Origin of the sequence: Ramlibacter cellulosilyticus (assembly GCF_014297465.1) — a bacterium.
Taxonomy (GTDB): Bacteria; Pseudomonadota; Gammaproteobacteria; order Burkholderiales; family Burkholderiaceae_C; genus Ramlibacter; species Ramlibacter cellulosilyticus.
On the sequence record NZ_JACORT010000001.1, the window covers coordinates 1,098,481 to 1,153,797 of the forward strand.

Below are 55,317 nucleotides of genomic sequence, written 5' to 3' on the forward strand. Positions count from 1 at the left end.
TGGTTGCCCAGGTAGGCACCGGCACCGGCGCCCAGGATCGTGGCACCCGTGCCGCCCACGGCGGAGCCCACCAGGCCGCCGACCACGGCACCACCCACGGTACCGACCGTCGTGCGGTCCATCGAGGCGCAGCCACCCAGGCCCAGCAGGGAAGCGGCAAGCACGGCGGCGGAGAGGATCTTGGTCTTCATGTGAAACACCTTCCAAATCGAGTTGTTCGAATACCGCGGGAGGCGCGGCAACCTGTGCCAACGAATGTAGGCAGGCCGCGTTTGCCGGGCTGTAGGAACCGGGACCATGGAGGTGTCGTCTGGGCGTGGCTTGTCATGCCGGGCTCGACCCGGCATCCATGCGGCGCCTCATCGGACGCCGCATGGTTCCCGGGATCAGAGCGGCCGGTTGCGCGCCAGCGGCGGGTTGCGCGAGAAGTAGCGCTCGATGCCGCGCATCAGCGCATCCGCCAGCTGCTCCTGGTAGTCGCCGCTGCGCAGCTTCGCTTCTTCTTCCGGGTTCGAGATGAACGCGGTCTCCACCAGCACGCTGGGGATGTCCGGCGCCTTCAGCACCGCGAAGCCGGCCTGTTCGACCTGCGCCTTGTGCAGGCGGCCCACGTTGCCGATCTCGCCGAGGAGGGCGCTTCCGAGCTTGAGGCTGTCCTTGATCTGCGCGGTGGTGCTCATGTCCAGCATCGCGCGCATGACGTGCTGGTCCTGCGACTTGATGTTCACGCCGCCGATCAGGTCCGCCTTGTTCTCCTTGTCCGCGATCCAGCGCGCCGCGGTGCTGGACGCGCCGCCGTGGCTCAGCGCGAACACGCTGGCGCCGCGCGCGGTCGGCGTCATGAAGGCATCGGCATGGATGCTCACGAACAGGTCGGCCTGCACGCGGCGAGCCTTCTCCACGCGCACGTGCAGCGGCACGAAGAAGTCGGCGTCGCGCGTGAGGAAGGCCCGCATGGGGCTGCCGTTCACGCTGGTGGCGTTGATGCGCGCGCGCAGCATGTGCGCGATCTGCAGCACGACGTCCTTCTCGCGCGTGCCGCTCGGGCCGACGGCGCCCGGGTCCTCGCCGCCGTGGCCGGGGTCCAGGGCGACGATGATCAGCCGGTCCGTCTTGGCCATCGCGAGCGCGGGCGCCTGCACTTCGGCGGCGGGCACCGTCGTGGCGCGCGGCGGCCGCTGCATCTGCTGCGCGATCAGCTCGCCCAGCGGATCCGGCGCAGGAGCGGCCGGTGCCGGCGCCCGCTGGAGCACGGGGCCTTTCTCCTTCATGCGCTCGGCGATCAGGGCCTCGAGCGGGTCCACGGGCCTGGGCGGGAAGAAATCGACCACCAGCCGGTTCTTGTACGCGGCCACCGGCGGCAGGTGGAACATCTGCGGCAGCGCCGGCTGCTTCAGCTCCACCTGCAGCCGCACCGTGTCGGCCGCGTGCTGCAGGATGCGGATGGAGCCGATGAAGGGATCGTCGGCCTTCACCTTGGCGACCAGCTCGCGCAGCGTGGGGTCGAGCGCGAGGCCGTCCACGTCCAGCGTGAACACGCCGGGGCGGCTGGTCATGCGGCTTTCGAGCAGGCCGTCGGACTCGATGGTGAGGCGCGTGTACTCGGGCGCGGGCCACAGGCGCACCGCGACGATGGTGGCGCCGAAGGCGAGCTCGCGCGCGCCCAGCAGCAGCACGAGGCTGCCGCCCTGGAGCAGGGAGCGGCGCTTCATGCGAGCAGCTCCCGGCCGCGCGCCGTGTTGGCGTGCAGGGTCACGATGCGGGTGACGTCGTCCTCGGCGAGCGCGAGGTGGATGTCGAGGTCGGCCACGGGCAGCACCGCGGCGGCCTTCTCGGGCCATTCGGCCAGCTTGAGGCCGGGGCTCGCGAAGATGTCGCGCAGCCCCGCGTCCTCCCACTCGCGCGCGTCGTCGAAGCGGTAGAAGTCGAAGTGCCAGGCGGCGAGGCCCGGGAGCTCGTACGGTTCGACGACGGCATAGGTCGGGGACTTGATGCGGCCCTCGGCGCCCAGGGCGCGCAGCAGGTGGCGCACCAGCGTGGTCTTGCCGGCGCCGAGGTCGCCGTGCAGGGCGATGAAGGCATCGGCGATGGCGGGGCGCGCGGCCAGGCGTTCGGCGAAGGCGCGCGTGTCGTCCTCGCCCTGCCACGTGAGGGGTCGGGGTGCCGTTCCTACAATCGGCGGGTGGTGTTCGACGGTTCCCAGAGCGATGGTCCTTTGCAGCTCGCCCGGTTGCGTGACTGGGCGCGCGAGCTGGGATTTTCCCAAATCGGCGTGGCCGGCGTCGACCTTTCCACGGCCGAACCCGGGCTTCTCGCCTGGCTGGCTAACGGATTCCATGGATCCATGGACTACATGCAGGCGCATGGACTGCGCCGCGCAAGGCCCGCGGAACTGGTGCCGGGCACGACATCCGTGATTACCGCACGCATGGATTACCTGGCCGCCACACCCGAGGGCTGGCAGGCGATCGAGTTCGACCGGCTGGAGCGGCCCACGGAAGGCATCGTGTCGCTTTACGCGCGGGGGCGGGACTACCACAAGGTCCTTCGCAACCGATTGCAAAAGCTGGCGGACCGCATTGCGGACGCCATCGGCCCGTTCGGGCATCGCGTCTTCACGGACTCCGCGCCGGTGCTGGAAGTGGAGCTCGCGGCGCGCAGCGGCCAGGGCTGGCGCGGTCGCCACACGCTGGTGCTGAACCGGGAAGGCGGCTCGATGTTCTTCCTGGGGGAGATCTACGTGGACGTCGCCCTGCCGCCCACGGAACCGGTGGGCGACCACTGCGGCAGCTGCCACGCTTGCCTGGACGTGTGCCCCACGGGGGCGATCGTGGCGCCTTACCGGCTGGATGCGCGCCGGTGCATCTCGTACCTGACGATCGAGCACGCAGGGTCCATCCCGGTGGAGCTGCGGCCGCTCATGGGCAACCGGATCTACGGCTGCGACGACTGCCAGCTGGTGTGCCCCTGGAACAAGTTCGCCCAGCCTGCGCTGGTGCCCGATTTCGCGCCGCGTGCGGGGCTCGTGGGGCAGTCGCTGGTCGCGCTCTTCGCGTGGAACGAGGAGGAGTTCCTGCGTTTCACCGAAGGCAGCCCGATCCGGCGGATCGGCCATGCGCGGTGGTTGCGCAACATCGCGGTGGCGATGGGGAATGCGCTGCGCAAGGGCGAGGACGCGGAGATGCGGGCGGCGTTGCAGGCGCGGGCGGGGCATCCGGATGGGGTCGTGCGCGAGCATGTGGAGTGGGCGTTGGGGCAGGGGGACAGCCAGGCTCCGGGTTCGCGGCGTTCGTAGGCTGGGTTGCGCGAAGCGCACCCCAGCACGCCTACGCCGCCACCCACGCCCGCAACACCCCCAGCGCCAGCGGCAGGCTCGCCAGCCCCAGCAACGTCGACAAGGTCACCAGCCCCGCCACGTACGGCCCGTTGTACCCCATGCGCGAGGTGAGCACGTAGCAGCTCGAAGCCGTCGGCAGCGCCGAGAACGCGAGCAGCACCGTCGCCTGCATCGGCTCCAGCCGGAAGGCCCAGGCGAGCGCCGCGGCCACGAAAGGCAGCAGCAGGTGGCGGATGGCCAGCACGCCGGCGCTCAGCGCCTTCTGGTTCGCGAGGTGCCCCAATCGCATCCCGGCGCCGGCCGCCATGAGGCCCAGCGGAATCGAGGCGCCGCCCACGCGCGCGACCGTCGGCTCCAGCCAGGCCGGCACGCGGAAGCCGGCGAAGTTGGCGGCCAGGCCCAGGGCCGTGGCGATGATCAGCGGGTTGCGCAGCAGCGCCCGCGCGAAGCCGGTCCGCGAATGGCGCGCCATCGGCCAGACCGCCGCCACGTTGAACAGCGGCACGCAGACGCCGATCAGGACGGCGATCAGCAGCAGGCCCTGCGGGCCGGCGAGGCGCTCGGACAGGGCGAGCGCGATGTACGAGTTGAACCGGAAGGCGACCTGCGCCGCCCCCGCATGCTCGCGCGCGTCGATGCGGCCGGCCAGCCCGGGCAGGTGCGGCAGCAGGTAGGCGAGGGCGATGCCGCTCACCCCGAGCAGCAGGCCCGCCCCGATCAGGCTGGAGGTGGCGCCCAGGTCCAGCGGGCTGCGCACGATGGACTGGAACAGCAGCACCGGAAACAGGAAGAAGTACACCAGGCTCTCCACCTGCTCCCAGACGGTGCGGTTCAGGGCGGTGTAGCGGCAGACGACGTAACCGCAAAGGATCAGGGCGAAGTCAGGAAGGAGCAAGTGCAGGAAATTCACGGCCCGCAGGATAGCCTTAGGATGCGGGTTTTCCGAACCAGGAGACTTGAATGAATCGACGTGTCTGGATCGCCGCTGCCGCGGGCGTCCTGGCCATCGCGGCCGCCCCCGCCTTCGCGCAGGGCTATCCGAACAAGGTGATCCGCCTGATCGTGCCCTTCGCGCCGGGCGGCACCACGGACATCGTGGGCCGCGTGATCTCCGAGCCCCTCGGCAAGCAGCTCGGTCAGAGCGTGATCGTCGAGAACAAGGCGGGCGGCGGCGGCGTGGTCGGCGCGCAGGAACTGGTGCGTGCGACGCCCGACGGCTACACGCTGGGCGTCGCGACGGTCTCCACCACGGCGGCCAACCCCGCGATCAACCCCAAGATCCCGTACAACCCGATCAGCGACTTCACGCCGATCATCAACATCGCCGCCACGCCCAACGTGATCGCGGTGCATCCCAGCTTCCCGGCCAAGGACTACAAGGCCTTCGTGGCGGAGCTGAAGAAGAACCCGGGCAAGTACTCGTACTCCTCCTCCGGCACCGGCGGCATCGGCCACCTGCAGATGGAGCTGTTCAAGACGATGTCGGGCACCTTCGTGACCCACATCCCCTACCGTGGCGCGGGCCCGGCCCTGAACGACACGGTGGCCGGCCAGGTGCCGATGATCTTCGACAACCTGCCGTCCGCGCTGCCCTTCATCAAGGAAGGCCGCCTGATCCCGATCGTCGTGGCCGCGCCCCAGCGCCTGAAGGACCTGCCGAACGTGCCCACGTTCAAGGAAGTGGGCCTGGAGCCGGTGAACCGCCTGGCCTACTACGGCATCGTCGGCCCCAAGGGGCTGCCGAAGGAGATCGCGGCGAAGATCCACGACGGCACCATGAAGGCGCTGCAGGACCCCGCCGTGCGCAAGCGCATCGAGGACACCGGCTCCATCATCGTCGGCAACACGCCCGACCAGTTCGCCGCGCAGATCAAGGCGGAGTACGACGTGTACAAGAAGGTCGTGGAGTCGGCGAAGCTGAAGCTGGATTGATCCCCGCCTGCGCGGGGATGACGGTCTCCATGTCGGATGCGATAGACACCTTCATCGACGCCCTCTGGCTCGAGGAGGGCCTGTCGCGCAACACGCTCGCGGCCTACCGCCGCGACCTGGAGCTCTACGCGCGCTGGCTCGCCCAGCGCGGGCGGCAGCTTCCGGCCACGGACGAAGCCGACCTGCAGGCCTATTTCGCCGCGCGGCACGCGGACACGAAGGCGACGTCGGCGAACCGGCGGCTCACGGTCTTCAAGCGCTACTTCCGCTGGGCGCTGCGCGAGCGCCTCATCACCGCCGACCCCACGCTGCGCCTGCAGTCCGCCAAGCAGCCGCTGCGCGTGCCCAAGACGCTCACCGAGGCGCAGGTCGAGGCCTTGCTCGCTGCGCCCGACGTCGACACGCCGCTCGGCCTGCGCGACCGCGCGATGCTGGAAGTGATGTACGCGAGCGGCCTGCGCGTGAGCGAACTGGTCGGCCTCAAGACCTTCAACGTCGGCATGAACGAAGGCGTGCTGCGCGTGCTGGGCAAGGGCAGCAAGGAGCGCCTGGTGCCCTTCGGCCAGGTGGCACGCGACTGGATCGTGCGCTACCTCGCCGAGGCGCGCGGCGCCATCCTCGCCGGCCAGCAGAGCGAAGACCTGTTCGTCACCGCGCGCGGGCAGGGCATGACCCGGTCCATGTTCTGGATCATCGTGAAGAAGCACGCGCGCACCGCCGGGATCACCGCGCCGCTGTCGCCGCACACCTTGCGTCATGCCTTCGCCACGCACCTGCTGAACCACGGCGCGGACCTGCGCGCCGTGCAGATGCTGTTGGGGCATGCCGACATCTCCACCACTACCATCTATACCCACATCGCCCGCGAGCGGCTGAAGGTGCTGCATGCGCAGCACCACCCGCGGGGGTGACCCGAGCAAGACCATGACGACACTGAAGCGACTCCTCTCCTTCTGCGCCCTCGCTGGCGCGGCCACGCTTGCCGCCGCGCAGGCCTATCCTTCCAAGCCGATCCGCCTGATCGTCGGCTACCCGCCCGGCGGCGGCATCGACTTCGCCGCGCGCACCATCCAGCAGCCTCTGCAGGACGCGCTGAAGCAGCAGATCGTGATCGAGTACAAGCCGGGGGCGAGCGGCATGATCGCCGCCACCGAGCTCACGCGCGCGGCGCCGGACGGCTACACGCTGCTGCTGGCCAACACCGGCCCCTTCGCGATCGCGCCGTGGCTGCAGTCGAAGCCGCCGTACGACCCGGTGCGCCAGTTCACGTACATCGGGCAGATCAGCCAGGGCAGCTACATCGCCGTCACGCGCCCGGACCATCCGGCGAAGGACCTGCGCGAGTTCGTCACCTGGGCCAGGTCGAACACGGGCAAGGTGAACTTCGCCTCGGGCGGCAACGGCACGTCCACGCACCTCAACGGCGAGCTGATGAACCAGGCCACCGGCCTCGACATGGTGCACGTGCCGTACAAGGGCAGCGCCCCCGCGGTGCAGGACCTCATGGGCGGGCAGACGCAGCTGCTGGTGGACGCCGGCACCGTGCTGCTGCCGCACGTGAAGGGCGGCAAGCTCAAGGCGCTGGCCGTGACCGGCCCGAAGCGCGACCCCCAACTGCCCGACGTGCCGACCGTGCGCGAGCTGGGCATCGCCGGCATGGAGACCGTCGGCTTCCAGGGGCTGGTCGGCCCCGCGGGCATGCCGCGCGAGGTCGTCGATCGCCTGGCCGCGGCGCTGTCCGGCGTGCTGGCGCAGCCCGAGGTGCGCGCGAAGTTCGCGTCGTCGGGCGCCGAAGTGCATTCGCAGGGCCCGAACGAGTTCGCGGCCTTCGTGAAGGCCGACAACGAGAAGTGGTCGCGCCTGATCCGCGAGCGCAAGCTGCAGCTGGACTGAGGAGGGCGCCTTGCAGCAGTTCACCCGCCGCAGCGCGCTCGCCGGCCTCGCCGCGCTGGCCCTTCCGCTCCACGCGCAGACGTGGCCCTCGCGGCCCATCCGCATCATCGTTCCGTATCCGACGGGAGGCGTGAGCGACCTCGTCGCCCGCGCCATCGGCGAAAAGCTCGCCGCGGCCCTGGGCCAGCCGGTCGTCGTCGAGAACAAGGCCGGCGCGAGCGGCACCATCGGCATGGACGTGCTCGCCAAGGCGCAGCCCGATGGCCACACGCTGGCGTTCTCCGCCATCAGCCCGCTGACGCTCAGCCCCGTCGTCGGCAAGGTGCCTTACGACGCGGAGAAGGACTTCACGCCGGTCGCCAGCGCCATGATCTCCCCCGTGCTGCTGCTCGCCACGCCCGCCCTGGCGGCGCGCGACTTCCGCGAGCTGCTCACGCGCGCCCGCGACTGGCCGAACACGATCCGCTGGGCGACTTCCGGCCAGGCGTCGCTGGGCCACCTCATGCTGGAGCAGCTGCAGGCCGCGGCGAAGGTCCGCATGGTCCACATCCCGTACAAGGGCGGCGGCCAGCAGGTCACCGATGCGCTGAGCGGCCAGTTCGAGGTGCTGTCGACGAACGCCGGGCCCGTGATCAGCGAGCACATCAAGTCCGGCCGCCTGCGGCCCCTCGCCGTGGGTGCGCCGCGGCGCCTGGACACGCTCCCGCAGGTGCCGACGCTCGCGGAGCTGGGCTTCCCGGCCGCGAACCTGTCGTCGCAGTTCGGCTTCTTCGCGCCGGGCAACCTGCCGGTGCGCATCTCGGACCGCCTGAACGGCGAGATCAACAAGGCGCTGGAGTCCGAGGACGTGCGCAAGCGCCTGGTCGCGAGCGAGAACGTGCCCACCGGCGGCACCGCGCGCGACTTCGCGCGGCAGGTCGCCGCCGAAGCGGACAGCACGGCGCAGATCGTGAAGGCCGTGGGCATCAAGGCCGACTAGGCGCGCTGGCGCGTGCGCGCCGGCGCTACCGGCAGCTGCAGCGCGGCGTCTTCCCTGCCGGATCCTTGACGCAGCGCGCCACCTTGGGGGCCGAGCACGCGGCTTCGCAGTGCCGGCCACCCACGTTCACGCTGCACGACGTCGTCCCGGAGGCGCTCCCGACGCTGGTGCTGGTGCTGGTGCTCGTGACGGTCGAGACGTTGCCGTCACGATCGACGCCCGTGACGCTGCTGGTCGTGCTGCTGCTGATGCTGGTGCTGCTGGAGGTCGCATCCGCCCCCGCGCCGCTGGCGGCCAGGCACAGCACGAGGGCAGCAGAAGAAAAAAGGGGCCGAAGCCCCTTTCCTCCGGCTGCCCGGCAGGTACGCGCATGTCCCTGCAGCGCCGCCATGGCTGCCTAGTCCTTGTGCTTCCTGTTCTTGTCGTGGCCCTTTGCCTTGCCCTGGCCATGCTTGCCGGGCCCGTCGGCATTGATCTGGCTGCTGACCGAGCCGGCGCTGACCGCGGCGTTGCCGCCCGCGCCGGCACCCGCGGCCGACACGCCACCCAAGGTCGAGGTCGTGCTGCCGCCGCCGCTCGCGCCCGCCTGGGTGTTGCTGGTCGTCGCGGTGTTCTGCGTCGCGCTCGTGCTCTGGTTGGTCGTGGCGCTCGGACTGATCGTGACGTTGCTGTGCGGCATCGCGCGGAAGGTCGAGTCCGTGTTCACCGACGTGCTCGCCTGCGGCGAAACGGACTGGCCGGCGCTGGTGCTCGTCGTGCTGCTCGCCTTGTTGGTGGTGCTGCCGCTCTTGCCCGAACCGGTGGCCGGTGCCGTGCCGGCCTGGGTGTTGCTGGTGGTTCCGGTGTTCTGGGTGGCGGCAGTGGTCTGGTTGGTCGTTCCGCTCGGACTGATGGTGACGGTGCTGTGCGGCATCGCCCGGAACGTGGAGTTCGTCTCGAGCGAGGTGCTGGCGCTGGGCGCGACCGACTGGCTGGACTGGGTGCTGGTGTTGCTCGTCGCCGAGTTGCTGGTCTGGGCGAGCGCCGCGCCGCCGGTGGCGGCAAAGGCGACTGCAGCGATCAGGGTGAGTTTGGCTTTGATCATTCGTTGGCTCCGATGGGATGCACCATGCTTGGTCGTCCTCGCGGCGCCAGGTGTCGGTCTCGTGAGCAGCCCGTCGACGGCGGATTCCTACGCGGCGGCGGTGCCTCAGCCGACCGCGCGGTGCGGCATCGCCCAGCCTCGCTGGCTCAGGGGCGCCTCAGGCGCCCAGCAACCAGGCGAGCTCTTCGTCGGAGAAACCGGCGCGGCGGCGCGCCTGCACGTTGAAGGGCGGGTGCAACCGCGGCGCGGCGTAGCGCTCCACCAGGACACCGTAGTGCGCGACGGGGTCCAGCCCCTCGCGCCCGCACAGCCACCGGTACCAGTGGTTGCCGATCGCCACGTGGCCGACTTCGTCACGCAGGATGATGTCGAGGATCTCCACCGCCCGCAGTGCCGCCGGCGTGCCCACCTGCCGCAGCTTCTGCTGGATCTGCGGCGTGGCATCGAGGCCGCGCGCCTCCAGCGTGCGCGGCACGAGCGCCATGCGCGCCACGATGTCGTCTTTCGTCTTCTCGCACATGGACCACAGCCCGTCGTGCGCGTCGAAGTCGCCGTAGGCATGGCCCAGTGTCGCGAGGTGGTCCGCCAGCAGGCGGAAGTGGTACGACTCCTCGGCCGCGACCCGCAGCCAGTCGTGGTGGAACTCCGGCGGCATGCCTTCGAAGCGCCAGGCGGCGTCGAGCGCGAGATTGATGGCGTTGAATTCGATGTGGGCGATGGCGTGCAGCAGGGCCGCCAGCCCCTCGGGCCTGGCCGGCGAACGGCGCGGCACGCGCGCGGGATGCACGAGGCGCGGCAGTTCCGGCCGCCCAGGCAGACGGGCGGGCGGCACGGCTGCGGTGGGTGAGAGGGTGCACTGCGCGGCCGTGGCATGCAGCTCGGTCGCCAGCGCAGCTTTCGTGCGCGGGTCCGGCTCTGCCAAGGCCTGCAGAGCCCATTGACGAAGCTCCATCTCTAGAATTGTAGTTTTGCCACCCCCGAAAGAAAGAACCAATGGCGATCTACGAACTCGACGGCATGGCGCCGAAACTGGCCGAAGGCGCGTGGGTCGCCGACAGCGCGGAGGTGATCGGGCAGGTGCAGATGGGCGAGAACACCAGCGTCTGGTACGGCTGCGTGGTGCGCGGGGACACCGAGTGGATCCGCATCGGGAAGAACAGCAACATCCAGGACCTGTCGGTGCTGCACGCGGACTTCGGCGTGCCGCTCACCATCGGCGACAACGTGAGCGTCGGCCACCAGGTGATGCTGCATGGCTGCACCATCGGCGACGGCTCGCTGATCGGCATCCAGGCCGTGGTCCTGAACAACGCGAAGATCGGCAGGAACTGCATCGTCGGCGCCGGCAGCGTGGTGACCGAAGGCAAGGAATTCCCGGACAACTCGCTGATCATCGGCTCGCCCGCCAAGGTGGTCCGCACCCTCGATGCGGAGCAGGTCGCCAAGTTCCAGACGATCCCGCCGCACTACGTGGAGAACGCGCAACGCCACGGCCGCAAGCTGAAGAAGATCGGCTGATGTCCGAGCTGCACAAGTTCCTGTTCGACGGCCTGCCGGTGCGCGGCATGATCGTCCGCCTCACCGACGCCTGGCAGGAGATCCTGACCCGCCGCCGCGCCGACGATGCCCAGTCGCCCTGGCCCTGGCCCGTGACGCAGATGCTCGGCGAGATGGCCGCGGCCAGCGCGCTGATGCAGGCCAACATCAAGTTCAACGGCGCGCTGATCATGCAGATCTTCGGCGAGGGGCCGGTGAAGGTCGCCGTCGCGGAGGTGCAGCACGACCTGAGCCTGCGCGTCACCGCGAAGGTGGTCGGCGAGGTGGAAGCCGACGCGCACCTGCAGGACCTGGTGAACGTCAACGGCCGCGGCCGCTGCGCGATCACGCTGGACCCCAAGGACCGCCTCCCGGGCCAGCAGGCCTACCAGGGCGTCGTGCCGCTCAACGCCACCCATGGCGAGGGCCAGCCGAACCTGGCCGACGTGCTGGAGCACTACATGCGCCAGTCCGAGCAGCTCGATACCAGGCTGGTGCTGGCGGCGGACAACAACGTCGCCGCGGGGCTGCTGATCCAGAGGCTGCCGGCGGAGGGCGAGTCCAACATCCGCGGCATGGAGCTCTCCGAGCAGATGGAGCATTTCAACCGCATCGCGACGCTCACCGCGAGCCTCACGGGCGACGAACTGCTGCAACTGGACGTCGAGACCATCCTGCGCCGCCTGTTCTGGCAGGAGAAGATGCTGCGCTTCGACCCGCAGACGCCGCGCTTCGCCTGCACCTGCAGCCGCGAGCGCGTGACCGGCATGATCCGCGGCCTGGGGCGCGAGGAGGCGGAAAGCATCCTGGAGGAGCGGGGCGAGATCGACGTCTCCTGCGACTTCTGCGGCCAGCACTACCGCTTCGACGCGGTGGACGCTGCCCAGATCTTCATGGCGCCGGGGGACCAGCCGCCGGCGTCGTCCACGATGCAGTAGCACCAATGGATACCTCGGGTGGCTCCCATCCCAAGGCGGGCGCGGCAAGCGCGACAATGCGCCCCATGTCCGCCATGACCGAGCCACAGGAAGGGGTCCCCATCGCTTCGGTGGAGCAGGCCACCGGCATCGCCCGGGCGACCCTCCGCATCTGGGAGCGCCGGTACGGCTTCCCCCAACCGGGGCGCGACCTGCGCGGGGAGCGCAGCTACCCCGACGACCAGGTGCGCAAGCTGCGCCTCATCGCCGACCTCATGAACCAGGGCCACCGGCCGGGGCGGCTGGTGCAGCTCACGCTGCCGCAACTCGAGTCCCTCGCCGGCCCCGCGGGCGACCGCGGCGGCGAGCGCCCCCTGTCCGTCGACCAGCCGGTGATCGCCGCGCTGCGCGCCCACGACGTCGCCACCGTGCGGCGCCTCCTCGAGGAGGGCATCCGCCAGAAGGGGCTGGCCGGCTTCGTCACCGAGCAGATGGCGCGCCTGAACGTGGACGTCGGCATCGCGTGGGCGCGTGGCGAGGTCGAAGTGTTCGAGGAGCACCTGTACAGCGAGTGCGTGCAGCAGGTGGTGCGCACGCACCTGGCCCGCGTCGCCGAGCCGGTGGCGCCCGGGCCGCGGGTGCTGCTCGCCACCTTCCCGGAAGAAGGGCACGGCCTGGGGCTGCTGATGGCGCAGGTGCTGCTGGCGCTGGAAGGCTGCCCCTGCACGTCGCTGGGCGTGCGCGTGCCCCTGCAGCAGATCGTCGCGGCGAGCAAGGCGTTCCACGCCGACGTGGTGGGGCTGAGCTTCACGCCCAGCATGAATCCGGCGCACGTGCTGCGCGGGCTCGAGCAGCTGCGCGGCGAACTGGCGCCGCAGGTGGCGGTGTGGGCAGGCGGGCGCTCGCCGGTGCTGGCGCGCCATCGCATCGCGGGCGTGCAGCCGATCCCGAACATCTCGGAGCTGCCCGCCCTGGTGGCGCAGTGGCGCGCGGTGCGTGCGCCGGTGCCTAGCGCCCTTCCTTCAGGCGCGTGAACAGGCGGTGCTCGCAGGCCGGGTCGCTGCACTTCTCGCACACCCAGTTCCAGGCGCGGCCTTCGTCGCGCTCGCTGCGTTCCCCGAGGCCCAGCGCCAGCAGGGCGGACTGCAGCCGCTGCGCGCCCTGTCCATAGACCACCTGGAAGACCACCCCGGCCGCCTGCAGCTGCGCGCGGATGCGGGCGTCTTCGGCTTCGTGGCCGGTGGAGGAGGGGAGGTCGAGGCCCATGACGAGGGCCGTGTCGCAGCGTGAGGCCGCGTCGGGCGTGAGTTCGATGGCGGCGACGCCGCGCGCGGAGAGTTCCTGCGCCAGGCGCGTGCGGCCGGTGCCGGGGGCGCCGAACAGGCCGACGCGCTGGATCCCCGCCTGGGCGGAGATGGCGGGGGTGCTCACTTGACGATCTGGACGAGGACCTCGTTGGGCCGCACCATGCCCAGCTCCGCGCGCGCCTTCTCCTCCACCATCTCCAGGCCTTCCTGCAGGTCGCGCACTTCGGCGGCGAGCTGCTCGTTGGCCTGCTGGGCGACGGTGTTGCGCGCCTTCTGTTCGTCCAGCTTCTGGCGCAGGTGCGCCACGTCGCCGACGCTGCCGCGGCCCAGCCAGAGCTGGGCCTGCACCACGGCCAGGAGGCCGATCAGCAGGGCAGCGACGGCGCGGCTATCCACTAGCGAAGGTTGTAGAAGGCCGCGCGGCCCGGGTACTGGGCGACGTCGCCCAGGTCTTCCTCGATCCGCAGCAGCTGGTTGTACTTGGCCATGCGGTCCGAGCGCGAGAGCGAGCCGGTCTTGATCTGGCCGGCGTTGGTGCCCACGGCGATGTCGGAGATCGTGGAGTCCTCGGTCTCGCCGGAGCGGTGGGAGATCACCGCGGTGTAGTTGGCGCGCTTGGCCATCTCGATGGCGGCGAAGGTCTCGCTGAGCGTGCCGATCTGGTTGATCTTGATCAGGATCGAGTTGGCGATGTTCTTCTCGATGCCTTCCCGCAGGATCTTCGTGTTGGTGACGAAGAGGTCGTCGCCCACCAGCTGCACGCGCTTGCCCAGGCGCTCGGTCAGGGCCTTCCAGCCGTCCCAGTCGCTTTCGCCCATGCCGTCCTCGATGCTGATGATCGGGTACTTGCCGACCCAGGATTCGAGGGTGTCGATCCACTCGCCGGCCGACAGCTTCCTGCCTTCGGAGCCGGACAGGTCGTAGAGGCCTTCCTTGTGGAACTCGCTGGCGGCGCAGTCCAGGCCCAGGGCGATCTGGTCGCCGGGGGTGTAGCCCGCCTTCTCGATGGCCTGCAGGATCATCTGGATCGCGGCCTCGTGGTTCTCCACGTTCGGGGCGAAGCCGCCTTCGTCGCCGACGGCGATGGACATGCCCTTGTCGTGGATGATCTTCTTGAGGGCGTGGAACACCTCGGCGCCGTAGCGCAGCGCCTCGCGGAAGCTGGGCGCCCCCACGGGGATGATCATCAGCTCCTGCAGGTCGAGGTTGTTGTTCGCGTGCGCGCCGCCGTTGACGACGTTCATCATCGGCACGGGCAGCTGGCAGCCGTTCATGCCGCCGAAGTAGCGGTACAGGGGCAGGCCCGACTCTTCGGCCGCGGCGCGCGCGACGGCCATGGACACGGCCAGCATCGCGTTGGCACCCAGGCGGCTCTTGTTGTCGGTGCCGTCCAGGTCGATCAGCGTCTTGTCCAGGAAGTTCTGCTCGCTTGCATCGAGGCCCAGGACCGACTCGGAGATCTCGGTGTTGATGTGCTCCACGGCCTTGAGCACGCCCTTGCCCAGGTAGCGCTTGGGATCGCCGTCGCGCAGCTCGATGGCTTCGCGCGAGCCCGTGGAAGCGCCGGAGGGCACGGCCGCGCGGCCCATGGTGCCCGACTCCAGCAGGACGTCGCATTCCACGGTGGGGTTGCCGCGCGAGTCCAGGACTTCACGGCCGACGATGTCAACGATGGCGCTCATGGTTCAAGTTTCTGTGTAGTTCAAAAATTCATGAACGCAGAGGTCGCAGAGGATGCGCAGAGGTCGCAGAGAAAACCATCATGGCTTTCCTTTCTGCGACCTCTGCGTCATCTCTGCGACCTCTGCGTTCTCATTCTTCGTTCGTCAAACGCCTTCGATCAGCACCATGCGCATGACCGCGATGCCCTCGCGGGCCTTGCGGGCGGCGCTGTATTCGGGGGAGTCGTTGAAGGCCTTCGCCGCCTCGACGGACGGGAATTTCAGAAGGACGACGCGGTTGGGGGTCCAGTCGCCTTCCAGCACTTCGGTCTTGCCGCCGCGCACGCAGACTTCGGCGCCGTGGGCCTTCATGGCGATGGTGGACAGGCGCTTGTACTCCTCGTACGCAGCGGGGTCCTTCACGTCGACGTTGGCGAGGATGTAGGCGCTAGGCAAAGTCGTTCTCCAGGAAACCGTTCTTCTTGGTGATGCGATCCAGCTCCACCAGGGTCTCGAGCAGGGCGCGCATCTTCGCGAGCGGCACGGCGTTGGGGCCGTCGGAGAGCGCCTTGGCCGGGTCCGGGTGCGTCTCCATGAACAGGCCGGCGACACCGACGGCGACCGCGGCGCGCGACAGCACCGGCACGAACTCGCGCTGGCCGCCCGAGCTGGTGCCTTGCCCGCCCGGCAGCTGCACGGAGTGGGTCGCGTCGAACACCACCGGCGCGCCGGTCTCGCGCATGATCGCGAGCGAGCGCATGTCGCTCACCAGGTTGTTGTAGCCGAAGCTGGCACCGCGCTCGCAGGCCATGAAGCTGTCCTCCGGCAGGCCCTTCTCGCGCGCGGCGTCGCGGGCCTTCTGGATCACGTTCTTCATGTCGCCCGGGGCGAGGAACTGGCCCTTCTTGATGTTCACCGGCTTGCCGGACTGGGCCACGGCGCGGATGAAATCGGTCTGGCGGCACAGGAAGGCGGGCGTCTGCAGCACGTCGACCACTTCCGCCACGCGCGGGATCTCCGCTTCGGTGTGGACGTCGGTCAGCACGGGCACCTTCAGCTCGCGCTTCACCTTCGCCAGGATCTCCAGGCCCTTCTCCATGCCGGGGCCGCGGAAGCTGCTGCCGGAGGAGCGGTTGGCCTTGTCGTAGCTGCTCTTGAAGATGAAGGGAATGCCGAGGGAGGAGGTGATCTCCTTGAGCTGGCCCGCCACGTCCATCTGCAGCTGCTCGGATTCGACGACGCAGGGACCGGAGATGAGGAAGAAGGGCTGGTCGAGCCCCACGTCGAAACCACAGAGCTTCATTTACGCCACCGCTTTCAGGGACTTGCCGGCCTTGCCCTGGCCCGCGGCCTGGTGTTCGACGGCGGCATGGATGAAGGAATTGAACAGCGGGTGGCCGTCCCAGGGCGTGGACTTGAATTCCGGGTGGAACTGCACGCCCATGAACCAGGGGTGCACGTCCTGCGGCAGCTCCACGATCTCGGTCAGGTGCTCGCGCTGGGTCAGCGCGGAGATCACGAGGCCGGACTTGCGCAGCAGGTCCAGGTACTTGACGTTGGCTTCGTAGCGGTGGCGGTGCCGCTCGGTCACCACGTCGCCGTAGATCTTGTGCGCCAGCGTGCCCTTGGCCACGTCGGAGCTCTGCGCGCCCAGGCGCATCGTGCCGCCCAGGTCGGAGGTTTCCGTGCGCGTCTTGATGGTGCCGTCGGCGTCCTGCCACTCGGTGATCAGCGCGATCACGGGGTGGGGCGTGTTGGGCTCGAACTCGGTGCTGTTGGCGCCCTCGAGGCCGGCGACGTCGCGCGCGTACTCGATGGTGGCGACCTGCATGCCCAGGCAGATGCCCAGGTAGGGCAGCTTGTTCTCGCGGGCGAAGCGGGCCGCGGCGATCTTGCCTTCGATGCCGCGCTTGCCGAAGCCGCCGGGCACCAGGATCGCGTCGTACTTGGCCAGCCCGTTCACGCTTTCGGGCGTGATGGTCTCCGAGTCGAGGTAGTCGATCTTCACGCGCACGTGGTTCTTCAGGCCGGCGTGGCGCAGCGCCTCGTTCAGCGACTTGTAGCTGTCGGACAGGTCGACGTACTTGCCGACCATGGCGATGTTCACCTCGCCGCGCGGATGCTCCACCTCGTACACGAGGTCGTCCCAGCGCTTCAGGTTGGCGGGCGGCGTGTTCAGGCGCAGCTTGTCGCACACGAGGCCGTCGAGGCCCTGCTCGTGCAGCACGCGCGGCACCTTGTAGATCGTGTCCACGTCCGGCATGGAGATCACGCCCCAGCGCGGCACGTTGGTGAACAGGCTGATCTTCTCGGCCTCGTCTTCCGGCACCTTGCGGTCGGCGCGGCACAGCAGCGCGTCCGGCTGGATGCCGATCTCGCGCATCTTCTGCACGGTGTGCTGCGTCGGCTTCGTCTTGAGCTCGCCCGCGGCCTGGATGAAGGGCACGTAGGTGAGGTGCACGAAGGCGGAGTTGTTCGGGCCGAGCTTCAGCGCCATCTGGCGCACGGCTTCCAGGAAGGGCAGGGACTCGATGTCGCCCACCGTGCCGCCGATCTCGACGATCGCCACGTCCACCTCGTTGGGGGTGCCGACGCCGGCACCGCGCCGGACGAATTCCTGGATCTCGTTGGTGACGTGGGGAATGACCTGCACGGTCTTGCCCAGGTAGTCGCCGCGGCGTTCCTTCTCCAGCACCGACTTGTAGATCTGGCCGGTGGTGAAGTTGTTGGCCTTGCGCATGCGCGTGGACACGAAGCGCTCGTAGTGGCCGAGGTCCAGGTCGGTTTCCGCGCCGTCGTCGGTCACGAACACCTCGCCGTGCTGGAAGGGGGACATCGTGCCCGGATCCACGTTGATGTAGGGATCGAGCTTGATCAGGGTGACTTTGAGGCCCCGCGACTCCAGGATCGCTGCGAGGGAGGCTGAGGCGATTCCCTTGCCGAGGGAAGACACCACACCGCCGGTGACGAAGACGAATTTGGTCATGTCAGGTCGGGAGGAGCGCTCCCGGGGAGGTGGTAAAGCGAGATTATAAGGAAGGTGCTCATGGCCTCCCGCTGAGTCGGGCCATGCTGTGCGAAAAACCGACGCACTGTCTGGATGAAGGAGCGCCTCGTGGTCCGGTCTTGGACGGGGCGGGCGGCCCCGTCCAAGGCCTGCGCAGCGCGTGTGCGACCGCCTACGTAGGCTGGGTTGCCCGAAGGGCACCCCAGCTTTTCGCACCGGCGCGGGTTGCTGGGGTGCGCTCCGCGCAACCCAGCCTACGCGTGCGACTCCGTCGCTGCGTGCGCGGCCAACTGCGGCGCTTCCCGGGGAGAGAGGGCGGCGACGACGAAGCCTCAGTACACTCCCGCTCCATGAACGACCTCGCCGGCAGACACATCGTCCTGGGGCTCACGGGTGGCATCGCGTGCTACAAGGCCGCGGAGCTGTGCCGCGGGTTCGTGAAGGAAGGCGCGACGGTGCAGGTCGTGATGACGGAGGCGAGCGAGCAGTTCATCACGCCCGTGACGATGCAGGCGCTCTCCGGCCGTACGGTCTACACCTCGCAATGGGACCCGCGCGAACCGAACAACATGCCGCACATCAACCTGTCGCGGCAGGCCGATGCGATCGTCATCGCCCCGTGCAGCGCGGACTTCATGGCGCGGCTGGTGCACGGGCGCGCGGACGAACTGCTGTCGCTGATGTGCCTGGCGCGTCCCATCGCGCAGGTACCGCTGCTGATCGCGCCCGCGATGAACCGCGAGATGTGGGCCCACCCCGCCACGCAGCGCAACATGGCGCAGCTGGCCGCCGACGGCGCGACCATCCTCGGCGTGGGCAGCGGCTTCCAGGCCTGCGGCGAGACCGGCGACGGCCGGATGCTGGAGCCGGAGGAACTGCTGGAGGACATCGTCGCCTTCTTCCAGCCCAAGGTGCTCTCCGGCCGCAAGGTCGTGATCACTGCGGGCCCCACCTTCGAGGCGCTGGACCCGATCCGCGGCATCACCAACCACTCCTCGGGGAAGATGGGATTCGCGATCGCGCGTGCCGCGCGCGAGGCGGGCGCGGACGTGGCCATCGTCGCCGGCCCGGTGAGCGTGCCCACGCCGCGCGGCGTGCGGCGCGTCGACGTGAAGTCGGCGCGCGACATGCTCGCTGCCACGCAGGCCGAAGTGCCCCAGGCCGACATCTTCATCGCCGCCGCGGCGGTCGCCGACTGGCGTCCCGTGACCGAGTCGGACCAGAAGATCAAGAAGGACGGCAGCGGCAGCGCGCCCACCGTGGCCTTCACCGAGAACCCCGACATCCTCGCCACCGTGGCCAAGGGCGAGCGTGCCAGGAGCGGCGCGCTGTTCTGCGTGGGCTTCGCCGCCGAGAGCCACGACCTCGTCAAGCACGCCAAGGCCAAGCGCGAGCGCAAGGACATCCCGCTGCTGGTGGGCAACATCGGCCCGCTCACCTTCGGCCAGGACGACAACCAGATGCTGCTCGTGGATGCGCAAGGCACCACGGAGCTGCCCCGCGCCTCCAAGATCGCATGCGCGCGCCGCCTCGTCGCCGAGATTGCGCGGCGCCTGCCCCGCACCTGACACCAACCGAATGCAAGTCGACGTCAAGATCCTCGATCCGCGCATCGCGGACCAGATGCCCTCCTATGCCACGCCCGGCAGCGCCGGCCTGGACCTGCGTGCCTGCCTGGATGCGCCGCTGACGCTGGAGCCCAATGCCTGGCAACTCGTGCCGACGGGCCTCGCCATGTGGCTCAAGGACCCGGGCTACGCCGCGCTGATCCTTCCGCGCTCCGGCCTCGGGCACAAGCACGGCATCGTGCTGGGCAACCTCGTCGGGCTGATCGACAGCGACTACCAGGGCCAGCTGATGGTGAGCGCCTGGAACCGCAGCGACACCGCCTTCACGCTGCAACCCATGGAACGGCTGGCCCAGCTGGTGATCGTGCCGGTGGTGCAGGCCGGCTTCCGGGTGGTCGACGAGTTCCCGCCCAGCGAGCGCGGCGCCGGCGGCTACGGCTCGACGGGCAAGAGCTGATGTATTCCGGCGTCCGCGCCGGCTGACAAGCTCTCCCAACTACTCCTACAGCAAAGTGCGGGATTGACTGCACTTGCGTGCGACCGGGCGCACGTTCAATCAGCTGTACAGGGCGCCCCCACGGTGGGTGGCGCCATGTCGAACAAGGAGAACTCCATGCGTATGACCCGCCTCGCTTCCCTGGTCACCGGCACGCTCGCCATCGCGACGCTGGCCGCCTGCTCGTCCTATGGCCCGACCTACGGCACGGCCCCGACGTACTCGACCTATCCGACCACCGCTTCGTACCCCGCCGCGGGCACCGAGTACGGCCGCATCGTGAACATCGAGTACATGCCGGTCGGCACCAGCGCTCCCACGACCAACATCCTCGGCGCCGTGATCGGCGGTGTGGCGGGCGGCGTGATCGGCAACCAGATCGGCAGCGGCTCGGGCCGCACGGCCGCGACCATCCTGGGCGCGGTGGGCGGCGCGGCGGTGGGCAACCACCTGGCCCGCAACTCCGCCGGCGCGACCACGCAGGCCGGCTACCGCATCACGATGCAGACGGACCAGGGCATCATGCGCACGTACGAAGTGCCGGCCACGGGCGACCTGCGCGTGGGCGACCGCGTGCGCGTGGACAACGGCGTGATCTATCGCGGGTAAGCGGCAGCTCGCCCATGCGAAACGCCCGGCGTTGCCGGGCGTTTTTTTATTCGCCGATGCGGAAGAAGCCCGTGCCCAGGGTGCCTTGCCCCACCTCGTCCTCCGTCGCCTCGCGCACCGCCTCCACCTTCAGGTGCAGGCGCAGCGCGATGCCCGCGAGCGGGTGGTTGCCATCGAGCACGACGTGCTCCGGGTAGATCTCGGTGACGGTGTAGAGCAGGTTGGGGGGCGCGTCCTGGCTGGTGGCGCCGGCGGGCAGGCCTTCGTAGGTCATCCCTTCCTCCAGCTCCTGCGGGAACAGCGAGCGCGGCTCCAGGTACACCTTCCGTTCGTCGTAGTCGCCGAACGCGTCCTCGGGCTCGAGGTGCAGGTCGACGCGGTCGCCCGGCTCGTGGCCCTGCAGCGCCTCCTCGATCTTCGCGAGCAGGTCGCTGCCGCCCACGAGGAATTCCACCGGCTCCTCCAGGCGATCGAGTTCCTCGCCCAGCGTGTCCTTCAGGGTCCAGGTCAGCGCGACGACGCAGTGCGATGTGATTTCCATAGGAGAATTGTCGCAGTTCCCCCCGACCGCATGGACATCGCGCAACCCTCGACCCTGCTGGGCGGCCTCACGCCGTCCCGCTTCATGAGCAGGCACTGGCAGAAGAAACCGCTGCTGGTGCGCCAGGCCATCCCCGGCTTCCAGCCCGTGCTCGCGGCGCGCGAGCTGTTCGAGCTCGCCGGCCACTCCGACGTGGAGTCGCGCGTGGTGCAGCGCGACGGCGCAGCGTGGCGCCTGCAGCGCGGACCTTTCGCGCGCCGCGCGCTGCCTTCGACGAAGCGCCCCGACTGGACGCTGCTCGTGCAGGGCGTGGACCTGCACGTGCCCGCCGCGCATGCGCTGCTGCACGGCTTTTCCTTCCTTCCCGCGGCGCGGCTCGACGACCTGATGATCAGCTACGCCACCGACGGCGGCGGCGTCGGCCCGCACTTCGACAGCTACGACGTGTTCCTGCTGCAGGCGCAGGGCCGGCGCCGCTGGCGCATCGGCCGCCAGCGCGACTTCACGCTGCAGGAAGGCGTGCCGCTGAAGATCCTCGCGCGCTTTGAGCCCGAGGAGGAATACGTGCTGGAGCCCGGCGACATGCTCTACCTGCCGCCGCGCTGGGCGCACGACGGCATCGCCGAAGGCGAATGCCAGACGTACTCGATCGGCTTCCGCGCGCCGGCGCAGGCGGAGCTCGCGCGCGAGCTGCTGCAGCGCATCGCCGACGAGGCGGCGGAAGGCGAGGGCGAGCCGCGCCTGTACCGCGATCCGGCGCAGCCCGCCACGGCCAGCCCGGGAGCCATCCCGGAGGGGATCTCCGATTTCGCGCGCAACGCGCTTGCCGCGGCGTTGAAGGACCCGCACGCGCTCGACCGCGCGCTGGGCGAATACCTCACCGAACCGAAGCCGAACGTGTGGTTCGAGCCGGCCAGCGCGCCGCGCCGCCTCCGCTCGGTGGTGCTGGACCCGCGCACGCGCATGCTGCACGATCGCAGGCACGTGTTCATCAACGGCGAGGCGTGGCGTGCCGCGGGCCGCGACGCGGCGCTGATGCGGCGGCTCGCCGACCGCCGTCGCCTGGACGCGCAGGACCTCGAAGGCGCGAGCGAAGCCGCGCGCGACCTGCTGCTGTCCTGGTGCGAGGCCGGCTGGCTGCAGGCGAACGGAGGTGCACCATGAGCGAAGGGGCGCCGGCACTGCCGGACAAGCGCTTCGAAGGCCGCGAGGAATTCCGGCAGCTCGTGCGCGACGCACTGGCGGAGGCGGCGCGCGCGGGCTGGCGCGAGATCATCCTCAGCGACGCGAGCTTCGAGGATTGGCCACTCGGCGAGCGCGCGGTGGCAGAGTCCCTGCAGGCGTGGTCCGCCACGGGCCGGCACCTGGTGCTGCTGGCCAAGCGCTACGACGTCGTCACGCGGCAGCACGCGCGCTTCGTGCGCTGGCGCGGCGCCTGGTCGCACATCGTGAGCGCCAGCGCCTGTCCCGCCGCCGACCCGCTGGACCTGCCCAGCGCGATCTGGAGCCCGCAGTGGGTGCTCGAGCGTCGCGACGCGCTGCGCAGCAATGGTTTCTGCGGCAGCGAGCCCGAGCGGCGCGTCGCGTTGCGCGAATCGCTCGACGCCTGGCTGCAGAAGTCCACCCCGGCCTTTCCCGCCACCACGCTCGGGCTGTGAGCGGGGTTCCCGATCTACTGGTTAACCCCGAAAAAATTGTTTTGAACGCTATAATGTTTGGCTGAGTTGGACGGGTGCTAGCCTTTCCGCTCGGTCACTAGCGGCATCGACCGCCAGGACATTCCGGATCCGCTTGTCCCATTCCCATAGAAGGAAACCTGAAATGAAGAAATCGCTCGTTCTGGCCGCCCTGGTCGCTGCCGCTGCCCTGTCCGCTTGCGGCAAGAAGGAAGAGCCGGCGCCCGCGCCCGCTCCCGCTCCGGCTGCTGCCCCGATGCCCGCCCCGGCCCCGGCCGCTGCTCCCGCCGCCGACGCTGCCGCCGGTGCTGCTTCCGCTTCCGCCGGTGCCGCTTCCGCTGCCGCGGGCGCTGCGTCCGACGCCGCTGCTGCCGCTTCCGGCGCTGCCTCCGGCACCAAGTAAGCACAGCTTCGCTTGGACGAAAAAGCCGCCCTCGGGCGGCTTTTTTCATGCGTGAATTCATCGGTGGGGTTCGCGTTGCTCACCTGCCGGCGCTGGCGCGCCGCCACCCTACAGGAAACCGGCGATGCGCGCGTTTGGGGTAGGGTGGGGCGGCGCAGCCGCCGGCGGTGAGCGAAGCGAGCCCCACCGCCCGCGCAGCGGCTCACGCCACCAACCACCCGCTCCCGCTGCGCCCATCCGCGATGTGGATCTCGGCGGCACTGCCCAGCGCGCCTACCAGCGCAGCGCGCGCCAGCTCGGGCGTGTTGTTCTGCTCGCTCAGGTGCGCGCCCACGACCTGCCGCAGGTTGCCCGCCGCCAGCAGCGCCTGCGCCAGCGCGCCCGCGGCGCTGTTGGCCAAGTGCCCCCAGTCGCCGCCGACGCGGCGCTTGAGGAACCAGGGATACGGCCCGTCCTGCAGCATCGCCTCGTCGTGGTTGCACTCCAGCAGCAGCGTGGCGCAGCCGGCGAGTTCCTGCTGCACGTGGGGCGTCACGTGGCCCAGGTCGGTCAGCACGCCCAGGCGCACGTTGCCGTCGGTGCACGACAGCTGCAGGGGCTCGCGCGCATCGTGCGGCACCGTGAAAGGCCGCACCTGCAGGCCGCGCACCTCGAACACGTCGCCATCGGCCGCGAGGCGCACCAGACCGCCGAAGTCCGGCTGGCCGAGCGCCGCGTACGTGCCCTGGCTCATGTAGACGGGGATGCGCTCGCGCATGGCGAGCCGCTGCGCGCAGCCGATGTGGTCGGCGTGCTCGTGCGTGATGAAGATGGCGTCGATCTGCTCGGCCAGCATGCCGGCGGCGCCCAGGCGCTTCTCCAGCTCGCGGATGCCGAGGCCGCAGTCCACCAGCAGGTGCGTGGGGGAACCCTCGCCGCTTGCCTGGATGACGGTGGCGTTGCCAGTGCTGCCACTGCCCAGGGACTTGAAACGGATCACTTGCGTCGGTCCAAAAGACAAGGCCCGCCGAAGCGGGCCTTGCATGCGCTTCCTTACTTCAGGTCGTCCGCGATCACCTGCACGATCCTCTGCGCGTTCGCGGAGGTCTCGGGCGCGCCGTTGGCGTTGAGCACCGACACGGTGGTGGTCTGGCCTTCCGCCTTCAGGTTGATGCGGTACTTCAGCGGCTGTTCCGCCGGCGTGCTGCGGCTGAACAGCTTGCCGAGGAAGCCCGGCTCCTTCTTGTCCGGGTTCGGCGGCACGTAGCGCACGAAGTAGGTGCCCTGGCTGCGGTCGCGGTCCTCCACCGTGAAGCCGGTGCGGTCCAGCGCCAGGCCGACGCGGCGCCAGGCGCGGTCGAAGCCTTCGTCGATGACGACCACGGGCTGGTTGTTGACGGAGGCGACGCGCGAGGTGGGCTTGTCGGCCGCCACGCTGGTCGCGGCCGCGGCCTGCGCCTGCGGCGCGCCGAGCTTGACCATCAGGCGGCGCAGGAACTCGGCCTCGAGCTCGGGGTCGGCCGGGCGGGGCTGCCACACGGTCTGGTCCTGCTCGCGGTTGTTGTAGACCTCCTGCATGCCGCGGTGGCTGATGAAGATCTCGGTGCCGCCCGCGGCGGAGCGCTCGAAGCGCGTGCGGAACTTGTCGCGTTCGGAGGTGGAGTAGACGGAGTCGATCACCTTGCCGAGGGTGCTGCGGATGAAGTCCTGCGGGATCTTCGCGCGGTTCTCCGCCCAGTCGGTCTCCATGATGCCCAGGTTGGGCTGGTCCATGGCGAGCAGGAAGCCGCTTTCCTGCCAGAAGTCGCGCACCGGGCCCCACAGCTGGTCGGCCGGGCGGTTCACCACCAGCCAGCGCTGGTTGCCCGCGCGCTCGATGCGCACGTCGCCGACGGCGGTCGCCGCGGTGGGCAGGTTGGGCACGGACTGGCCGAGCGCATAGGTGCTGGCGGACACGGGCCCGCCGGGCACCACGTAGCGCGATTCGCGGTTCAGCTGCGTCAGGTCCGGCGGCACCTCCAGCGACGGGCCCTTCTGCGCGCTCTTGTAATCGATCTTGTCGCCCTCCAGCACGGAGCAGGCGGAGAGCGCCACGGCCATGGCAAGCAGCAGGCCGGACTTCACGGTCAACTTCATCGAATCCCCTCTATCTCTTCCTGGCCCGCTTCAGAGCAGGCCGCTGGCGCGCAGCGCGCCTTCGACAATCGCTTCGTTGGCCTTGGCGAGCGGCGTCATCGGCAGGCGCAGCGCGCCGCCCATGAGGCCCATGCGGGCCATCGCCCACTTCACCGGGATCGGGTTGGCTTCCACGAACAGGTGCCGGTGCAGCGGCAGCAGCTGCAGCTGGATTTCCATCGCGCGCTTCGCGTCGCCCGCGACGGCCGCGACGCACAGTTCGTGCATCAACTTGGGCGCGACGTTGGCCGTCACGCTGATGTTGCCGTGGCCGCCGCACAGCATCAGTGCCACGGCGGTCGGGTCGTCGCCCGAATAGATCGAGAAGCCCTTCGGCGCCTCGCGCACCAGCCACTGGGCACGTTCGATGTTGCCGGTGGCTTCCTTGATGCCGACGATCCCGGGCACTTCGGCCAGGCGCAGCACGGTGTCGTGCAGCATGTCCGCGACGGTGCGGCCGGGCACGTTGTAAAGCACCATGGGCAGGTCGCCGGTCTTCTCGGCGATGGCCTTGAAGTGCCGGTACTGCCCTTCCTGCGTGGGCTTGTTGTAGTAAGGCACGACCTGCAGCTGGCAGTCGGCGCCGACCTTCTGCGCGTACTTGGCCAGGGCGATGGCCTCGACCGTGGAGTTCGCGCCGCAGCCGGCCATGATCGGCACGCGGCCGCGGGCCTGCTCCACGGAGACGCGGATGATCTCCTGGTGCTCCTCGACGTCGACGGTGGGCGATTCGCCCGTGGTGCCGACCACGCCGATGCAGTCCGTGCCTTGCTGGATGTGCCAGTCGACGAGCTTGCGCAGCGTCGGGTAGTCGACGCTGCCGTCGTCGTGCATCGGCGTCACGAGCGCCACGATGCTGCCAGTAATCGGTGTCATGGGTGTTTCCCGGGAATAGGCGATTCTAACTAGAGCGGGTAACGCGGTCGTGTACTGCCGGCGGGCTCGCGCACGGCGGCGATGCGCTGGACGTACCGGGGCGGGTCCTCGAGGAAGCCGTCCTCGTACGCCACGACCCGCAGCCCGGCGTAGGCATGCAGCAGTTCGCCTGGGGCGAGCAGGAAATCCGCCCGCGAAGGCTTGCCGACCGTCTCGTTGCCCTGCGCAAAGGTCTCGTGCAGCAGGACGCCGCCCGGCGCCACGGCTTCCAGGATCCGCGGGAAGAGCGGGCGCCAGAGATAGTTCGTGACGACGACCGCGTCGAAGCTGCGGCCGGCGAGCGGCCAGGGGCCCCCCTCGATGTCGGCCTGCAATGTCTCGGCGATGCCCTGCAATGTCGCGAGCGCGTCGGCGTCGCGGTCGACGCCCAGCACGCGGTGGCCGCGCGCGGCGAAGAAGCGCGAGTGCCGCCCGCGTCCGCAGGCGAGGTCCAGCACCGTCCCGCCCGCCGGCACCAGGGGGGCGAAGCGGGCGATCCAGGGGGAGGGAGCTTCGGTTCCGTGCATGGGTCTTTCTCCCTCCCCTTCCGGGGGCGGGTTGGGGTGGGGGCTAGCGCGGACGCGCCTCTTCCTTCAGCGCCTTCAGCGCCATGTCCTCCACGATGCCCGGCGCGAGCAGCTTGATGAAGCGGCCGACCTTGGCCTTGGCCGTCATCACCACCTCGCGCTGGCGCCGGTCCATGCCGTCGATGATCAGCCGGGCGCATTCCTCCACGGACATCATGTCGTCCTCGTTGAGGCCGCTGCGGCCCGCGGGCTGGCCCTCGGCGTTGTAGCCCCGGTAGCGGATGCGCGTGTCGACCGCGCCGGGATAGGCGATGGTCACGCTCACGCCGGTCGGCTTCATCTCGGCGCGCAAGGCCTCGAAGAAGCCGGTCATCGCGAACTTCGTCGCGCTGTACGCGGTGCGGCCGGGCACGCCGATCATGCCGGCATGCGAGCTCACGGCGACGATGCGGCCCCGCGCCTGCTTCAGGTGGGGCAGGGCCTCGTGCGTGCACCACACGGATCCCCACAGGTTCACCTGCATCAGGTCCAGGTACCAGTGCAGGTCCTCGGCCTTCACGTCGGCGAAGTTGGCCTGCGCGGAGATGCCGGCGTTGTTCACCAGCGTGTCGAGGCGGCCGAAGCGCTCGATGGTGCGGGAGACCAGGGCGCGGCACTGCGCCTCGACGGCCATGTCCATGGCCACCGTCAGCACCTCGCTGCCGTGCGCGCGGCACTGCGCGGCGACGGCATCGAGCTTGTCCTGGCTGCGCCCGGAGAGCACGAGCGCCAGTTGGCCCTTGTGGGTCGCCGCGAGCTGGCGGGCCATCTCCGCCCCGATGCCGTCGGAGCCGCCGGTGATGAGGATGACGTTCATGGCGGCGGATTGTGAACGCGCCGCCCGGCGTGGCGCAGGGGGGCCTCCCTAAAGGGATAGGAGGAAACGCTTATCGAACGGTGGGGAAGCAGGACCACACGAATTCGCCCACGGCCACCATCATCTCGGGGCGCGAGTACAGGAGGAACACGGCGCCCAGCACCACCGCCGCGGCGCCGTAGGCGAGCAGGGTGCGGGTGCGGGTCGCCACGTCAGGCCGCCTGCGGCGTGGCGCCGCGCGCGATGGGGGCTTCGCGCACCGGCAGGTTCACCAGCGCCGCGAAGATGCCCAGGGCGATGGAGAGGTACCAGACGACGTCGTAGCTGCCGGTGCGGTCGTACAGCATGCCGCCCAGCCAGACGCCCATGAAGGAGCCGATCTGGTGGCTGAAGAAGACGAAGCCGCCCAGCATGGACAGGTGCGCCACGCCGAAGATCTGCGCCACCGTCGCATTGGTGGGCGGCACGGTCGACAGCCATAGCAGGCCGATGACGGCGGAGAACACGAAGATCGACGGCTGCGACAGCGGCACCAGCAGGAACAGCGTGATCGCGATCGAGCGTCCCAGGTAGATGGACGCCAGGATCTTGCGGCGCGCGAACTTCTGGCCCAGGGCGCCCGCGAAGTAGGAGCCGAACACGTTGAACAGGCCGATCAGCGCGAGCGAGGTCGTGGCGACCTGGGGCGAGAAGCCGTGGTCCTTCAGGTAGCTGGGCATGTGCACGCCGATGAACACCACCTGGAAGCCGCAGACGAAGTAACCCGCCGTCAGCAGCAGGAAGCTCGGGTAGCGCAGGGCCTCGGACAGCGCGTGTGCCACCGACTGCTCGCGTTTCGGCGCCTGGCCGCCGGTGAAGCCCGGCTCGCGCAGGCCCCAGGCGAGCGGGATGATCAACAGCACCGCGGCCGAGAGCACGTACAGCGCCGTCTGCCAGCCCAGCGCGCCGATCAGGAAGCCGTCGACCGGCAGCATGAGGAACTGGCCGAAGGAGCCGGCGGCCGCCGCCACGCCCATCGCCCAGGAGCGCTTGGCCGGATCCACCTGCCGCCCGAGCACGCCGTAGATCACCGCGTAGGTCGTGCCGGCCTGCGCCGCGCCGATCAGGACGCCCGCGAACAGGGCGAACAGCTGCGGGTTGGGCGCCGCCGCCATGCCCCAGAGGCCCACCGCGTAGAGCACCGCGCCGCCGACCAGCACGCGGAAGGCGCCGAAGCGGTCCGCCAGCATGCCGGCGAAGATGCCGCAGAAGCCCCAGGCGAGGTTCTGCACCGCGATCGCGAAGGAGAAGGTCTCCCGGCTCCAGCCCTGTGCCTGCGTCACGGGCAGCAGCCAGAGGCCGAAGCCGTGCCGGATGCCCATGGACAGGGTCACGATCATGGCGCCGCAGGCCAACACCTGCACCATGGAGAGCTTGCGATCGACGGGATTCATGCGCGGACTGTAGCGGGAAGGCCTCAGCGAGGCTTGCCGCGCAACTGACAACCCTGTTGAAATGTTTTGGCGGGATTGATGAGAGCCGCGCATGAATGTAGGCTAGCCTGTATATCCGTCCAGTGGCGCAAGACGCGCCGACTACAATCCCCACCCCTATGGCCACCAAACCATCCGAGTACTCCGAAGGTTCGATCCGGGTCCTGAAAGGGCTGGAGCCCGTCAAGCAGCGGCCCGGCATGTACACACGTACCGACAACCCCCTGCACGTCCTGCAGGAGGTCCTGGACAACGCCGCCGACGAGGCCCTCGCGGGCCACGGCAAGCGCATCAAGGTCATCCTGCACACCGACGGCTCCGTGAGCGTCGAGGACGACGGCCGCGGCATCCCCTTCGGCCTGCACCCCGAGGAGAAGGCGCCCGTCATCGAGCTGGTCTTCACCCGCCTGCACGCCGGCGGCAAGTTCGACAAGGGCAAGGGCGGCGCCTACAGCTTCTCCGGCGGCCTGCACGGCGTGGGTGTGTCCGTGACCAACGCGCTCGCCAAGCGGCTGGAGGCCACCAGCTACCGTGACGGCGAGGCCGCCACCATCGTGTTCGCCGGCGGCGACGTCGAGGAGAAGCTGAAGAAGCGCAAGGCCGGCCCCGAGGACCGCAAGCAGGGCACCACCGTGCGCGTGTGGCCCGACGCGAAGTACTTCGACACCACCGCGCTGCCGATGAACGAGCTCGCCCACCTGCTGCGCAGCAAGGCGGTGCTGATGCCCGGCGTGACCGTGCAGCTGGTCGACGAGAAGAAGAAGGACACCCAGAGCTGGCAGTACAAGGGGGGTCTGCGCGACTACCTGATGCAGACGCTGCCGGCCGACCCGGTGATCCCGCTGTTCGAAGGCGAGGGCTTCGCCGACAGCAACGAGAACTTCGCCGAAGGCGAGGGCGCCTCCTGGTGCGTCGCCTTCACGGAAGACGGCCAGCCGGTGCGCGAGAGCTACGTCAACCTGATCCCGACCACCGCCGGCGGCACGCACGACAGCGGCCTGCGCGACGGCCTGTTCAACGCGGTCAAGAGCTTCATCGAGCTGCACAACCTGCAGCCCAAGGGCGTGAAGCTGCTGCCCGAGGACGTGTTCGCCCGCGCTTCCTACGTGCTCTCCGCCAAGGTGCTCGACCCGCAGTTCCAGGGGCAGATCAAGGAGCGGCTGAATTCGCGCGATGCGGTGCGGCTCGTGTCCTCGTTCGTGCGCCCGGCGCTGGAGCTCTGGCTGAACCAGCACGTCGAGTACGGCAAGAAGCTCGCCGAGCTCGCGATCAAGGCGGCGCAATCGCGCCAGAAGGCCGGCCAGAAGGTCGAGAAGCGCAAGGGATCCGGCGTCGCCGTGCTCCCCGGCAAGCTGACCGACTGCGAGAGCAAGGACCTCGCGCACAACGAGCTGTTCCTGGTGGAGGGCGACTCCGCCGGCGGCAGCGCGAAGATGGGCCGCGACAAGGAGTCGCAGGCCATCCTGCCGCTGCGCGGCAAGGTGCTGAACACCTGGGAGGTCGAGCGCGACCGCCTGTTCGCCAACACCGAGATCCACGACATCTCCGTGGCGATCGGCGTCGACCCGCACGGCGCGAGCGACACGAACGTGGACCTCTCCGGGCTGCGCTACGGCAAGATCTGCATCCTCTCGGACGCCGACGTCGACGGCTCGCACATCCAGGTGCTGCTGCTGACGCTGTTCTTCCGCCACTTCCCCAAGCTGATCGAGGCGGGCAACGTGTACGTCGCGCGCCCGCCGCTGTTCCGCGTCGACGTGCCGGCGCGCGGCAAGAAGCCCGCGGGCAAGGAGTACGCGCTGGACGAGGGCGAGCTCACGCACATCCTGGACAAGCTGCGCAAGGAAGGCGTGAAGGAAGGCGCCTGGACCATCAGCCGCTTCAAGGGCCTGGGCGAGATGAGCGCGGAACAATTGTGGGAAACCACGCTGAATCCCGACACGCGGCGCCTGCTGCCCGTCCAATTGGGCAAGCTGGATTTCACCGGCACGGAGACACTCATCACCAAGCTCATGGGCAAGGGGGAAGCCGCTGCCCGCCGCGAGCTGATGGAATTGCACGGCGACGCCGTGGAAGTGGACATCTGAGCCCCATGAACACCGCAGCCGCCGCACCCCAGGCCCGCGCCGCGCGGGTGCGCCTGCGCCCCACCATGCAGAGCGACCTGGACTTCGTGCTCTCGCTCGAGCGCGACCCGGACAACCTGCCGTACATCACGCCCTGGGAGCGCATCCAGCACGAGGCGGCGATCCGCTTCCCGGACTTCCGGCACTTCATCATCGAGACGGGCGAAGGGCTCGAAGCCGGCGGCTTCCTGATCTTCGTCGGCTGCCGCAACCAGCACCTGTCGGTGGAACTGAAGCGCATGGTCGTGCGCGACAAGAACCAGGGCTTCGGGCGCGCGGCGCTGCGCGTGGCCAAGAAGATCGCCTTCGACGACCTGGGCGCGCACCGCTTCTGGCTGGACATCAAGAAGCGCAACTTGCGGGCGAAGGGCCTCTACGACAGCGAAGGCTTCGTCTTCGAGGGCGAGCTGCGCGAGGCCGTCAAGGTGGAAGGCGGCTACGACTCCCTGGTGGTGATGTCCATGCTGCAGGAAGAGTTCGCCTCGCGCCGCAGTCGCGCGATGGAGCTGCAGGGATGATGCGACGCCTCGCCTGCGCCGTGCTCTTCGCCGCTGCCCTGGCCGCGTCACCCGCGCGCGCGGAGGTCTGGGGCTACGTCGACGAGAAGGGCGTGGCGCACTTCGCGGCGGAGCAGCTCGACGCGCGCTACGAGCTGTTCTTCCGCGGCGGCGAAAGCTTCGACACCGCCGAAGGCGTGCAGACGCCGCGCGAGGTCGCCGTCCCGACGAAGTCCGCCAGCAAGCTGCTCGCGTACTTCGACATCTCCCCGAGCTACAAGCAGGTGAAGCACCACCTGCGCGAGGCTTCGCGCGAGCACGGCATCGACCTCGAGCTGCTGCAGGCCCTGATCGCCACCGAGTCGGGTTTCGACACGGCGGCGGTCTCGCCGAAGGGCGCGGTCGGCCTGATGCAGATCATGCCCGCCACGGCCGAACGCTACGGCGTGCGCGGCGACGGCAAGACGCCGGTCGCGCGCAAGCTCGTCGACCCCCGCACCAACGTCCGCACCGGCACGCGCTACCTGCGCGACCTGATCCGCATGTTCCCCGGCCGGCTGGAGCTGGCGCTCGCGGCCTACAACGCCGGCGAGGGGGCAGTGCAGCGCGCGGGCAACCGCATCCCCAATTACCGCGAGACCCAGAACTACGTGAAGACGGTCATGCAGCTGTACGGCATGCTGAAACCGCCGGCCATGACGGCGTCGTCCGGGGGCAGTCCCCCGAAGCGCGTGCAGATGGAATTGCCCGGCCCCGCGGCGCGGCGCAACCTGCCGCCCGGGATGGCCGCCGCCGCGCCGCCACCGGGTCCCGAGGCCGAAACCGTGCTCGATTACTGACGCATGCCGCATCGGAACGACAGCGGCCGCGGCCAGGGAGGGCCGAGCCGGTGAACGCGCAGATCGATCCCGCGCAGCTCTGGCTGGGCGCCTGCGTCGGCGCGCAGGTGCTGCTGGTGTTCCTCACCGTCATCCAGGCCAACACCTACGGCGAGCGGGGCCTGCTGCTGCACGCCGCCGCCACGCTGATGGCGGTCGTCGCGGTGCAGGCGCTCGTGGGCAACCACCCCCTGCTGCACCCCGCCGTGCTCCTGCTGGTGCCGGCGCTCGCCGGCCTGCAGCTCATGGAGCTCATGAGCCATGCGGGCGGCATGCGCAAGGCGCGGCGCTGGCTGCTGGCGACGAGCGTCGGCGTGCTGCCGGTGATGGCCGTGGCCGCGCTCTACACCGAGTGGGCGCTGGCGGCCGGCCTGGTGCTCTGGCTCGCGGTGGTGGTGCTGCTGCTGCTGCGTGCCTGGCGCCAGAGCAACCCGTGGATCTGGTGGCTGGTGCCCGCGCTCGCGGCGCTGGTCGGCGCCGGCATCGAGATCGTGGCCGACGTGCCGCCCTACGACCTGGACGACGCCGTGCTGGCGGCGGGCCTGCTCACGGTGTGGGCCGGCTGCACCTACCTGGCCACGGTCTGGCGCGGCCGCATCTTCGGCGAGACCCGCGCCCGCATCAACGCGCGCAACACGGTCGACCCGCTCACCGGGCTGGCCACGCCGATGGTGCTGGCCGAGCGCATCCTCGCCGCGCGCCACCTCACGCGCCGCTACGGCCATCCGAGCGTGGTGATGCTGGTGCACATCGAGAACCTCCCGGCGCTGGCGGCGGAATTCGGCCCGGAGGCGGCGGAGTCGGCCGTGCTCGCCGCGGCGAACCGCGTGCGCGAGTCGCTGCTGCGCGGCGGCGACGTCGCGGCCCGCGTGGCGCACGCGCGCATCGGCGTGCTGGCCGAGGGCGCGGCGCCGCCGGAAGCGGCCGCCACGGTGGCGACGCGCATCCTCGTGGCCGGGCTGAAGGAACCGCTGGCGGCCGCGCGCGCGGAATACCTGCGCTTCCGCATCGTGCTGGCCGCGGTGCCGGCGGACGAGACTCCGCCCCGGCGCTTGCTGTACAAACTGAACCAGCGCATGGACCAGGAGCTGCGCGGCGGTTCCGAACGGCGCATCGCGACGATGTCGCAGGACGAACTGCTGCAGCCAACGGCACCTTCCCCCTTGACCCCCTAGAAGAAGACACCATGGAGCAGGAACTCATCACCTTCGGCAACGGCGACGACGGCAGCGGGCTGGACCTGGCGAGCTACGCGCAGCGCGCGTACCTCGAATACGCCCTCAGCGTCGTCAAGGGCCGTGCGCTCCCCGACGTGGCCGACGGCCAGAAACCCGTGCAGCGGCGCATCCTGTACTCGATGTACCGCATGGGCCTTGCCTTCGGCGGCGGCAACGCCGGCGCCAAGCCCGTGAAGAGCGCGCGCGTCGTCGGCGACGTGCTGGGCCGCTTCCACCCGCACGGCGACCAGGCCGCGTACGACGCGCTCGTGCGCATGGCGCAGGACTTCGCGCAGCGCTATCCGCTGATCGACGGCCAGGGCAACTTCGGCAGCCGCGACGGCGACGGCGCCGCGGCGATGCGCTACACCGAAGCGCGCCTGGCGAAGATCGCCAACCTGCTGCTCGACGAGATCGACGAGGGCACGGTCGAATTCGTCCTCAACTACGACGGCAGCACGCAGGAGCCGGTGGTGCTGCCCGCGCGCCTGCCGTTCGCGCTGCTCAATGGCGCCAGCGGCATCGCTGTGGGCCTCGCGACCGAGATCCCTTCGCACAACCTGCGCGAGGTGGCGGAAGCCTGCGTCGCGCTGGTCAAGAACCCGAAGCTGTCCGACGAGGACCTGTTCACGCTGGTGCCCGGGCCGGACTATCCGGGTGGGGGCCAGATCATCTCCAGCGCGAGCGACATCGCGGAGGCCTACGCCAGCGGCCGCGGGTCGCTGAAGGTGCGCGCCCGCTGGAAGATCGAGGACCTCGCGCGCGGCCAGTGGCAGATGGTCGTGACCGAGCTGCCGCCGGGCGTGAGCACGCAGAAGGTGCTGGAGGAAATCGAGGAGCTCACCAACCCCAAGGTCAAGGCAGGCAAGAAGGCGCTGTCGCAGGACCAGGTGCAGATGAAGCAGACCATCCTGGCGGTGCTGGACACGGTGCGCGACGAGTCGAGCAAGGACGCGCCGGTGCGCCTGGTGTTCGAGCCCAAGACCAGCAAGATCGACCAGCAGGAACTCACGACCACGCTGCTCGCGCACACCTCGCTGGAGACGTCGGCGCCGATCAACCTCACCATGGTGGGCCTCGACGGCAAGCCGGTGCAGAAGTCGCTGCGGCAGATGCTCACGGAGTGGATCGAGTTCCGCCAGCGCACCATCGAGCGCCGCTCGCGGCACCGCCTCGACAAGGTGCTGGACCGCATCCACATCCTCGAAGGCCGGCAGCTGGTGCTGCTGAACATCGACGAGGTGATCCGCATCATCCGGCACAGCGACGAGCCGAAGCAGGCGCTGATCGCGCGCTTCCACCTCACCGACCGCCAGGCCGAGGACATCCTCGAGATCCGCTTGCGCCAGCTGGCGCGGCTGGAAGCGATCAAGATCGAGCAGGAGCTGAAGGAACTGCGCGGCGAGCAGGCGAAGCTGGAGGAGATCCTCGGCTCGCCCGCGGCGCTGCGCCGCCTGATGGTCAAGGAGATCGAGGCGGACACCAAGACCTTCGGCGATGCGCGCCGCACGCTGATCCAGGCCGAGAAGAAGGCCGTGGCGGAAGTGAAGGTGGTCGACGAGCCGGTGACGGTGGTGGTCTCGCAGAAGGGCTGGGTGCGCGCCCGCCAGGGCCACGGCCACGACGCGGCGAGCTTCGCGTTCAAGGCCGGCGACGGCCTGTACGGCACCTTCGAGTGCCGCACGGTCGACACCTTGCTCGCCTTCGGCAGCAACGGGCGCGTGTACTCCGTGCCGGTCTCCATCCTCCCCGGCGCGCGCGGCGACGGCCAGCCGCTCACGACCTTCATCGAGCTGGAGTCGGGCACGCAGCTCGTGCACTACTTCGCGGGCGCGCCCACGGCGTGGCTGCTGCTGTCCAACTCGGGCGGCTACGGCTTCCTGGCGCAGGTGGAGAACATGGTCTCGCGCCAGAAGGGCGGCAAGTCCTTCCTGTCGCTGGGCGCGGGCGAGACGGTCTGCCGTCCCTCGGCGGCCAACGTGCCGCCGCAGATCCCGGCCACGCACGTGTGCTGCGCTTCGACCGGCAAGCGCATCCTGACCTTCGAGATCTCCGAGCTCAAGCCCATGGCCAATGGCGGCCGCGGCCTGATGCTGATGGACCTGGAGCCGAAGGAGGAACTCGCGGGCGCGGCGGCCTATACGCGGTCCGTGCGCATCACGGGCCTGGGCCGCGGCGACAAGGACCGCGAGGAGGTGCTCGAGGTGCGCTCGCTGAACAACGCGAAGGGCGCGCGCGGCCGCAAGGGCAAGGTCGCCGACCTCGGGTTCAAGCCGCTGTCGGTCACGCGCGTCGAGTGATGGAACGCCGGCGCCTGCGCGCGGGCCAGCCGATCACGCCCCAGGAGTTCGACGAGCTGTCGGACGAGGAGCTGGAGCGGCTGGTGCCGAAGAAGTACCGAGAGTTCTTCCCCGGCAAGGACGCGTGCGCCGACGGCTTCTTCTACCTGCACGACGGCACGGCGTACAGCTTCTACCGGGGCGGGTTGCTGGACGAATGACGCCGGCCCACGAAGTGCAGTTGAGCTAGATCAGGTCGCCGGGTGCCGGCGCGGTGGAGCATGGCGCGAAACCACGGAGGGCCCCCCATGAGCACGACCGCGATCCAGCCACCCGGTACGCCGGCTGCCGGCGCCGCAACCCCGGCGCACGGCGGCCTTCTCCCCCGCATCGGGCTGCTCGCCGCCGTCGCGGCACTGGTGTTGATCCTGCTGCTGCCCGCGCAGGAGAAGCTGCCCGTCTCCGGGCAGGTCATGCTGGGCATCCTGGCTTTCGCCGTGATCGTCTGGATGACCGAGGCGCTCGACTACGCGGTGAGCGCCGTCGTGATCGCCGCGCTCATGGTCTTCCTGCTCGCCTTCGTTCCCGACGCCGCGAAGCCGGCCGGGCCCGCGATGGGGACGGGGGCGGCGCTGACGCTGGCCTTGTCCGGGTTCTCCAGCAGCGCGGTGGCCCTCGTCGCCGCGGCCTGCTTCATCGCCGCCGCCATGACGGCCACCGGCCTGGACCGGCGCATCGCGCTGCGCGTGCTCTCGCGCATGGAGGCGCGCACGAGCCGCATCGTGATCGGCGCCATGGTGGTCGGCTTCCTGCTGGCGTTCATCGTCCCGAGCGCCACCGCGCGCGCCGCGTGCCTCATGCCGATCATGATCGGCTTCATCCATGCCTTCGGCGTGGAGCGCCGCAGCCGCTTCGCCGCGCTGCTGGTGATCACCGCGGCGCAGACGGTGAGCGTGTGGAACATCGGCATCAAGACGGCCGCGGCGCAGAACATGGTGGCGATCGGCTTCCTGGAAAAGCAGTTCGGCACCGGCATCACCTGGACCGAGTGGTTCATCGCGGGCGCGCCGTTCTCGGCGCTGCTGTCGGTGGCGCTCTACTTCATCATGACCCGCATGCTCCGTCCGGAGGTCGAGGAGATCCGCGGCGGCATGGCGGGCATCCGCGAGCAACTGGCCGCCCTCGGGCCCATGACCCCGGCGCAGTGGAAGCTGCTCGCCCTCGTGCTGCTCCTGCTCGGGTTCTGGTCCACCGAAGGCGTGCTGCACAGCTTCGACACCTCGTCGACGACGATCGCCGCCATCGCCCTGATGCTGATGCCGGGCATCGGCGTGATGGACTGGAAGGCGTCGCAGAAGGGCTTCCCCTGGGGCACCGTGGTGCTGTTCGCCGTGGGCATCAGCGTGGGCACCGCGCTGCTGAAGACGCAGGCGGCGGCCTGGCTCGCCAACCTGATCGTCACGCACCTGGGGCTGCAGCAGGCGAGCGCCTTCGCCATCCTGCTGCTGCTCTCGGTCTTCCTGATCGTGATCCACCTGGGCTTCGCCAGCGCCACGGCGCTGGCGTCGACCATGATCCCCATCATCATGAGCGTGCTCGGCACCGTGCAGACCCCGGGGCTGAACGTGGTCGGCATGACGATGCTGCTGCAGTTCGTGGTCAGCATCGGCTTCATCCTGCCGGTGAACTCGCCGCAGGCGATGATCGCCTACGGCACCGACACCTTCGCGGCGCGCGACTTCGTGCGCACCGGCGTCGTGATCACGGCGGCTGCGCTCGTGCTGCTGGTCGTGTTCGCGCTGACCTACTGGCCGTGGATGGGGTACATGACCGTGGAGCGCTGAGCGCGCGCCTCAGACTTCGGCGATCAGCTCGATCTCCACGCAGGCACCCGTCGGGATCTGCGCGACGCCGAAGGCGCTGCGCGCGTGGGCGCCCTTGTCGCCGAAGACCTGGCCGAGGAGCTCGCTCGCGCCGTTGGTGACCAGGTGGTGCTCGGTGAAGTCCGGCGCGGAGTTCACCAGGCTCATCACCTTCACGATGCGCTTGACGTTGTTCAGGTCACCCACCGCGGCCTGCAGCGTCCCCATCAGGTCGATGGCGATCGCGCGAGCGGCCTGCTTGCCTTCCTCGGTCTGCATGGTCTTGCCCAGCTGGCCGACCCAGGACTTGCCGTCCTTCTTCGCGATGTGGCCGGAGAGGAAGACGAGATTGCCCGTGCGCACGAAAGGCACGTAGGCGGCCGCGGGCGTGGCGACCGGGGGCAGGGTGATGTTCAGTTCCTTCAGCTTGTCGTAGACGTTCATGGTTCGCTCCTTGGTGCCGCGATCATGCCGCCATTCTCGGCGGGCGTGACGGTGACGGCTACGCGCAGGGTGTGGTGCGCTCCGCCGTGGATCACGCCGCGCATGGGCGACACGTCGGCGTAGTCCCGGCCGATGGCGAGCGTCACGTAGTCTTCGCCGGGGCTGCGGTCGTTGGTCGGGTCGAGGTCCACCCACTGGCCGCCGCTTTCCGCGCCGGGCAGGTACACCGAGACCCAGGCGTGCGAAGCGTCGCAGCCCACCAGCCGCGGCCGCCCGGGCGGCGGCTCCGTCAGCAGGTAGCCGCTCACGTAGCGCGCGGACAGGCCCAGGCTGCGCAGGCAACCCAGCATGACGTGCGCGAGGTCCTGGCAGACGCCCTTGCGCAGCGCGAGCGCTTCCAGGGCGGGCGTGTTGACGTCGGTGGCCGTCGTTTCGTACTCGAAGTCGGCGTGGATGCGCGCCATCAGGTCGCGCGCCGCCTCCAGCAGCGGCCGCCCCTTCGCGAAGCTGGGCTGCGCGTAGGCGACGAAGGCCGCATCGCGCGGCGTGTAGGGCGACGCGAACGCGAATTCCGCGGCCGGGTCGTAGCGCGTGTTGCGGTGGTAGCGCAGGCGCTCCACCCCCTCTTCCCACGGGAGGCTGCTCGCGGGTTCCTCGGCGGCCGACGTCGACACGAGGCTGTCCGCCACCACGCGCAGCGAGTCGTGCGCGTATTCCAGGCTGAAGAAGGTGCGCGTGTTGCCGAACACGTCGAGCGATTCGGTGCGCTGCACCGGCGCCGGATCCACCGCGAGCCGGTGGCCCAGGACCTCCTGCGTCGGCAGCGCGAGCGGCTTGAGGTGCGCCATGTGCTGCGCGGTGCGCACCATCGGCGCGTAGTCGTAGGCGGTCTCGTGGACGACGTGCAGCAGCATGTTCAGGCGCCCACCGTGTAGCGCGCGTCGGCGGAGTGGGCGAAGTAGCGCGCGCTGAGGTCGTCGGAGAGCCGGAACGACGCGTCGACGCATTGCTGCAGCAGTTCCAGCAGCGCGGCGTGGCGGCCGCGGGCGTCGCGCTCGCACAGGGCTTCCAGCGTCCAGTGCTGCGGGTCGGGGACGACCATCGCCATCACCGGCATCACGCCCGCCGGCGAATTGGCCAGGCGCGCGAGGCGGCCGCGCAGCGTCTGCGCGACCCAGCCGAGCGAGCGGGGGTTGTCGCGGTCGAGCACCAGCAGGTCGACGAGCGCGGCGACGTCGTGCCGCTGCTGGTACTGCGCGTGGAAGGTGATGGTGCTGTCGAAGAGCGCGACCACGGCTTCGTAGCCCGCGTCGTCGTGCACGGCGCCGGTCTCGAAAGCGCTCGCCAGGGCACGCGCGAGGAAGCCGAGGCGTTCGAGATGGCGCCCCGTGGACAGCAGCCGCCAGCCGTCGTCGCGCGTCATGCGGTCCGTCTGCGCGCCCGTCATCGCGGCCGTGTGGCTGGAGAGGACCTCCAGCACGCGCATGGCCTCCACCGAGGAGTAGTCGCCTTCCTTCGCGCAGGCCGCGCAGGCGCGCTGGAACTCCTGCTCCGCGCGCACGATCAGGTTCCACTGCTCCAGCGACAGGCGTTCGCGCACGGCCGCGGCCGCGCCGCGCACCGCGGACAGGTTGTAGCCCACGCTCGCCGCCTTCGTGCCGGCGAGGCCGGCGATGATGGAGCGCTCGAAGACGCGCCGCGCCTGCGTCGCGGCGGGCACCGCCCGCAGCACCAGCCCGTTCGCGACGGCGCTGTCGCCCAGCCATGCGAGCAGCGGCTGCGAGCCCTGGTCCTCGCCGTTGAGGGATTCGATGGCGAGCCGCGCGAGCCGCGCCGTGTTCTCCGTGCGTTCCGTGTAGCGCCCGAGCCAGAACAGGTTTTCCGCCGCGCGGCTGGTGACGGTGCGGTTGCGGTGCGGCGTGTCGACCGCCGGGTGCTCGTGGTGCAGCAGGCTGGTGCGGTCCACCTCGCCATCGGTGAGCACCCAGCAGTCGGCGCTGCTGCCGCCGCGCTGCATCGAGGCGATGTCGAAGTCGCGCGAGCCGATGCGCGTGAGCCCGCCGGGCAGCACGCGCCAGCCTTGCGCACCGTCGGACACCGCGAACACGCGCAGCACGAGCGAGCGCGGCACGATGCGGTCGCCCTGCGGGCTCGCGTTCCAGGTCGGCATCTGCGACAGCGGCAGCCACGCCTGCACCGTGACCTCGTCGGGCTCGCGGCGGATGCGCGCGGCCCACTCCTCCAGGCGCGGGCGCGACAGGGTGCGCCCGAGCACCGCGCCCGCACCGGCGCCGCCGTAGGTGGACTTGATCACGCTCTGGCCCAACTGCGGCAGCACCGACAGCATGGCCGCCCGCTCGCCGCACCACCACGTGGGCAACGCGGGCAGCCGCAGCTCCTCGCCGAGCAGCTGCCGGCTGAGGGCGGGCAGGAAGCCGAGCAGCGCGCTCGACTCGAGGAAGCCCGAGCCGGGGCTGTTGGCCACGAGCACGTTGCCCGCGCGGATCGCCTGCAGCAGGCCGGGCACGCCGAGGTGCGAGTCGGCGCGCAGCTCCAGCGGGTCGAGGAACTCGTCGTCCAGGCGCTTGAGCACCCCGTGCACCGGCTCCAGGCCTTTCAGCGTCTTGAGGTACAGGCGCGCGTCGCGCACCGTGAGGTCGCTGCCTTCGACGAGCGTGAGGCCCAGGTAGCGGGCGAGGTAGGCGTGCTCGAAGTACGTCTCGTTGTAGGGACCCGGCGTGAGCAGCACGATGCGCGGCTCGCTTTCGCCGCCGGGGCACAGCCGCACGAGGCTTTCGAGCAGCGCGCGGTAGGTCGCGGCCAGCCGCTGCACCTTCAGGTCGCGGAAGGCTTCGGGGAACAGGCGCGAGATGATCAGCCGGTTTTCCAGCAGGTAGCCGAGGCCGGAGGGCGCCTGCGTGCGCTGCGCGAGCACCCACCAGGCGCCGTCCGCGTCGCGCCCGAGGTCGAAGGCGGCGATGTGCAGGTGGCGGCCGCCCGCGGGCTTCGCGCCGTGCATGGCGCGCAGGTAGCCCGGATGCCCGTGCACGAGCGCGGGCGGCAGCAGGTTGCGCGCGAGCAGGGTCTGCGCGCCGTACACGTCGCCGAGGATGCCTTCGAGCAGGCGCACGCGCTGCAGGACGCCGGCTTCGATGCGCTGCCAGCATTGCGGCGTGAGGATCAGCGGAAAGAGGTCCAGCGACCACGGCCGCTGCGGCCCGCCCTTGTCCGCGTAGACGTTGTAGGTGATGCCGTTGTCGCGCACCTGGCGCTGCAGGTCGGTGGTGCGCCGGTTCAGGTCCGCGAAGCCCTCCGGTCCCAGCTGCTCGAAGAAGCGCGCCCACGCGGCATCCGGCAGGGCGTCGCCGCCGGCGCCGCCGCGCAACTCGTCGTAGTGCCCGGGCGCGGCCGGCGGGGCCAGGGCCGCGGCGAGCGCCGCTGGCGTCTCACCGGCCTGGGGGCCGAACAGCGAGTCGTTGGTGAGGTCCACTTCGCCGCGATTGTCCCATCGGCGCCCTCCTGCGCGCCGTTTGCTGTTGCACGCGGCCGACGCCGCGTGCCATCAGCTCGACGGAGGACGCCGCAGGTCCAGCGTGAAGGGGAACTCGCGGCTGGCCGGCACGTGGATGGTCGCCGGCGGCACCTGCAGGCGGCCCGCCGAGTGCCCCATGCGGAAGAAGCGCGAGAGGCGGCGGCTTTCCGCTTCGTACGCGTTCACCGGGAAGGTCACGTAGTTGCGGCCGCCCGGGTGCGCCACGTGGTACTGGCAGCCGGCCACGGAGCGGTTCATCCAGGTGTCGACGAGGTCGAAGGTGAGCGGCGCGTGCACGCCGATCGTCGGATGCAGTGCCGACGGCGGCTGCCACGCGCGGTAGCGCACGCCCGCGACGAACTCGCCCTGGGTGCCCGTGGGCTGCAGGGGCAGGGCGCGACCGTTCACGGTGATGACGTGGCGGCTCTCGTTGAGGCCGGTCACCTTCACCTCGATGCGCTCCAGGGAAGAGTCGACGTAGCGCACGGTGCCGCCGATGGCGCCTTCCTCGCCCATCACGTGCCAGGGCTCGAGCGCGTTGCGCAGCGTGAGCTCCATGCCCAGGGCCTGCAGGTCGCCGGCGACCGGGAAGCGGAACTCGAAGTGCGGCGCGAACCAGGCCGGGTCGAAGGCGAAGCCGGCCTGCTTCATCTCCGCGAGCACGTCCTGCAGGTCCATCCAGATGAAGGTGGGCAGCAGCCAGCGGTCGTGGAGCTCGGTGCCCCAGCGCGTGACGGGCGCGCGGTAGGGTTCGCGCCAGAAGCGCGCGACCAGCGCGCGGATCAGCAGCTGCTGCACGATGCTCATGCGCGCGTGCGGCGGCATCTCGAACGCGCGCAGCTCCAGCAGCCCGAGGCGGCCGGTGGGCCCGTCGGGCGAGTACATCTTGTCGATGCAGAACTCGCTGCGGTGCGTGTTGCCGGTGACGTCGACGAGGATGTTGCGCAGCGTGCGGTCCACCAGCCAGGGCGGCATCGCTTGCCCGTGCACCTGGCGGTTGCGCTCGATCTCCTTCAGGGCGATCTCCAGCTCGTAGAGCTGGTCGTTGCGCGCTTCGTCCACGCGCGGCGCCTGGCTGGTCGGGCCGATGAAGAGGCCGCTGAACAGGTAGCTGAGGCTCGGGTGGTTGTGCCAGTAGAGCAGCAGGCTCGCGAGCAGCTCGGGCCGGCGCAGGAAGGGCGAGTCCGCCGGCGTGGCGCCGCCCAGCACGAAGTGGTTGCCGCCGCCGGTGCCGGTGTGGCGGCCGTCGGTCATGAACTTCTCGGCCGAGAGGCGGGTCTCGAAGGCAGCCTGGTACAGGAACTCGGTGTGGGCTACGAGCTCGTTCCAGTCGTGCGCCGGGTGGATGTTCACCTCGATCACGCCGGGGTCCGGCGTGACCTGCAGCAGCTTCAGGCGCGGGTCGCGCGGCGGCGGGTAGCCTTCCAGCACGAGCTGGATGTGCAGCTCCTGCGCGGTCGCCTCGATCGCGGCCAGCAGCTCCAGGTAGTCCTCCAGGCGCGCGAGCGGCGGCATGAAGACGTAGAGCACGCCGCTCTTGCCGCCCGCCTCGCGTTCGGCCTTCGGGCCGTTGGCGCGCTGCGGGTCGCGCACTTCCACGCACAGCGCGGTGCGCGTGATCCAGTGGGCGGACTCCTTCCGCGCGGGGACGCGCGTGTCGACCGTGCGGGCGTGCGAAGGCTCACCCAGTCCCCGCAGGTTCGCCTGCTCCGCATCTTCGTAGGCGGGGTTGCCGTAGGCTGGGTTGCCGAAGGCACCCCAGCGCTCCGCGCGGCCCACCATCCCCCCCTCCGCAATCCGCGGATCGCCCGCCGGAAACTGCGAAAGCACTTGCGTCGCCACCGGCAGCGGGGCCCTCTGCTCGAAAGGATCCCTCGGGATCAGGTGCGGATAGTCGCCGCGGCTCACCCAGGGCAGGGAATCGAGCGGCAGGCGGTAGCCCATGGGCGAGTCGCCGGGCACGAGGTACATGCGCTCGTCGCGGAGGAACCAGGGGCCGGTCTGCCAGCGCGGGCCGGAGAGCTCGGGCGCGTCCTCGTCCCGCGCCTGCAGGGGCAGGGCGTAGCCGACCACCGAACCGAGCTTCTGCTCGAAGACCCGGCGCAGGCGCGCGCGTTCGAGCTCGTCGTCCAGGCGCGCGTCGAGCGGGTCGACGTTGACGGGCAGCTTGCGCTCGCGCCACAGGTAGTAGAAGACGTCCTCGTAAGCGGGCTGCACGTACTGGTCGCTGATGCCCAGGCGCGCGGTGACGCTGCGCAGGAAGCGCTGCGCGTCCTCCGTCGTGTAATGCGCGGGCTGGCGTTCGTCCGCGAACAGCTCCGGGTTGCGCCAGCAGGGCTCGCCGTCGGTCCGCCAGCAGATGGACAGCGCCCAGCGCGGAAGCTGCTCGCCCGGATACCACTTGCCTTGCCCGAAGTGCAGGAAGCCGCCGTGCCCGTATTCGGCGCGCAGCTTGTGCACCAGTTCGGTGGCGTAGCCGCGCTTGGTGGGACCGAGCGCGTCGGTGTTCCATTCGGCCGCGTCGCGGTCGGCGACGGCGACGAAGGTCGGCTCGCCGCCCATGGTCAGGCGCACGTCGCCGGCCTGCAGCTCGCGGTCCACGGCGGTGCCGAGCGCGAGCACCTCCTGCCACTGCTCCTCGGTGTACGGCCTGGTGACGCGCGGCGATTCGTGGATGCGCGTCACCTGCATGTGGTGGCTGAACTCCACCTCGCATTCGTCGATGAGCCCTTCGATCGGCGCGGCGCCGGAGGGCTGCGGCGTGCACGCCAGCGGGATGTGGCCCTCGCCCGCGAGCAGGCCCGAGGTGGGATCGAGCCCGATCCAGCCGGCGCCGGGCAGGTAGACCTCGCACCAGGCGTGCAGGTCGGTGAAGTCCACCTCCGTGCCGCTCGGCCCTTCCAGCGCCTTGACGTCCGGCTTCAGCTGGATCAGGTAGCCGGAGACGAAGCGCGCGGCCAGGCCGAGGCGGCGAAGCAGCTGCACCATCAGCCAGCCGCTGTCGCGGCAGGAGCCGCTGGCGAGCTCCAGCGTCTGTTCCGGCGTCTGCACGCCGGGCTCCATGCGGATCAGGTACTTCACGTCCTGCTGCAGCTGCTGGTTGAGCGCCACCAGGAAGTCGATGGTGGACTTCGGGGAGCGGTCGATCTTCTCCAGGTAGGCCTGCACCAGCGGCGTGAGGGGCTCGCAGGCGAGGTAGGGCACCAGTTCCTCGGCGACCTCGGGCTCGTAACTGAACGGGAACTTCTCCGCGCTCGGCTCCAGGAAGAAGTCGAAGGGGTTGTAGACCGCCATCTCGACGACGAGGTCGACGGTCACCTTGAAGCCGGTCGTCTTCTCCGGGAAGACCAGGCGCGCCTGGTAGTTGGCGAAGGGGTCCTGTTGCCAGTTGATGAAGTGCTTGGCGGGCTCGACGCGCAGCGAATAGGAGATCACCTTGCTGCGGCAGTGGGGTGCCGGCCGCAGGCGGACGGTCTGCGGCCCGAGGTTCACTGCCCGGTCGTATCTGTAGTGCGTGACGTGGTTCAGGGCAGCGTGGATGGCCATGGCGAAGCATCGTAGCAACGACCGCGCCAACGATGGGGTAGCGAGGCGGCGACAAAGCTGTCGACCGGCTGGCGGTCCAGCGCTGCCGTTCCTCGGCAGCACGTGTAACAAGGTCCGGTGGCGTGGACAGGTACCGGTCGGGGTCGTTGTCTCTGTGTGACAAAGTAGCCCGACCGCTTGTGACGAGATGTAGTCGCAAGGTACCATGTAACGAAATGCGACAACCGCTCGAATCCCGTTCTCCCGCCGAGGCGCCCCAGGCGCCGCGCATGGGCGACTTCGCGGGCGAGTCGCAGCTGAGCTCGGTCCTGGGAACCACGGACGTCAGCCTGGTCGAGGGGCTGACCGTAGCGACTTTCCTGTACGCGCGCTTGCATAACTTCACTGCAGTCGCCAACGCGCTTGGGCCGGACGAGGCCGCTTCGTTCGTCAACGAGGTGCGGCGCATGCTGACCGAGCCGGTGCTGAAGCTGGGCGGCGAGGTCGCGCAGCGCCGCCCCGACTCCATCCTGGCCGTCTTCAGCAACAAGCACGACGACCGCAAGCCCAACCATGCACAGCGCGGCCTGCATGCCGCGATCCTGGCCGTGCACGAGGCCGTGCAGCTGGCCCAGGTGGTCGCGAGCAAGCCGCAACTGGCCGGACTGCCGGCACTGACGCTCGCCGCCGGCGTGCATCTCGGGCAGGCCGAATTGTCGCGGCGCAACAACGGCGGCAACGTCAAGGTGCATGCCATCGGCGATGCTGTCGAGGTGGCCCGCCTGCTCGAAGTCACTGCGATGGACCTGAACTGGAGCGTGGCCACGTCGGCCGGGACGCGCCTGGCCGCCGCCGGCCGCGCGGACGGCGGGCGCATCGGCTCCGTCGGCCTGCCGGACAACACCTTCATCGACATCGTGGAAGTCACCGGCCTCGTGCCGCGCAAGGGCTCGCAGACGCCCGCGCGCGTGTTCGAGATGCTGCGCGAAGGCCTGCAGGTCAACGCGCAGGCCCGCAAGCGCCAGAGCGCGGCGCCGGCGCCGGCGGCATCCCTCTCCGGCGCGCAGTTCCTCGTCGAGGGCTACCGCATCCTGCGCAAGATCGGCGAGGGCGGCATGGCGTCCATCTTCCTCGCGCAATCCGCCGAAGGCGGGCCGCCGCAGGTGCTCAAGGTCATGCAGCTCGATCGCGCCGTGGAAGCCGACGGCCTGCAGCGCTTCATCCAGGAATACGCGCTGCTCGCGCAGATCCAGCACCCGAACGTCGCGCGCATCTTCCGCCAGGACTTCTCCGTGGCGCATGCCTACATCGCGATGGAGTACTTCCCGCAAGGCGACCTGCGCGCGTGCATGAAGGCCGGGCCCATCGACCAGGCCACCGCGATCTCGTACCTCAAGCAGACCGCCGCCGGCCTCGCCGCCATCCACGAAGTCGGGATCGTCCATCGCGACCTGAAGCCCGACAACCTGATGCTGCGTAACGACGGCAGCCTCGCGCTGGCGGACTTCGGCGTCGCCAAGCAGACGGCGATGAAGATCACCGACACGGGCGACGGCGACATCGTGGGCACCCCGTACTACCTGAGTCCCGAGCAGGCGCTGGGGCAGGGCGTGGATGCGCGCTGCGACATCTACAGCCTGGGCGTGCTCGCGTTCGAGCTGCTCACGGGGCGCAAGCCCTACCACGCGAACTCCGCGCAGGAGCTGCTGCGCATGCACGTGCACGAACCCGTGCCGCTGCTGCCGCCCGAACACGCGCACCTGCAGGCCGTGATGGAAAGCATGATGGCCAAGGACCGCGAGCAGCGCTATCCGTCGGCCCGCACGCTGCTGGACGACCTGGCGCAGATGGGACTGTGACGATGGCTGCCGTTCCCGAAGGCTCCCTGTTCTGGCGCGCGCCCCGCGCGGCCAGCGACGACGAGACGATCATCGAGGTCCCGCCGCGCGTGCCGGGCTACCGCCTGCTGCGTCCCATCGGCCGCGGCCGCAACACGCGCGCCTGGCTCGCGTACGACCTGAACAAGCGCGCCGACGTCGTGCTGAAGCTGGAAGCGGTGCCGGGCACGTCCCTCGACCGCGACTGCGCCGTCGCCGCGCGCGTGCAGGGGCCCAACCTCGTGCAGATCCACAGCCAGGGCCGCACCGCCGCCTGGGCCTGGCTCGCGATGGAACACCTGCCCGGCGGCGACCTCACGGTGCGCATGGGCCGTGCACTGCCCGCGGCGGAAGCGCTCGCGATCGTGCGCCAGGCCGCCGAAGCGCTCGCGCAGCTGCACCGCCAGGGGCTCGTGCACCGCGACGTGAAGCCCGCGAATTTCCTGCTGCGCGCCGACGGCAGCCTCGTGCTGGCGGACTTCGGCCTGACCGTGGAGGCCGGCAGCGTCGATGCCGACGCCGCGTCGGGCGCGCTCCACGGGACGCCGCGCTACGTGGCGCCCGAACAGTTGCAGGGCGCGCCCGCCGCGCCCGCGGCCGACGTCTACAGCCTGGGCGTGCTGCTGCACGAACTGCTGGCCGGCCGCCCCCCGTTTTCCGGCGAGACCCTGGAGGAGGTGCTGGCGCAGCGCCTGCTCGCCGCACCCGCGCGCCTGCCCGCCGAAGCGGCGGTGCTGCAGCCGCTGGTGGACCGCATGCTTTGCAGAGAACCGCAGGGCCGGCTTCCGGATGCGGATGCCGTACTCGGCCTGATGGGCCAGAGGTGCTGAAGTGACCTTGAACGAACAATACCTGGTCGATGTGATCGGATTCAACCCGGTGGAGCGCTCGATGCTGGCCAGCATCTTCGCGCTCGCGGCCCGGCGCGATCCGGGATTCGTGCAGTACGACCCTGCCACCACCGCCAGCGGCTCCGCCGACATCTACCTCGTGGATGCCGACAACCCGGAGGCGCTCAACGAATTCAAGACGCTGTCCAAGCGCGCCAACCTGCCGGCCGTGATGGTCGGCTCGGGCGACAGCGGCGGCTTCCCGATCCTGCCGCGCCCGCTGCAGTGGGCGCGCCTGCTGCAGGCGCTGGAGGAGACGGTGGCGGAAGCCGGCGGCACCAAGCGCGACGACGAAGGCACGCTGCCCCTGGGCACCAAGGCGATGTCGATGTCGTCGGCCGGCCGTTCGCACCCGGGCAGCGCCAACCCGCCGCCGCTGGACGACGCCGCCGCGAAGAAGCGCGCGCTGGGCGACACCGTGCTGGTCGTGGACGACAACGCCTCGGTGCGTATGTTCATGAAGGCCAAGCTCGCGCCCTTCAACTTCGAGGTGGACTTCGCCGAGACCGGCGAGGAAGCGGTGGGCCTGACCGGCAGCCGCGAGTACACCTGCGTGTTCCTGGACGTCGTGCTGCCCGGCATCGACGGCTACCAGGTCTGCAAGATGATCAAGGCCAACAAGCAGGCCATGAAGAAGACGGCGGTGGTCATGCTCACCAGCCGCAGCTCCCCCTTCGACAAGCTGCGCGGCTCGCTCGCCGGCTGCGACGAGTACCTCACCAAGCCCCTCGACGAGGACCGCCTCCTCGAGGTCATCGCCCAGTTCCTTCCTTCCAGCCGCAAGAAGCGCGACAAGTCCGGGAGCAAACAACAATGAGCAAATCGATTCTGGTGGTGGACGACACCCGCTCCATGCGCGCCATGGTCGCTTCCGTGCTGCAGGGCGCGGGCTACGAGGTCGCGGAAGCGGCCGACGGCGTGGAGGCCCTGGACCTCGCGCGCAAGCGCGTGTTCGACCTCGTGGTCACGGACCACAACATGCCGAACATGGACGGCGTGACCCTGGTGCGCGAGCTGCGCGCGCTGCCCAACTACGACCCGGTGGCGCTGATCGTGCTGTCCACCGAAGCCAGCCCGGAGCTGAAGCAGAAGGGCCGCGAGGCCGGCGCCACCGGCTGGATGGCCAAGCCCTTCGATCCCCAGCGCATGCTGGACATCGTGGGCCAGTTCATCTGAAGGGACGGGGGAGCGCGCGATGTTCCAGCCTTCGAACACCTTCGGCGACCCGGTCGCCTTCCGCACCATCTTCTTCGAGGAGGCGCAGGAGCACCTGGCGAACGTCGAGGCCATCCTGCTGCGCATGGACACCGATGCGCCGCATCCCGACGACCTGAACGCGATCTTCCGCGCGGTGCACTCGATCAAGGGCAGCGCGGCGATGCTGGGCTGCACCGAGATCGCCGCGCTCACGCACCTGCAGGAAAACCTGCTGGACCTGCTGCGCAAGGGCGAGCGCCCGATCGACCCCGCGGACGTCAACGCGATGCTCAAGGCCGGCGACGTGCTGCGCCTGCAGGTGCTGCACCGCCGCGGTACCGTGGCCGATGCGCCGGATGCCACCAGCGTGGAAGCGCTGCTGCGCGAGCGCGTGGCGCAGCCCGCGACCGACGCGGTGGCGGGCCAGTCCGGCCCGGTGACGCGCAGCTTCCGCGTGAAGCTCGGCCCGCTGGCGCAGCCGATCGACGAGCTCGACCTCGACATGATGCTCACCGGCCTGTCCGACATGGGCACGGTGAAGGACGCGGTGGTCGACAACACCGCCGGCGGCGGCGTCACCTTCGAGGTGCTGCTGCAAGGCGCCGCGGCCGACCTGCAGAGCGTGCTGGCCCTGGTGGTCGCGCCCGAGCAGATCGCCATCGAGACGCTGGGCGTCGTGGCCGCGCCGGCGGAAGAGCCGCAGCTCCAGGCGACGCTGCCCGGCGCGCCCAAGCTGGAAGCCGTGCCTTCGCCGTCGCCCGCGACGGCACCGGCGCCGAACGGCCTCGACGAGTTCTTCGTCGACCCGGCGGAATTCAAGAACAGGAAGAACCGCGCCAAGCCCGCCGAGCCGAAGCCGGCGGAGTTCGCCGCGGCGGAACACGCGCCGGACAACGTCGACCTGTTCGTCTCGCCGGAGCAGTTCCGCAAGGCGCGCAAGGCACAGCCCGCGGCCGCCGCGCCTGCGCAGGCCACGCCCGCCGTGGACGTGCTGCACGACCTGCTGCCCACCGCGCACGAGACGACCTTCATCCGCGTGTCGACCGAGAAGATCGACCTGCTGGTGAACCTGGTCGGCGAACTCGTGATCACCGAGGCGATGCTCGCGCGTACCGGCGCGCTGGCCGAGGACGTCGCCAACGACGGCCGCTACGCCGCGAACACGGGCCTGGCCGACCTGTCGCGCCACACGCGCAACCTGCAGGAAGCGGTGCTCGCGATCCGCATGCTGCCGATCTCCAACGTGTTCCAGCGCTTCCCGCGCGTGGTGCACGAACTCGCGGCACGCCTGGGCAAGAAGGTGGAGCTGAAGATGTTCGGCGAGGCGACCGAGCTGGACCGCGGCCTGATCGAGAAGATCTCCGATCCGCTCACGCACCTCGTGCGCAACGCCATCGACCACGGGCTGGAGCCGCCGGACGTGCGCCTGGCCGCCGGCAAGCCCGCCGTGGGCACCGTCACGCTGCGCGCGAGCCAGCGCGGCGGCAACATCGTGATCGAGGTGAGCGACGACGGCCGCGGCCTCGACCGGGACAAGATCCTCGCCGCTGCGCGCCGCCGCGGCATCCCGATCTCGCCCGAGGCTCCCGACAGCGACATCTGGCAGGTGATCTTCGAGGCCGGCTTCTCCACGGCGGACCAGGTCACGGACGTGTCCGGCCGCGGCGTGGGCATGGACGTCGTCAAGCGCAACATCCAGGCCCTGAGCGGCACGGTGGACCTCACCTCCGTCCCGGGGCAGGGCACGCGCGTCACCGTCAGCGTCCCCCTCACGCTGGCGATCATGGAAGCGATGACCATCGCCATCGGCGGCGAGACCTACGTGCTGCCGCTGGCGAGCGTGGTGGAGTCGCTCTCCGTCGCTCCCGACGAACTGCACACGCTGCCGGGGCACGGCGACACGCTGCGCGTGCGCGACGAATACCTGCCGGTGCACCACCTGGCGAAGCTGTTCCCGCCGCAGAAGCCGCGCGATCAGGCCTCCGCCATCGCGGTCATCGTGGAAACCGACGGCTCCAAGGCGGCGCTGCTCGTGGACGAACTCGTCGGCCAGCAGCAGGTGGTCGTCAAGAGCCTGGAGACGAACTTCCGCAAGGTCCCGGGGCTCTCCGGCGCCACGGTGATGGGCGACGGCTCGGTGGCGCTGATCCTGGACGTGGCGCACCTCGTGCGCCTGTCCGGCCGCGAAGGCGCGATGCTGCTCTGACGCCGCAGCGGGGAGCGCGGCGGGAGGCCGCAGGGGAGGAAGGATGAAGGTCTGGCACAAGATGCTGCTCGCCCCGTCGGTGGCGATCGTGTTCCTGCTGGCGCTGGGAGCGCTGGCCGTGGGACTGATGGCACGCCAGGGGATGGCCATCGCTTCGCTGACGCGCGACCGCGGCGCGTCCATCGAGCTGGTGATCACCGCCTACCGCGAGCTGAACAAGGCGCACGTGGCGGCGTACCGCACCTTCACGCTCGCGGGCCACGTGCCCGAGCCGGAACTGCGGGCGAGCGTCGTCGACCACGCCAGGGTGGTGGACGCGTACATCCGCAAGACCACGGAGTTCCGCAACCGCAGCAGCCTGCACCCGGACGAGCGCGCGCTGGTGGACACCGTGATCCCGCAGATGGAGCACTACCGCACGCAGTTCCAGGCGGCCACCGCGGACGCGCTGGCGCTGCGCGAGACCGCGAAGTCTTCGCTGGGCAGGGCCGACGCGTCGTTCGGCAAGGTGCTGGCGACCTTCACCACGCTGGGGGAACTGCAGGGCAAGCTGTCCGCCGAAGCGTCCGCGCAGGGTGCGGCCAACTTCCGCGGCATGGTGATTTCGCTCGGGGCCGTCGCGGTCGCGGCGGCGGTGATCTCGCTCGGGCTCGCCCTGCTCATGGCGCGGCAGGTGGTGCGGCGCCTGCGCGCGGCCAGCGATGCCGCCCGCGAGGTCGCGCGCGGCGACCTGACGGCGACGATCGAGGTGCGCGGCCGCGACGAAGCCGCGGAACTGCTGCAGGCGCAGTCGCGGATGCAGCAGGACCTGCGGCGCGTGGTCGGCGAGGTGCTGACGGGGGCGCGGGCCGTGGCGGGCGCCAGCGCGCAGATCGCGCAAGGCAACCAGGACCTGTCGCAGCGCACGGAGATGCAGGCGAGCACGCTGGAGGAGACCGCCAGCTCGATGGAGGAGCTCACGTCCACCGTGCAGCAGAACGCGGACAACGCGCGGCAGGCCAGCGCGCTGGCCACGGAAGCCTCGGGCGTGGCCCGCAAGGGCGGCGACATGGTGGCGGACGTGGTGAACACCATGAACGGGATCTCCGATTCCTCGCGCCGCATCTCCGAGATCATCGGCGTGATCGACGGCATCGCGTTCCAGACCAACATCCTCGCGCTCAATGCGGCCGTGGAAGCGGCGCGCGCCGGCGAGCAGGGCCGCGGCTTCGCCGTGGTGGCCGCGGAAGTGCGCAACCTGGCCCAGCGCAGCGCCGCGGCGGCCAGGGAGATCAAGGGGCTGATCGGCGAGTCGGTGGACAAGGTCGAGGCCGGCAACCGGCTCGCGCATGCCACCGGCGCCACCATGCAGGACATGGTCCGCTCCGTCACGCGCGTGAGCGACCTCGTCGCGGAGATCGCGGCGGCGAGCCAGGAGCAGAGCTCGGGCATCGTGCAGGTGAACACCGCCGTGAGCCGCATGGAGGAAGTCGTGCAGCAGAACGCATCGCTCGTCGAGGAGGCGAGCGCGGCGACGGAGGCGATGAAGGCCCAGTCCGAGGCGCTGCTGGAACTGGTGTCCCGCTTCCGCCTGCCCGAGGAGGCAGCGCAGGCGCGTCCCGCGGCGCCCGCAGCGGAAGTCCCGGCCATTCGCGTGCGCGAGCCGCGGCAGCCCGTCGTCGCCGCTGCGCCGGTGCCGCAGCTGCCGGCAGGCCCGTGGCGGGAGTTCTGAAGCCGCCACCATGGGCCTGCAGCAGATCGACCTCTTCCGCAACCGACGCCTGGCCCACCGGCTCGGCATCGGCTTCGGTGCCGTGATCCTCGGCATCGTGCTGGCCTGCGGATCGGCGGGCTACGGCCTCGAGCAGCTGCGGCAGGGCGCGATCGCGCGCGGCGCGCTGCAGGAGGCGGAGCTGGCCCGCAACTGCCTGCTGGCGATGGCGGTGCTCGCCGGCCTGGCGTGCCTGACCGGCATCTTCTCCGCGTGGCGCGTGAGCACCTCGGTCGCCGCGCCGCTGGAAGAGGCCATCGCGACGGCGGAGCGCATCGCGCAGGGCGACCTGTCGCGCGTGGCGCTCACGCAGCGGCGCGACGAGACCGGCCGCCTGCTGCAGGCGCTGGACGGCATGCGCGCGCGGCTCGCGGAAGTGGTCGACGAAGTGCGCCGCGGCGCGGAAAGCGTCGCGGGCAGCAGCGCGGAGCTGGCGCGCGGCAACGGCCACCTGGCGCAGCGCACGGAGATGCAGTCGGGCACGCTGCAGGAGACCGCCGGTTCGATGGAGGAGCTGACGCAGACCGTGCGGCGCAACGCGGAGGACGCCCGCATGGCGCGCGGCCTGGTCACGGAGGCCTCGGGCGTGGCCCGCCGCGGCGGCGACGTGGTGGGCGAGGTGGTGCGCACCATGGACGGCATCACCGGCTCCTCGCGCCGCATCGCGGACATCATCGGCGTCATCGACGGCATAGCCTTCCAGACGAACATCCTCGCGCTGAACGCCGCCGTGGAAGCCGCGCGCGCGGGCGAACAGGGGCGGGGCTTCGCGGTGGTGGCCGCGGAAGTGCGCAACCTGGCGCAGCGCAGCGCCTCGGCGGCGCGGGAGATCAAGGCGCTGATCCACGAATCCGTCGACAAGGTGGAAGCGGGCGCCAGCCTCGTGGACACGGCCGGCAGCACCATGCGGGACATCGTCGCCTCGGTCGCGAAGGTCGACGAGCTGGTGGCGCGCATCGCCATGGCGTGCGAGGAGCAGGATGCCGGAGTCCAGCAGGTGAACGCCGCCGTGCTGCAGATGGAGCAGGCCGTGCAGCAGAACGCGGCCCTCGTGGAAGAGGCGTCCGCGGCGACGGAGTCGCTGCAGTCGCAGGCGCAGGGCCTGCGGCAGCGCGTCGCGCGCTTCCGGCTGGATGCGGGCCCGGGTGCTCCGGAAGCGCCGCAGCCGATCCGCTACCGGCCGGCGACGCCGCAGCTGCGTGGCGCGCGCGCGGCAGGCGCCCCCGCCTTGCGGGAGTTCTGAGACCTTTTGCGCAAAAGCCGCAAATGTCGATGCACAGCAGCCTGTAACAAGACATTACCATTGCCACGGTCGGGGGTGCATGGCATCCTGACTCATCCGCGGAACGAGGAGAAAAGAACATGCAGCAGCAGGCCACCAGCAACGGTTCCCGCCGGGACACGGGCGTGCAGGACGCGTCCAGCGAATTCCTGACCTTCCGCCTGGGCGCGGAAAGCTACGGGATCGAGATCCTGAAGGTGCAGGAGATCCGGGGCTACGAGACGCCGACGGCCATCGCGAACGCGCCCGCGTTCATCAAGGGCGTGATCAACCTGCGCGGGGTGATCGTCCCCATCCTCGACCTGCGCATCAAGTTCCGCCTGAGCGAGGCCAAGTACGACGAGTTCACCGTCGTCATCATCCTCAACGTGGCGGGCCGCGTGGTGGGCGTGGTGGTCGACTCCGTCTCCGACGTGCTGACGCTCGCGGCCGACGCGATCCGCCCGACGCCGGAGTTCGCCTCCGCGACCTTCGACACCAAGTACATCACCGGCCTGGGCACCGTCGACGAGCAGATGATCATCCTTCTGGACATCGAGAAGCTCATGACCGGCGCCGACATGGCCCTGGTCGACGGCGCGGTGCACTGACATCCCCTCGCAGCCCATGGCGTCCCAGCGTCCCGGCCGCTCCGCGCGGCCTGCCGCCCAGGAGGTGGACCGCGCCGCCCTCGGCTTCTTCCGCCGTTCGACCATCCGGGTCCGGCTGACGATCGCGTTCCTCTCGATCGCAGGGATCATGCTGGCGTTCGGCGCGGTGGGCGCGTGGCAGTTGCAGCGCCTGGCGGACGTCGCCGCCGGCCAGCCTTCGGCCGACGTGCTGGCCGCGGCCACGCGCTCCGGCCAGGCGGTGATGCTGGGACTCGCGGGGACCACGTTCCTGCTC

At 70.1% G+C, this 55,317-nt stretch carries 55 protein-coding genes (2 of these 55 cut by a window edge); 31 read left to right on the plus strand and 24 right to left on the minus strand.

Annotation, left to right across the window (positions count from 1 at the left end; all coding sequences use genetic code 11):
• The 3 genes from H8N03_RS05525 to tsaE all read right to left on the minus strand — a co-directional run.
• Positions 1-191, minus strand: partial view of a YMGG-like glycine zipper-containing protein gene (locus H8N03_RS05525; protein ID WP_187075093.1) — the 5' portion only. It extends 16 nt beyond the left edge of the window; the window shows 191 of its 207 coding nt (coding positions 1-191); the start codon lies at positions 189-191; its stop codon lies off the left edge, out of view.
• A gap of 195 nt (positions 192-386) precedes the next feature.
• On the minus strand, positions 387-1,712 hold the full coding sequence (locus tag H8N03_RS05530) for an N-acetylmuramoyl-L-alanine amidase (protein ID WP_187075094.1): 1,326 nt from the start codon (positions 1,710-1,712) through the stop codon (positions 387-389).
• Entirely contained in the window at positions 1,709-2,203 is a 495-nt protein-coding gene (gene tsaE / locus H8N03_RS05535) for a tRNA (adenosine(37)-N6)-threonylcarbamoyltransferase complex ATPase subunit type 1 TsaE (RefSeq protein WP_435531654.1), read from the minus strand. Before tsaE ends, H8N03_RS05530 begins: the two co-directional genes overlap by 4 nt.
• 27 nt (positions 2,204-2,230) lie before the next feature.
• Between tsaE and queG the strand changes: the two genes are divergently transcribed.
• Positions 2,231-3,295, plus strand: coding sequence for a tRNA epoxyqueuosine(34) reductase QueG (gene queG, locus H8N03_RS05540; RefSeq protein ID WP_187075096.1), 1,065 nt, complete (start codon positions 2,231-2,233; stop codon positions 3,293-3,295).
• A gap of 31 nt (positions 3,296-3,326) precedes the next feature.
• On the opposite strand, the gene H8N03_RS05545 is transcribed toward queG, so the two are convergent.
• Entirely contained in the window at positions 3,327-4,247 is a 921-nt protein-coding gene (locus H8N03_RS05545; RefSeq protein ID WP_187075097.1) for an AEC family transporter, read from the minus strand.
• A 50-nt stretch (positions 4,248-4,297) separates the two neighbouring features.
• On the opposite strand from H8N03_RS05545, the gene H8N03_RS05550 reads away from it, so the two are divergent.
• The 5 genes from H8N03_RS05550 to H8N03_RS05570 all read left to right on the plus strand — a co-directional run bounded on the left by H8N03_RS05550 (position 4,298) and on the right by H8N03_RS05570 (position 8,542).
• Positions 4,298-5,269: a tripartite tricarboxylate transporter substrate binding protein BugE gene (locus tag H8N03_RS05550; RefSeq protein ID WP_187075098.1), complete on the plus strand. Its 972-nt coding sequence runs from the start codon at positions 4,298-4,300 to the stop codon at positions 5,267-5,269.
• 29 nt (positions 5,270-5,298) lie between these two features.
• Complete coding sequence (gene xerD, locus H8N03_RS05555) at positions 5,299-6,180, plus strand: site-specific tyrosine recombinase XerD (protein ID WP_435531649.1); 882 nt, start codon at positions 5,299-5,301, stop codon at positions 6,178-6,180.
• Entirely contained in the window at positions 6,155-7,162 is a 1,008-nt protein-coding gene (locus H8N03_RS05560; protein WP_255428038.1) for a Bug family tripartite tricarboxylate transporter substrate binding protein, read from the plus strand. Before xerD ends, H8N03_RS05560 begins: the two co-directional genes overlap by 26 nt.
• Positions 7,163-7,172: 10 nt before the next feature.
• Complete coding sequence (locus H8N03_RS05565) at positions 7,173-8,141, plus strand: Bug family tripartite tricarboxylate transporter substrate binding protein (RefSeq protein ID WP_187075100.1); 969 nt, start codon at positions 7,173-7,175, stop codon at positions 8,139-8,141.
• A 65-nt stretch (positions 8,142-8,206) separates the two neighbouring features.
• Entirely contained in the window at positions 8,207-8,542 is a 336-nt protein-coding gene (locus H8N03_RS05570) for a hypothetical protein (protein WP_187075101.1), read from the plus strand.
• On the opposite strand, the gene H8N03_RS05575 is transcribed toward H8N03_RS05570, so the two are convergent.
• A complete protein-coding gene (locus H8N03_RS05575) occupies positions 8,539-9,225 on the minus strand; it encodes a hypothetical protein (protein WP_187075102.1) in 687 nt (228 codons plus the stop codon). The two genes, H8N03_RS05570 and H8N03_RS05575, sit on opposite strands and share 4 nt — an antisense overlap.
• Positions 9,226-9,382: 157 nt before the next feature.
• The gene (locus H8N03_RS05580) at positions 9,383-10,177 is read right to left on the minus strand and encodes a ferritin-like domain-containing protein (RefSeq protein WP_187075103.1); all 795 of its coding nucleotides are present in this window, start codon (positions 10,175-10,177) and stop codon (positions 9,383-9,385) included.
• A 41-nt stretch (positions 10,178-10,218) separates the two neighbouring features.
• Here H8N03_RS05580 and H8N03_RS05585 point away from each other — a divergent pair, with 41 nt between their 5' ends.
• From H8N03_RS05585 to H8N03_RS05595, 3 genes are all read left to right on the plus strand, one after another.
• Positions 10,219-10,743: a gamma carbonic anhydrase family protein gene (locus tag H8N03_RS05585; RefSeq protein ID WP_187075104.1), complete on the plus strand. Its 525-nt coding sequence runs from the start codon at positions 10,219-10,221 to the stop codon at positions 10,741-10,743.
• Positions 10,743-11,699 carry an Hsp33 family molecular chaperone HslO gene (hslO, locus tag H8N03_RS05590; RefSeq protein WP_187075105.1) on the plus strand — a complete coding sequence of 319 codons (957 nt, stop codon included), beginning with the start codon at positions 10,743-10,745 and terminating at the stop codon, positions 11,697-11,699. The genes H8N03_RS05585 and hslO overlap by 1 nt, the downstream gene beginning before the upstream one ends.
• A gap of 65 nt (positions 11,700-11,764) precedes the next feature.
• Positions 11,765-12,712 carry a MerR family transcriptional regulator gene (locus H8N03_RS05595; RefSeq protein WP_187075106.1) on the plus strand — a complete coding sequence of 316 codons (948 nt, stop codon included), beginning with the start codon at positions 11,765-11,767 and terminating at the stop codon, positions 12,710-12,712.
• Here H8N03_RS05595 and H8N03_RS05600 read toward each other — a convergent pair.
• The 6 genes from H8N03_RS05600 to pyrG form a co-directional block, all read right to left on the minus strand.
• A complete protein-coding gene (locus H8N03_RS05600; RefSeq protein WP_187075107.1) occupies positions 12,687-13,109 on the minus strand; it encodes an ATP-binding protein in 423 nt (140 codons plus the stop codon). The genes H8N03_RS05595 and H8N03_RS05600 overlap by 26 nt on opposite strands.
• Positions 13,106-13,381 (minus strand): septum formation initiator family protein, encoded by a 276-nt coding sequence (locus tag H8N03_RS05605; protein ID WP_187075108.1) that lies wholly within the window; start codon positions 13,379-13,381, stop codon positions 13,106-13,108. Before H8N03_RS05605 ends, H8N03_RS05600 begins: the two co-directional genes overlap by 4 nt.
• Positions 13,381-14,667: a phosphopyruvate hydratase gene (gene eno / locus H8N03_RS05610; RefSeq protein ID WP_187075109.1), complete on the minus strand. Its 1,287-nt coding sequence runs from the start codon at positions 14,665-14,667 to the stop codon at positions 13,381-13,383. Before eno ends, H8N03_RS05605 begins: the two co-directional genes overlap by 1 nt.
• Positions 14,668-14,811: 144 nt before the next feature.
• The gene (locus tag H8N03_RS05615) at positions 14,812-15,102 is read right to left on the minus strand and encodes a DUF1330 domain-containing protein (protein WP_187075110.1); all 291 of its coding nucleotides are present in this window, start codon (positions 15,100-15,102) and stop codon (positions 14,812-14,814) included.
• Complete coding sequence (gene kdsA / locus H8N03_RS05620; protein WP_187075111.1) at positions 15,095-15,949, minus strand: 3-deoxy-8-phosphooctulonate synthase; 855 nt, start codon at positions 15,947-15,949, stop codon at positions 15,095-15,097. Before kdsA ends, H8N03_RS05615 begins: the two co-directional genes overlap by 8 nt.
• On the minus strand, positions 15,950-17,632 hold the full coding sequence (gene pyrG, locus H8N03_RS05625; protein WP_187075112.1) for a CTP synthase: 1,683 nt from the start codon (positions 17,630-17,632) through the stop codon (positions 15,950-15,952). It lies immediately after the preceding gene.
• A 371-nt stretch (positions 17,633-18,003) separates the two neighbouring features.
• Between pyrG and coaBC the strand changes: the two genes are divergently transcribed.
• The 3 genes from coaBC (at position 18,004) to H8N03_RS05640 (ending at position 20,326) form a co-directional block, all read left to right on the plus strand.
• Complete coding sequence (gene coaBC / locus H8N03_RS05630; protein WP_187075113.1) at positions 18,004-19,221, plus strand: bifunctional phosphopantothenoylcysteine decarboxylase/phosphopantothenate--cysteine ligase CoaBC; 1,218 nt, start codon at positions 18,004-18,006, stop codon at positions 19,219-19,221.
• 10 nt (positions 19,222-19,231) lie between these two features.
• Positions 19,232-19,678 (plus strand): dUTP diphosphatase, encoded by a 447-nt coding sequence (dut, locus tag H8N03_RS05635; RefSeq protein ID WP_187075114.1) that lies wholly within the window; start codon positions 19,232-19,234, stop codon positions 19,676-19,678.
• 156 nt (positions 19,679-19,834) lie between these two features.
• Entirely contained in the window at positions 19,835-20,326 is a 492-nt protein-coding gene (locus tag H8N03_RS05640) for an outer membrane lipoprotein (RefSeq protein WP_187075115.1), read from the plus strand.
• A gap of 46 nt (positions 20,327-20,372) precedes the next feature.
• On the opposite strand, the gene H8N03_RS05645 is transcribed toward H8N03_RS05640, so the two are convergent.
• Positions 20,373-20,867, minus strand: coding sequence for an FKBP-type peptidyl-prolyl cis-trans isomerase (locus tag H8N03_RS05645; protein ID WP_187075116.1), 495 nt, complete (start codon positions 20,865-20,867; stop codon positions 20,373-20,375).
• Positions 20,868-20,897: 30 nt separating this feature from the next.
• On the opposite strand from H8N03_RS05645, the gene H8N03_RS05650 reads away from it, so the two are divergent.
• From H8N03_RS05650 to H8N03_RS05660, 3 genes are all read left to right on the plus strand, one after another.
• The gene (locus H8N03_RS05650; protein ID WP_187075117.1) at positions 20,898-22,031 is read left to right on the plus strand and encodes a cupin domain-containing protein; all 1,134 of its coding nucleotides are present in this window, start codon (positions 20,898-20,900) and stop codon (positions 22,029-22,031) included.
• Positions 22,028-22,525 carry a hypothetical protein gene (locus H8N03_RS05655; RefSeq protein WP_187075118.1) on the plus strand — a complete coding sequence of 166 codons (498 nt, stop codon included), beginning with the start codon at positions 22,028-22,030 and terminating at the stop codon, positions 22,523-22,525. The genes H8N03_RS05650 and H8N03_RS05655 overlap by 4 nt, the downstream gene beginning before the upstream one ends.
• A gap of 163 nt (positions 22,526-22,688) precedes the next feature.
• The gene (locus H8N03_RS05660) at positions 22,689-22,946 is read left to right on the plus strand and encodes a hypothetical protein (protein WP_187075119.1); all 258 of its coding nucleotides are present in this window, start codon (positions 22,689-22,691) and stop codon (positions 22,944-22,946) included.
• A 202-nt stretch (positions 22,947-23,148) separates the two neighbouring features.
• On the opposite strand, the gene H8N03_RS05665 is transcribed toward H8N03_RS05660, so the two are convergent.
• The 7 genes from H8N03_RS05665 to H8N03_RS05695 all read right to left on the minus strand — a co-directional run bounded on the left by H8N03_RS05665 (position 23,149) and on the right by H8N03_RS05695 (position 28,831).
• Positions 23,149-23,925, minus strand: a complete 777-nt coding sequence (locus tag H8N03_RS05665) for an MBL fold metallo-hydrolase (protein WP_187075120.1) — start codon at positions 23,923-23,925, stop codon at positions 23,149-23,151.
• A gap of 53 nt (positions 23,926-23,978) precedes the next feature.
• Complete coding sequence (bamC, locus tag H8N03_RS05670; protein ID WP_187075121.1) at positions 23,979-25,061, minus strand: NlpB/DapX family lipoprotein; 1,083 nt, start codon at positions 25,059-25,061, stop codon at positions 23,979-23,981.
• Positions 25,062-25,091: 30 nt separating this feature from the next.
• Positions 25,092-25,976, minus strand: coding sequence for a 4-hydroxy-tetrahydrodipicolinate synthase (gene dapA, locus H8N03_RS05675; RefSeq protein WP_187075122.1), 885 nt, complete (start codon positions 25,974-25,976; stop codon positions 25,092-25,094).
• A 29-nt stretch (positions 25,977-26,005) separates the two neighbouring features.
• The gene (locus tag H8N03_RS05680; protein WP_187075123.1) at positions 26,006-26,542 is read right to left on the minus strand and encodes a class I SAM-dependent methyltransferase; all 537 of its coding nucleotides are present in this window, start codon (positions 26,540-26,542) and stop codon (positions 26,006-26,008) included.
• 43 nt (positions 26,543-26,585) lie between these two features.
• Positions 26,586-27,398, minus strand: a complete 813-nt coding sequence (locus tag H8N03_RS05685) for an SDR family oxidoreductase (protein WP_187075124.1) — start codon at positions 27,396-27,398, stop codon at positions 26,586-26,588.
• Positions 27,399-27,468: 70 nt separating this feature from the next.
• Complete coding sequence (locus H8N03_RS05690) at positions 27,469-27,609, minus strand: hypothetical protein (protein WP_187075125.1); 141 nt, start codon at positions 27,607-27,609, stop codon at positions 27,469-27,471.
• A gap of 1 nt (position 27,610) precedes the next feature.
• Entirely contained in the window at positions 27,611-28,831 is a 1,221-nt protein-coding gene (locus H8N03_RS05695) for an MFS transporter (RefSeq protein WP_187075126.1), read from the minus strand.
• A 158-nt stretch (positions 28,832-28,989) separates the two neighbouring features.
• Between H8N03_RS05695 and H8N03_RS05700 the strand changes: the two genes are divergently transcribed.
• The 7 genes from H8N03_RS05700 (at position 28,990) to H8N03_RS05730 (ending at position 37,711) form a co-directional block, all read left to right on the plus strand.
• Positions 28,990-30,957, plus strand: a complete 1,968-nt coding sequence (locus tag H8N03_RS05700) for a DNA topoisomerase IV subunit B (protein WP_187075127.1) — start codon at positions 28,990-28,992, stop codon at positions 30,955-30,957.
• A gap of 5 nt (positions 30,958-30,962) precedes the next feature.
• Positions 30,963-31,514 (plus strand): GNAT family N-acetyltransferase, encoded by a 552-nt coding sequence (locus tag H8N03_RS05705; protein WP_187075128.1) that lies wholly within the window; start codon positions 30,963-30,965, stop codon positions 31,512-31,514.
• The gene (locus H8N03_RS05710) at positions 31,514-32,332 is read left to right on the plus strand and encodes a lytic transglycosylase domain-containing protein (protein ID WP_187075232.1); all 819 of its coding nucleotides are present in this window, start codon (positions 31,514-31,516) and stop codon (positions 32,330-32,332) included. Before H8N03_RS05705 ends, H8N03_RS05710 begins: the two co-directional genes overlap by 1 nt.
• Positions 32,333-32,382: 50 nt before the next feature.
• Positions 32,383-33,546, plus strand: coding sequence for a diguanylate cyclase domain-containing protein (locus H8N03_RS05715; protein WP_187075129.1), 1,164 nt, complete (start codon positions 32,383-32,385; stop codon positions 33,544-33,546).
• 11 nt (positions 33,547-33,557) lie between these two features.
• The gene (parC, locus tag H8N03_RS05720; protein ID WP_187075130.1) at positions 33,558-35,888 is read left to right on the plus strand and encodes a DNA topoisomerase IV subunit A; all 2,331 of its coding nucleotides are present in this window, start codon (positions 33,558-33,560) and stop codon (positions 35,886-35,888) included.
• Positions 35,888-36,088 (plus strand): hypothetical protein, encoded by a 201-nt coding sequence (locus H8N03_RS05725; protein ID WP_187075131.1) that lies wholly within the window; start codon positions 35,888-35,890, stop codon positions 36,086-36,088. The genes parC and H8N03_RS05725 overlap by 1 nt, the downstream gene beginning before the upstream one ends.
• An 87-nt stretch (positions 36,089-36,175) precedes the next feature.
• On the plus strand, positions 36,176-37,711 hold the full coding sequence (locus H8N03_RS05730) for an SLC13 family permease (protein ID WP_187075132.1): 1,536 nt from the start codon (positions 36,176-36,178) through the stop codon (positions 37,709-37,711).
• A 9-nt stretch (positions 37,712-37,720) separates the two neighbouring features.
• Here the strand turns inward: H8N03_RS05730 and H8N03_RS05735 are convergent, their stop codons facing one another.
• The 4 genes from H8N03_RS05735 to H8N03_RS05750 all read right to left on the minus strand — a co-directional run bounded on the left by H8N03_RS05735 (position 37,721) and on the right by H8N03_RS05750 (position 45,251).
• Positions 37,721-38,173, minus strand: coding sequence for a RidA family protein (locus H8N03_RS05735; protein WP_187075133.1), 453 nt, complete (start codon positions 38,171-38,173; stop codon positions 37,721-37,723).
• Positions 38,170-39,087, minus strand: coding sequence for a transglutaminase family protein (locus H8N03_RS05740; protein ID WP_187075134.1), 918 nt, complete (start codon positions 39,085-39,087; stop codon positions 38,170-38,172). Before H8N03_RS05740 ends, H8N03_RS05735 begins: the two co-directional genes overlap by 4 nt.
• 2 nt (positions 39,088-39,089) lie before the next feature.
• Entirely contained in the window at positions 39,090-41,663 is a 2,574-nt protein-coding gene (locus tag H8N03_RS05745; RefSeq protein ID WP_187075135.1) for a circularly permuted type 2 ATP-grasp protein, read from the minus strand.
• Positions 41,664-41,735: 72 nt separating this feature from the next.
• Positions 41,736-45,251, minus strand: a complete 3,516-nt coding sequence (locus tag H8N03_RS05750) for a transglutaminase family protein (RefSeq protein WP_187075136.1) — start codon at positions 45,249-45,251, stop codon at positions 41,736-41,738.
• 215 nt (positions 45,252-45,466) lie between these two features.
• On the opposite strand from H8N03_RS05750, the gene H8N03_RS05755 reads away from it, so the two are divergent.
• The 9 genes from H8N03_RS05755 to H8N03_RS05795 all read left to right on the plus strand — a co-directional run.
• Complete coding sequence (locus tag H8N03_RS05755; RefSeq protein ID WP_187075137.1) at positions 45,467-47,089, plus strand: protein kinase domain-containing protein; 1,623 nt, start codon at positions 45,467-45,469, stop codon at positions 47,087-47,089.
• A 2-nt stretch (positions 47,090-47,091) separates the two neighbouring features.
• Complete coding sequence (locus H8N03_RS05760) at positions 47,092-47,937, plus strand: serine/threonine-protein kinase (RefSeq protein ID WP_187075138.1); 846 nt, start codon at positions 47,092-47,094, stop codon at positions 47,935-47,937.
• A gap of 1 nt (position 47,938) precedes the next feature.
• Entirely contained in the window at positions 47,939-48,814 is an 876-nt protein-coding gene (locus H8N03_RS05765) for a response regulator (protein ID WP_187075139.1), read from the plus strand.
• Positions 48,811-49,173 (plus strand): response regulator, encoded by a 363-nt coding sequence (locus H8N03_RS05770; protein WP_187075140.1) that lies wholly within the window; start codon positions 48,811-48,813, stop codon positions 49,171-49,173. Before H8N03_RS05765 ends, H8N03_RS05770 begins: the two co-directional genes overlap by 4 nt.
• 19 nt (positions 49,174-49,192) lie before the next feature.
• The gene (locus H8N03_RS05775; RefSeq protein ID WP_187075141.1) at positions 49,193-51,400 is read left to right on the plus strand and encodes a chemotaxis protein CheA; all 2,208 of its coding nucleotides are present in this window, start codon (positions 49,193-49,195) and stop codon (positions 51,398-51,400) included.
• A 43-nt stretch (positions 51,401-51,443) separates the two neighbouring features.
• Positions 51,444-53,111, plus strand: coding sequence for a methyl-accepting chemotaxis protein (locus tag H8N03_RS05780; protein ID WP_187075142.1), 1,668 nt, complete (start codon positions 51,444-51,446; stop codon positions 53,109-53,111).
• Positions 53,112-53,121: 10 nt separating this feature from the next.
• The gene (locus H8N03_RS26520; protein WP_187075143.1) at positions 53,122-54,393 is read left to right on the plus strand and encodes a methyl-accepting chemotaxis protein; all 1,272 of its coding nucleotides are present in this window, start codon (positions 53,122-53,124) and stop codon (positions 54,391-54,393) included.
• 119 nt (positions 54,394-54,512) lie between these two features.
• The gene (locus H8N03_RS05790) at positions 54,513-55,022 is read left to right on the plus strand and encodes a chemotaxis protein CheW (protein ID WP_187075144.1); all 510 of its coding nucleotides are present in this window, start codon (positions 54,513-54,515) and stop codon (positions 55,020-55,022) included.
• A gap of 16 nt (positions 55,023-55,038) precedes the next feature.
• Positions 55,039-55,317, plus strand: the 5' portion of a protein-coding gene (locus H8N03_RS05795) for a methyl-accepting chemotaxis protein (protein ID WP_187075145.1). It continues 1,107 nt past the right edge of the window; the window shows 279 of its 1,386 coding nt (coding positions 1-279); its start codon is at positions 55,039-55,041; its stop codon lies off the right edge, out of view.

What these genes read in the sequence shown, in the direction of transcription:
- H8N03_RS05530 (WP_187075094.1), bottom strand. Translation starts at nt 1,712, where the DNA reads ATGAAGCGCCGCTCCCTGCTCCAGGGCGGCAGCCTCGTGCTGCTGCTG.
- H8N03_RS05550 (WP_187075098.1), top strand. Translation starts at nt 4,298, where the DNA reads ATGAATCGACGTGTCTGGATCGCCGCTGCCGCGGGCGTCCTGGCCATC.
- xerD (WP_435531649.1), top strand. Translation starts at nt 5,299, where the DNA reads ATGTCGGATGCGATAGACACCTTCATCGACGCCCTCTGGCTCGAGGAG.
- H8N03_RS05560 (WP_255428038.1), top strand. Translation starts at nt 6,155, where the DNA reads ATGCGCAGCACCACCCGCGGGGGTGACCCGAGCAAGACCATGACGACA.
- H8N03_RS05575 (WP_187075102.1), bottom strand. Translation starts at nt 9,225, where the DNA reads ATGATCAAAGCCAAACTCACCCTGATCGCTGCAGTCGCCTTTGCCGCC.
- H8N03_RS05580 (WP_187075103.1), bottom strand. Translation starts at nt 10,177, where the DNA reads ATGGAGCTTCGTCAATGGGCTCTGCAGGCCTTGGCAGAGCCGGACCCG.
- H8N03_RS05585 (WP_187075104.1), top strand. Translation starts at nt 10,219, where the DNA reads ATGGCGATCTACGAACTCGACGGCATGGCGCCGAAACTGGCCGAAGGC.
- hslO (WP_187075105.1), top strand. Translation starts at nt 10,743, where the DNA reads ATGTCCGAGCTGCACAAGTTCCTGTTCGACGGCCTGCCGGTGCGCGGC.
- H8N03_RS05595 (WP_187075106.1), top strand. Translation starts at nt 11,765, where the DNA reads ATGTCCGCCATGACCGAGCCACAGGAAGGGGTCCCCATCGCTTCGGTG.
- eno (WP_187075109.1), bottom strand. Translation starts at nt 14,667, where the DNA reads ATGAGCGCCATCGTTGACATCGTCGGCCGTGAAGTCCTGGACTCGCGC.
- kdsA (WP_187075111.1), bottom strand. Translation starts at nt 15,949, where the DNA reads ATGAAGCTCTGTGGTTTCGACGTGGGGCTCGACCAGCCCTTCTTCCTC.
- pyrG (WP_187075112.1), bottom strand. Translation starts at nt 17,632, where the DNA reads ATGACCAAATTCGTCTTCGTCACCGGCGGTGTGGTGTCTTCCCTCGGC.
- coaBC (WP_187075113.1), top strand. Translation starts at nt 18,004, where the DNA reads ATGAACGACCTCGCCGGCAGACACATCGTCCTGGGGCTCACGGGTGGC.
- dut (WP_187075114.1), top strand. Translation starts at nt 19,232, where the DNA reads ATGCAAGTCGACGTCAAGATCCTCGATCCGCGCATCGCGGACCAGATG.
- H8N03_RS05640 (WP_187075115.1), top strand. Translation starts at nt 19,835, where the DNA reads ATGCGTATGACCCGCCTCGCTTCCCTGGTCACCGGCACGCTCGCCATC.
- H8N03_RS05645 (WP_187075116.1), bottom strand. Translation starts at nt 20,867, where the DNA reads ATGGAAATCACATCGCACTGCGTCGTCGCGCTGACCTGGACCCTGAAG.
- H8N03_RS05650 (WP_187075117.1), top strand. Translation starts at nt 20,898, where the DNA reads ATGGACATCGCGCAACCCTCGACCCTGCTGGGCGGCCTCACGCCGTCC.
- H8N03_RS05655 (WP_187075118.1), top strand. Translation starts at nt 22,028, where the DNA reads ATGAGCGAAGGGGCGCCGGCACTGCCGGACAAGCGCTTCGAAGGCCGC.
- H8N03_RS05660 (WP_187075119.1), top strand. Translation starts at nt 22,689, where the DNA reads ATGAAGAAATCGCTCGTTCTGGCCGCCCTGGTCGCTGCCGCTGCCCTG.
- bamC (WP_187075121.1), bottom strand. Translation starts at nt 25,061, where the DNA reads ATGAAGTTGACCGTGAAGTCCGGCCTGCTGCTTGCCATGGCCGTGGCG.
- dapA (WP_187075122.1), bottom strand. Translation starts at nt 25,976, where the DNA reads ATGACACCGATTACTGGCAGCATCGTGGCGCTCGTGACGCCGATGCAC.
- H8N03_RS05680 (WP_187075123.1), bottom strand. Translation starts at nt 26,542, where the DNA reads ATGCACGGAACCGAAGCTCCCTCCCCCTGGATCGCCCGCTTCGCCCCC.
- H8N03_RS05685 (WP_187075124.1), bottom strand. Translation starts at nt 27,398, where the DNA reads ATGAACGTCATCCTCATCACCGGCGGCTCCGACGGCATCGGGGCGGAG.
- H8N03_RS05695 (WP_187075126.1), bottom strand. Translation starts at nt 28,831, where the DNA reads ATGAATCCCGTCGATCGCAAGCTCTCCATGGTGCAGGTGTTGGCCTGC.
- H8N03_RS05700 (WP_187075127.1), top strand. Translation starts at nt 28,990, where the DNA reads ATGGCCACCAAACCATCCGAGTACTCCGAAGGTTCGATCCGGGTCCTG.
- H8N03_RS05705 (WP_187075128.1), top strand. Translation starts at nt 30,963, where the DNA reads ATGAACACCGCAGCCGCCGCACCCCAGGCCCGCGCCGCGCGGGTGCGC.
- H8N03_RS05710 (WP_187075232.1), top strand. Translation starts at nt 31,514, where the DNA reads ATGCGACGCCTCGCCTGCGCCGTGCTCTTCGCCGCTGCCCTGGCCGCG.
- parC (WP_187075130.1), top strand. Translation starts at nt 33,558, where the DNA reads ATGGAGCAGGAACTCATCACCTTCGGCAACGGCGACGACGGCAGCGGG.
- H8N03_RS05725 (WP_187075131.1), top strand. Translation starts at nt 35,888, where the DNA reads ATGGAACGCCGGCGCCTGCGCGCGGGCCAGCCGATCACGCCCCAGGAG.
- H8N03_RS05730 (WP_187075132.1), top strand. Translation starts at nt 36,176, where the DNA reads ATGAGCACGACCGCGATCCAGCCACCCGGTACGCCGGCTGCCGGCGCC.
- H8N03_RS05735 (WP_187075133.1), bottom strand. Translation starts at nt 38,173, where the DNA reads ATGAACGTCTACGACAAGCTGAAGGAACTGAACATCACCCTGCCCCCG.
- H8N03_RS05740 (WP_187075134.1), bottom strand. Translation starts at nt 39,087, where the DNA reads ATGCTGCTGCACGTCGTCCACGAGACCGCCTACGACTACGCGCCGATG.
- H8N03_RS05750 (WP_187075136.1), bottom strand. Translation starts at nt 45,251, where the DNA reads ATGGCCATCCACGCTGCCCTGAACCACGTCACGCACTACAGATACGAC.
- H8N03_RS05755 (WP_187075137.1), top strand. Translation starts at nt 45,467, where the DNA reads ATGCGACAACCGCTCGAATCCCGTTCTCCCGCCGAGGCGCCCCAGGCG.
- H8N03_RS05760 (WP_187075138.1), top strand. Translation starts at nt 47,092, where the DNA reads ATGGCTGCCGTTCCCGAAGGCTCCCTGTTCTGGCGCGCGCCCCGCGCG.
- H8N03_RS05770 (WP_187075140.1), top strand. Translation starts at nt 48,811, where the DNA reads ATGAGCAAATCGATTCTGGTGGTGGACGACACCCGCTCCATGCGCGCC.
- H8N03_RS05775 (WP_187075141.1), top strand. Translation starts at nt 49,193, where the DNA reads ATGTTCCAGCCTTCGAACACCTTCGGCGACCCGGTCGCCTTCCGCACC.
- H8N03_RS05780 (WP_187075142.1), top strand. Translation starts at nt 51,444, where the DNA reads ATGAAGGTCTGGCACAAGATGCTGCTCGCCCCGTCGGTGGCGATCGTG.
- H8N03_RS26520 (WP_187075143.1), top strand. Translation starts at nt 53,122, where the DNA reads ATGGGCCTGCAGCAGATCGACCTCTTCCGCAACCGACGCCTGGCCCAC.
- H8N03_RS05790 (WP_187075144.1), top strand. Translation starts at nt 54,513, where the DNA reads ATGCAGCAGCAGGCCACCAGCAACGGTTCCCGCCGGGACACGGGCGTG.